A 50,708-nucleotide genomic window follows, 5' to 3' on the forward strand; every position below is an offset into this window, starting at 1 on the left:
CATTTGTCATACAACAATCGCGATGATACGCGAGGTCGTTGTACCATGTCTAACGAATTCGACTAAGTAAAAACCCCTACGCCGGCGCGCCCGAGCAGCCCAACCGGCGAATCGACAATGATCGACATGAACCCTGCACGACACCCCTCCCCGGCGACGGACGGCAGTTTGGGCGATGAGTCCGAGTCGCGCGGACCGCGCGGCATCCAGAGCGTGGAGGTGGGGGGCCAGTTGCTCAAGGCCCTGGTGCGCAGCGGCTCGGCCCTACCACTGAAGGACTTGGCGCGCGCCGCAGGCATGGCGGCGGCCAAGGCACACCCCTATTTGGTGAGCTTTGGCAGGATCGGCTTGGTCGAGCAGGACCCGGTCAGTGGTCACTACGGCCTGGGGCCACTGGCTTTGCAGTTGGGTCTGATCGGGCTGCAACAGGTGGACCCGGTGCGGCTGGCGGTGGCCGAGCTGCCGGCGCTAGCGCGCACGCTCGGCTGCACGGTATCGGTCGCCGTGTGGGGGCCGGTGGGCCCCATCATCGTGCACGTGGAGCTGGCCCCCACGCCGGTGCATGTGGCCATGCGGCACGGCACGCCCGCCTCGCTGCGCCACACGGGCACGGGCAAAATCTTCGCCGCCTTTGCGCCCCCCGCGGCGGTGACCGAGGCCCTGGCACGCGAGGGCGAAACGCATGCCCTGCAGGATCCGGCCTTCGTGGCCGAGCTGGAGGCGATCCGCCGCGAGCGCCTGAGCCGCGTGCGCGACGAGCTGCTGCCGGGCATCAGCGCGATGGCAGTGCCCGTGTTCGACGGCTTTGGCCGCCTGGCCCTGGCCATCGCCGCCATCGGCCCCAGCGCCTTGCTCGACCTGAGCCCTGACAGTGCGCAAGCCCAAGCCCTGCGCGCAGCTGCCGAACGGCTGTCACAACGGCTCGGGGCCATTGGCAGCCTGTGACCGTCGCGCGGGATCAGCGGCCTTCGAAGCGGGCGCGGCGGCGCTCGGCAAACGCGGCCCGGCCCTCGGCGAAGTCGGCGCTGGCGTGCGTGGCCAGCTCGCGCGCGCGCCAATCGTCCGGGCGACGCTCGCCCAAGGCGATGTCCAGCAGCGTCTGTTTCATGCCTTGGACGGCCAGCGGCGCCAGGGCGAGCACTTGCGCACACCGGCGGCGCACGGCGGTGTCCAAGTCGGCGGGCTCGACCAGCTCATCCAAGTAGCCCAGTGCCAGCAGCTCGGCCGCGCCCAGCGGCTCCGCGAACAGGAAAAGCCGCCGCGCCGCCGACAACCCGAGCGTGGCCACGCAACGGCGCATGCCGCTCGGATAGTAGTGCAACCCCAGTGCGGCAGCGGGCATGCGCAGCTCCATCCCCTGGACGCCGATGCGAAAGTCGCACGCCAAGGCCAGGTCGGTGGCCCCGCCATAGACGCTGCCGGCCAAGGCCGCTAACGTGACCGGACGGGCCCGGGCGAGCGCGTCGGCCGCGTGGGCAAAGGCATCGACGGCTGCCCCGGCATCGGCCCCGAATCCACCCAGATGGAAACCGGCACTGAACACCGGTGCATCCGGCAGCACGCGCGCGTTGAGCACGAGCACACGCACCGAGGCGTCGCGGTTGGCCGACTCGACATGGCGCACCAGTGCGCGCAAGTCTTCGCCATGCAGACGGTTGCGGTGGCGCGGGCGGTTGAGGGTGATCGTGGCCACACCGTCGTGAACCGCGTAGAGAGGGGTGGAGGCATCGTCGTGCATGGCAGGGGAGTATGCCGCGCCCGCTCGGGCTCTTCGGGTGGCCCTGGGATCGGAGGCGATGGCGTCTGCGGGTTTTCCCGGATCCGAAACGGGGTGTGAAACCGCTACATTCGCCATATCGTTATTTTTTGTAACTGTATTCATGAATGCCACCCCCGATCTCCAAGCCGTCGACGTCACCCTGGACGGCGCCGTCGCCATCGTGCGGCTGCGCCGGCCGGCCAAGCGCAATGCCCTGTCGGACGGGCTGATCCTCGCGCTGCGCCAAACCTTCGAAACCCTGCCGGAGGCCGCGCGCGCCGCGGTCATCTGCGGCGAGGGCGAGCACTTCTGCGCCGGGCTGGATCTGGCGGAGCTGCGCGAGCGCGACGCCGTGGAGGGCCTGCACCACTCGCGGCTGTGGCACGCCGCCTTCGACGCCATCGAGCGCGGACGCGTGCCGGTGGTGGCGGCGCTGCACGGCGCGGTGGTGGGCGGCGGGCTGGAGCTGGCCAGTGCCTGCCATGTGCGCGTGGCTGACGACAGCGCCTACTTCGCGCTGCCGGAGGGCACGCGGGGCATCTTCGTCGGCGGCAGCGGCGCGGTGCGCATCCCGCGCCTGATCGGCGTGGCGCGCATGATGGACATGATGCTGACCGGCCGCGTGCTCGGCGCCGACGAGGCCGAGCGGGCCGGGCTGGTGCAGTACCGCGTGCCGGCCGGCCAAGCGCTGGCCAAGGCGCTGGAGCTGGCGCGGCGCATCGCCGCCAATGCCCCGATGACCAACTACGCGCTGATGCACGCGCTGCCACGCATCGCCGAGCAGGCCAGCGACCACGGGCTGTTCACCGAGGCGCTGATCTCCGCCATCGCCCAGGCCGCCCCCGAGGCCAAGGCGCGCCTGCGCGACTTCCTGGAGGGGCGCGCCGCCAAGGTGCGCCCGGGCGGCTGACCGCGGCGGGCGCCGCCCGCCCCTCACACGACCAGAACCACGAGGACCGAGGAGACATGAGCCGCGAACCGCACCTTCCCCCCGAGGTGGCGCAGGCGCCGTTTCGGCCGCTGCGCTTTGGTGTCACGCGCGTGCAGGTGCGCGACGGCCCCGCCGGGGTGCATTACCTGCGCGCCGAGCAGGCCTTGCAACCCTACCCGGCGCGCATGACCGACCGGCTGCGCCACTGGGCACGCGAGCGCCCGCAGCGCACGCTGTTCGCCCGCCGGCGCCGCCACGTCGCGGCCGATGGCACGGTGACGCTGGGCGACTGGGAACACGTCACCTGGGCCCAGGCCTGGGCCACGGCGCGCGCGCTGGCGCAGGCGCTGCTGCAGCGCGACCTGTCGGCCGAACGCCCGGTGCTGATCCTGAGCGAGAACAGCTTGGAGCACGCGCTGCTGGCACTGGGCTGCATGGTGGCCGGCGTGCCCTGGGCGCCGGTCTCGCCCGCCTACTCGCTGCTGAGCAGCGATTTCGCCAAGCTGCGCCACGTGTGGGCGACGCTGACGCCGGGCCTGGTGTTCGCGCAGGATGCGCGCTACGCGCGCGCCATCGGGGCGGTGGTGCCGCCGCAGGTGGAGGTGGTGTTGGCCGAGGGCACCCTGCCCGACCGCCCGGTGACGCCTTACGCGGCACTGGCGGCCACCGAGCCGACCGCGGCGGTGGAGGCCGCCATCGAGGCCACCGGGCCGGACACCATCGTGAAGTTTCTCTTCACCAGCGGCTCGACCAAGGCGCCCAAGGCCGTCATCAACACGCACCGCATGTGGTGCGCCAACCAGCAGCAAATGACGCAGTCGATGCCGGTGCTGGCCAAAGGCGACCTGGTGCTGGTGGACTGGCTGCCGTGGAACCACACGTTTGGCGGTAACCACAACGTCGGCATGGTGCTCTACCACGGCGGCACGCTCTACATCGACGACGGCAAACCCACCCCGGCGCTGATCGGCGAGACGCTGCGCAACCTGCGCGAGGTCGCCCCCAGCATCTATTTCAACGTGCCGGTGGGCTTCGAGGCGATCGCCCACGCGATGAAGACCGACGACGCCCTGCGTCGCACCCTGCTGTCGCGCGTGCGCATGTTCTTCTATGCCGGCGCGGCGCTGGCCCAACCCATCTGGGACAGCCTGTACGAGAGCGAGGTGCGCGAAACCGGCGAGCGCATCGTCATGACCTCCGGCCTGGGTATGACGGAGTCGGGGCCGTTTGCGCTCTTCGTCACCAGCCCGGATGTGCTCGCGGGCGACCTGGGCATCCCCACCCCGGGCCTGGAAGTGAAGCTGGTGGACATCGAGGGCAAGACCGAGGTGCGCTACCGCGGCCCCAACGTCACGCCCGGCTACTGGCGCAACCCCGACGAGACCGCCGCCGCCTTCGACGAGGAAGGGTTCTTCCGCTCGGGCGACGCGGTACGCTGGATCGACGAGACCGACGTGCACCGCGGCCTGCGCTTCGACGGCCGCATCGCGGAGGACTTCAAGCTCGCCACCGGCACCTTCGTCAGCGTGGGCCCGTTGCGCGCACGCCTGATCGCGGCCGGCGCGCCCTACGTGCAGGACGCCGTGATCACGGGTCTGAACCGCCATGAGGTCGGCGCCCTGGTCTTCCCGACGCCGCGCGTGCGCGAACTGTGCCCGCTGCCGGCCGACGCCTCGCTGCACGAGGTGGTCGAGCACCCGGCGGTGCTGGCGCACTTCCAGCGCGTGGTCGACGAGCTGGCGCGCCAGGCCACCGGCAGCGCCAACCGCATCGCCCGGCTGGTGCTGCTGGCCGACCCGCCAAGCCTCGACCGCGGCGAGATCACCGACAAGGGCTCGATCAACCAGCGCGCGGTGCTCACGCACCGGGCCGACACGGTGGACAAGCTCTACGACGACGCGCTGTGCCACATCGTCAAGCCCACGGTACAGCCCCCGACCGACCTGCCCTCCACGAGGACCTTGCCATGACCGACCCCCTGCGCCAGCCGCGCGGCCTGTTCAACCGCTTCGACGACTGCTGGATCCTGGACGGCGCGCGCACGCCGATGGTGGACTACTGCGGCGTCTTCGGCGGCCTGTCGCCCACCGACCTGGGCATCCACGCGGCGCGCGCGGCGCTGCGCCGCGCCGACGTCGCGCCAGAAGCGGTCGGCGCGGTGCTGGCCGGCAACATGGCCCCCGGCGACAGCTTCCAGTACATGCTGCCGCGCCACATCGGCCTGTACGCCGGTGTGCCGATCGAGGTGCCGGCGCTGATGGTGCAGCGCATCTGCGGCACCGGCTTCGAGCTGTTCCGCCAGGCCGGGCTGCACCTGCGCGACGGGGTCGACGTGGCGCTGGTGGCGGGCACCGAGAGCATGACGCGCAACCCCATCGCCGCCTTCGAGCACCGCACCGGCTTCAAGCTCGGCGCGCCGGTCAAGTTCGAGGACTTCATGTGGGAGGCGCTGAAGGATCCGGCCGCCGGCGTCGACATGATCAGCACCGCGGAGAACCTGGCGCGCCGCTACCGCATCACCCGCGCCGAGGTGGACGCGTACGCGGCGCGCTCGTTCGAGCGCGCGCTGGCGGCACAGTCGAGTGGCTTTTTGGCGGGCGAGATCGAGCCCGTCACCCCCACCACGTTCGAGCGCGAGGGCTACGCGCCGCGGGCGCTGCGCCTGCCGCCGAAAGTGGAGCGCGTGGACACCGACACCCACCCGCGCCCCTCGCCGCCGGAGGCGCTGGCGCGCCTGCGCCCGGTGCACCCGGGCGGGGTGCAGACGGCCGGCAACAGCTCGGCGCTGGTGGATGCGGCCGCGGCCGCCGTCGTGGCGGGCGGCGCGTTCACCCGCGACTGGCGCGCGCGCACCGGCCGCTCGCCGCTGGCGCGCGTGGTGGCCGCTGCGGTGGTGGGCGTGCCGCCGGAGATCATGGGCATCGGCCCGGCGCCGGCCATCCGCCTGCTGCTGCAGCGCACGGGGCTGCCGCTGGAAGCCATCGACCGCTTCGAGATCAACGAGGCGCAGGGCGCGCAGGTGCTGGCGGTGGTGCGCGAGCTGGGGCTGGACGAGGCGCGCCTGAACGTCAACGGCGGCGCCATCGCGCTGGGGCATCCGCTGGCGGCCACCGGCGTGCGGCTGACGCTGACCTGCGCGCGCGCGCTGCGCGCCTGCGGTGGGCGCTACGGCGTGGCGTCGGCCTGCATCGGCGGCGGCCAGGGCATCGCGCTGCTGCTGGAAAACCCCGACGCTGCCACCGCCGCCTGATCGAACACCCACCCCCAACGTTGGGCCGCCCTCCCCGCGGCCCCCCAGGAGACACCGATGCAACTGAATGGACAAACCGCCCTGGTCACCGGCGCCGGCTCCGGCCTCGGCGAGGCCACGGCGCGCGAGCTGGCCGCCCGTGGCGCACGCGTGGCCGTCATCGACCTGTCGGGCGAGGCCGCCGCGCGCGTCGCCGCGGACTTGAACGCCGTCCATGGCGCCGGCACGGCACTGGCGCTGGCCGCCGATGTCGCCAGCGCCGACGGCCTGCGCGACGCCTTTGCCCAGGCCACCGCGACGCTCGGCCCGGCGCGCATCCTGATGCATGTGGCGGGCATCGGCACCGCGCGGCGCATCGTCGGCAAGGACGGCCAGCCCGCGCCGCTGGAGGATTTCGAGCGCGTCGTGCGCGTCAACCTGATCGGCACCTACAACGCCGCGCGTCTGTTTTCCGCCGCCTGCGCCGCCCTGCCCCCGCTGGAAGACGGCGAACGCGGCGTGATGGTGTTCACCGCCTCGGTGGCGGCCTTCGACGGCCAGGTCGGCCAGCAGGCCTACAGCGCCTCCAAGGGCGGCGTCGTCGGCATGACGCTGCCCATGGCGCGCGACCTAGCCCAGCATGGCATTCGCGTCTGCACCATCGCGCCCGGGCTGTTCGACACGCCGCTGATGCGCACCCTGCCCGAGGCGGTGCAGCACTCGCTGGCGGCCAGCATCCCGTTCCCGGCGCGGCTGGGCCGCCCGCAGGAGTTTGCCGATCTGGCCTGCCACATCGTCACCAACGGCCACCTCAACGGCGAGGTGATCCGTCTGGACGGCGCGCTGCGCCTGCCCCCGCGCTGAACCTTGTTGACACCACGACCATGAGCAAGACCACGGTCTACGAGGTAGAGGTGATGTTCGGCGACTGCGACCCGGCCGGCATCGTCTTCTTCCCCAACTTCAGCAAGTGGATGGATGCAGCGTCGCTGCACTTCTTCGTGCAGTGCGGCGTGCCGCCCTGGCGCGAGCTGGTCAAGACGCGCGGCATCATCGGCACGCCGCTGCTGGAGATCCACACCCGCTTCCTCAAGCCCGCCACCTACGGCGAGCGCCTGCAGGTGCACACGCGGGTGGAGGAATGGCGCGAGAAGGTCTTCATCCAGCACCACGTGGTGCGCCGCGGCGACGACGTGCTGTGCGAGGGGCGCGAGACGCGCGCCTTCTGCGTCCGCCACCCGGACGACCCGAACCGCATCAAGGCGATCCCGATCCCGGCGGACATCCGCGCCCTGTGCGGAGGCTGAAGCGATGACGCAGCCCTATCGCCCCGACGCGGCGCTGTCCGCGCGCTGGCTGCTGGACGTGCTGGATGCCCCGGCCGTCTGGCGCGAGCTGCCGGCGCTGGCCGAGCACGCCGACGCCGACCTCACGCGCCAGGTGCTGGAGGAGGCCGCCACCTTCGTGCACGAAGTGGTGGCGCCGCTGAACCGCGTTGGCGACGAGATCGGTGCGCGCTGGCACGACGGTGCGGTGACGATGCCGCCGGGCTTTCGCGACGCCTACGAGGCGTTCTGGCGCGCCGGCTGGCCGGCGCTGTCGGCCCCGCCGGCGCTGGGCGGCCAGGGGTTGCCGGTGGCGCTGGCGTTCGTGCTGTACGAGTGGCTCAGCGCCGCCAACCACGGCTGGACCATGGCGCCGGGCCTGCTGCATGGCGCGGTGGAATGTCTGCGCCACCACGCCAGCCCCGCGCTGCAGGCGCGCTACCTGCCCCAGCTGGTCAGCGGCGAGTGGCTGGCCACCATGGCGCTGACCGAGCCGCACGCCGGCAGCGACCTGGGCCTGGTGCGCACGCGCGCCACACCGACCGGCGACGACGGCTACCGGATCGAGGGGACGAAGATCTTCATCTCCGGCGGCGAGCACGACCTGACCGACAACATCGTGCACCTGGTGCTGGCACGCCTGCCCGAGGCCCCGCCCGGCTCGAAGGGCCTGAGCCTGTTGCTGGCGCCGAAGTGGCTGCCGGACGGCCGGCGCAACGCCATCGTCTGCGAGCGCATCGAGGCCAAGATGGGCCTGCACGCCAGCCCCACCTGCGTGCTGCGCTTCGATGGCGCCGAGGGCTGGCTGGTCAGTGCGCCGCACCAGGGGCTGGCGGCGATGTTCGTGATGATGAACGCGGCGCGGCTGCACGTGGCGCTGCAGGGCATCGGCCTGCTGGACGCCGCGTGGCAGAAGGCGCACGCCTACGCGCACGAGCGGCGCCAAATGCGCGCGCCACGGCGACGCGACCCCGCGCAGCCAGCCGACCCGATCATCGACCACCCGGCGGTGCGGCGGCTGCTGGATACGCAGCGTGCCTGGATCGACACCGGCCGGCTGCTGGCCTACCGCACGGCGCTGGCGCTGGACGTCGCCCACCACCACCCGGACGGCGCGCGCCGGCAGGCCGCGCAGCGCTGGTGCGCACTGATCACCCCGGTGCTGAAGGCCGCCTGGACCGAGCAGGCCTTCCACGGCGCCAGCGACTGCCTGCAGGTGTTCGGCGGCCACGGCTACGTGCGAGAGTGGGGCATCGAGCAGATCGTGCGCGACGCGCGCGTGACGATGATCTACGAGGGCACCAACGAAATCCAGGCGCAGGATCTGCTGCTGCGCAAGACGCTGCCGGACGGCGGCGCGGCGCTGGCCGCGCTGCTGCACGAGCTGCAGGCCGACGGGCCGGCCGACGCCGCGAGGCAAGCCGGCGCGCAGCGGCTGCACGCGCTGCTTGCCCGGCTGGCCGCGGCCGACGAGGCGCAGCGGCAGGCGCTGCTGCCGGTAGCGGGGGACTTCCTGCGTGCGGTGGCGCTGACGCTGATGGGCTGGGCGCGCACCCGCCTGGGTCGGCATGACGCGGCATGGGAGGGCGAGGTCGGTGCCGCCTTCGACCACTGGGTCTGGCCCGAGCAGGCCTGGCGCTGCGAGATGGTCGAGCGCGCGCTCGGCTAGGCCGTGCGCCAGCGCCGCCGCCAGGCGCCATAGATGCGGTCGGCCAAGCGGTAGCTCGCCGCCTGGTGGGCGGCGGTGGCGGCGCGCATCGCCTCGGGCGCCTGCACCGTCTGCGGGTGCGCGCCGATGGCGCCCGGGTAGACCTCGCCCGGGTTGGCCAGCCAGCTCTCGATCTTCAGCGGCGTGATCTCGATGTGGAACTGCATGCCCAGATGCGGCCCGAGCGCAAACGCCTGCACCGCGCAGGCGTCGGACGCCGCCAGCACACCCGCCCCAGGCGGCAGCGCCACCACGCCGTCGTAGTGCCACTGGTAGACCACCGGGTCCGGATCCTCGCCCAGCCATTCCCGCGCCGCGGCGCTGCCGTCGTGACGGATCGGCAGCCAGCCGATCTCCGGCCGCGGCAGGCGCTCGACCCGCCCCCCCAGCGCGCGCGCCATCAGCTGCGCGCCCAGGCAGTGCCCGAGCACCGGGATGCCGCGCGCAGCGGCCTCGCGGATCAGCGCCTCGGCGTGGCGCAGGCTCGCGCGCTCGTCATTGGCGCTCCACTCCCCGCCCAGCACCGCCAGCGCCCGGTAGCGGGCCACCGAGTCCGGATAGGCCTGCCCGGCCTCGGCGCAGAACACGTCCCAGCGGGCGCCGACGGCGTCCAGCCACGTGGCCAGGTAGCCGGGCGGATCCTCCAGCGTGTGCTGCAACACCAGCACGTCGGCACGGGCTGTGCTGACGGCGGCAGGGGTCGAGAGCGCATCGGTCATGGTGGCCGGCATGGTAGCCGCGACAGGCGCTTCCCCAGCGATCGGCAGGTGCCATTGTCCGCCCCGCGCGGCGGACCACCCCGGCGCGGCTCCCCAGTCCGGGGCGCGCGCGCAGTCGCGCTACCATTCCGGATGTGGTTACGCTGCAACCCTCCCCGCCCGGCGGCGAAGACGTCGCCGACGCCTCCGCCCTGCGCCTGGACACGCGCTTTCTAGAATCGCTGATCGGCTACAACGCGCGCCGCGCAGCGCTGGCCATCATCGGCCACGTGTTGCAGCGGCTGGCCCCGTTTGGCTTGCGGGTGGTGGACTTTTCGGTGCTGACCGTCATCGCGCACAACCCGGGCGTCACCTCGCGGCAGGTTTGCGCGGCGCTGGATATCCTACCGCCCAACCTGGTGGGGCTGGTGCGGGCACTGGAGCGGCGGGGATTGGTGGAAAAACGCGGGCACCCCACGGATCGGCGCGCACAGGGACTGTATGTGACGCCGCAAGGCGCCGAGGTCCAGGCCCAGGCACAGGCCCAGGTGGGCGCCCTGGAAATCTCCGACCTCACCCACCTGGATGCCGGGGAGCGCGCCACCCTGATCCGGCTGTTGCGCAAAGTCTACCTGGGGCCCGACGCCTGAGCACCCCCGCCGGGCGAGGGGCGGCCGTTCAGACCGACACGGGCGCCGCGACAATGCGCTGTCGCTGCTCGCCCAGCACGGGGCTGCCCAGCGTGACCACATCCCCCACCTGCAGGTACACCGGCGGACGCTGGCCCATGCCGACGCCGGGGGGCGTACCGGTCAGGATCACATCGCCCGGCAGCAGCCGCATGAAACGGCTGAGGTAGCTGACGATTTGCGCCACGCCGAAAATCATGGTGCGGGTATTGCCCCGCTGGCGCGGCACCCCGTTGACGTCCAACCACAGGTCCACCGCCTGCGGGTCGGGGAGCTCGTCGGCCGTCACCAGCCAGGGCCCCAGGGGGCAATGCGTGGGGTAGCTCTTGCCCTTGATCCACTGCCCTTCCATCTCGATCTGGTGGGCGCGCTCGGACACATCGTTGGCCAGACAGTAGCCGGCCACGTGTTGCAGCGCCGCTTGCAACGGCACATGCCAGGCCGGCTGGCCGATGACGACCGCCAGCTCGACCTCCCAATCCAGCTTGTGCGCCCCCGGCGGCAGCCACACGTCGTCGTGCGGCCCGCTCACCGCGGCCGTGTGCTTGCTGAAGACGATGGGCTGCTTGGGGATGGGCAGGCCGGCTTCGGCCGCGTGGTCGGCATAATTGAGGCCGATGGCGATCACATTGCCGATCTGCCCGATGCAAGGCCCCAGCCGCTCGGCCGGATCCACCTCGGGCAGCCGGGCGGGGTCCAGGCGGGCCAGTCGGGCCAGGGCGTCGGGCCCCAGCGTGTGCGGGGCCAGATCGCCGATCACCCCGGCCAGATCGCGGCGCACCCCTTGCGCATCCAGCAAACCCGGGCGCTCGTTGCCGGGCGCCCCATGACGGAACAGTTTCATCTGCGTGGCTCCTTCGCCATCGATTCTGCACGATCCCTGCCAGCCCCCCTCTTGAACCGCCGTCGCGCACCCCCATCTGGCCCAACTGGTGTCGAACGCCTCTCGCACAACGACCATGACGACAACCATGACGAATCCCGAAAACCCACCGACCCCCACCCCCAGCGCCGATGCGCCCACCTCGTCGTCCGCCGCGCAGGACACGGCCGCGGCGGACCTGCAGGCCGAGCTGGACGCGCTGCGTCAGCGCAACGCCGAACTCAACGATCAGCTGCTGCGCGCGCTGGCCGATGCCGACAACACCCGTCGCCGCGCCGAGGAGGAAATCGCCAAAGTGCGCAAGTTTGCTGTCGAGGCGTTTGCCGAGAGCCTGCTGCCGGTGGTGGACAGCCTGGAGGCCGGCCTCGCCGTGCAGGAGGCCACGCTGCAACAGATCCGCGAGGGGGCCGAGGCGACGCTGCAGCAGCTGCTCTCCGCCTTGGCGCGCCACAAGGTCACGCCCATTGCGCCCGCCGCCGGGGCGCGCTTCGATCCGCACCAACACCAGGCCATCAGCATGGTGCCCGCCGATCAGCCGGCCAACACCGTGGTCAGCACGCTGCAAAAGGGTTACCTGATGGCCGAGCGGGTGCTGCGCCCCGCCTTGGTAACGGTTGCCGCGCCCCAGTGACCGCGCGACACCGCTCTTGAATGGCGGACAGGCATCCCCACATTCGAACCAGTTTCAACAATCCCTCGATTCAGAACCGATCAGGAGCAGCACATGGGCAAGATCATCGGCATCGACCTGGGCACCACCAACTCGTGCGTGGCCATCATGGAAGGCGGCGTCCCCAAAGTCATCGAAAACTCCGAAGGCGCGCGCACCACGCCCTCCATCGTCGCGTACATGGAGGATGGCGAAATCCTCGTCGGCGCGCCGGCCAAGCGCCAGGCCGTCACCAACCCGAAGAACACACTGTTCGCCGTCAAGCGCCTGATCGGCCGCAAGTTCGAGGAGAAGGAAGTCCAAAAAGACATCGACCTGATGCCCTACTCCATCGTCAAGGCCGACAACGGCGACGCCTGGGTGGAGGTGCGCGGCCAGAAGCTCGCCCCGCCGCAGGTCAGCGCCGAGGTGCTGCGCAAAATGAAAAAGACCGCCGAGGACTACCTGGGCGAGCCGGTGACCGAGGCCGTCATCACCGTGCCGGCTTACTTCAACGATGCGCAGCGCCAAGCGACCAAGGACGCCGGCCGCATCGCCGGGCTGGAGGTCAAGCGCATCATCAACGAGCCGACCGCCGCGGCGCTGGCTTTCGGCCTGGACAAGGCTGGCAAGGGTGACCGCAAGATCGCCGTCTATGACCTGGGCGGTGGCACGTTCGACATCTCGATCATCGAGATCGCCGACGTCGATGGCGAAAAGCAGTTCGAAGTGCTGTCCACCAATGGCGACACCTTCCTGGGTGGCGAGGACTTCGACCAGCGCATCATCGACTACATCATCACCGAGTTCAAGAAGGAACAGGGCGTCGACCTGACCAAGGACGTGCTGGCCCTGCAGCGCCTGAAGGAAGCCGCCGAAAAAGCCAAGATCGAGCTGTCCAACAGCTCGCAGACCGACATCAATCTGCCCTACATCACGGCGGACGCCACTGGGCCGAAGCACCTGAACATCAAGCTCACGCGCGCCAAGCTGGAAAGCCTGGTGGAAGAGCTGATCGAGCGCACCATCGAGCCCTGCCGCGTGGCGATCAAGGACGCCGGCGTCAAGGTCAGCGACATCGATGACGTGATCCTGGTCGGCGGCATGACGCGCATGCCCAAGGTGCAGGAGAAGGTCAAGGAGTTCTTCGGCAAGGAGCCGCGCAAGGACGTCAACCCCGACGAGGCGGTGGCGGTCGGTGCGGCCATCCAGGGCTCGGTGCTGTCGGGCGAGCGCAAGGACGTGCTGCTGCTGGACGTGACCCCGCTGTCGCTCGGTATCGAGACGATGGGCGGCGTCATGACCAAGATGATCAAGAAGAACACCACGATTCCGACCAAGTTCAGCCAGGTGTTCTCCACCGCCGAGGACAACCAGCCGGCGGTGACCATCAAGGTCTACCAGGGCGAGCGCGAGATGGCCGCGGGCAACAAGCTGCTGGGCGAGTTCAACCTGGAGGGCATTCCGCCGGCGCCGCGCGGCATCCCGCAGATCGAGGTGACCTTCGACATCGACGCCAACGGCATCCTGCACGTGTCGGCGCGCGACAAGGGCACCGGCAAGGAAAACAAGATCACCATCAAGGCCAATTCGGGTCTGACGGAGGACGAAATCGAGCGCATGGTGAAGGACGCCGAGCTCAACGCCGCCGAGGACAAGAAGAAGGTCGAGCTGGTGCAGGCCCGCAACCAGGCCGACGCGCTGGTCAGCTCGGTGCGCAAGAGCCTGAAGGACTACGGTGACAAGCTCGACGCCGGCGAGCGCGACCGCATCGAGGCCGCGATCAAAGAGGTCGAAGACGCCGTCAAGGGCGATGACAAGGCCGCCATCGAGGCCAAGACCGAGGCCCTGATGAGCGCCAGCCAGAAGCTGGGCGAGAAGATGTACGCCGACATGCAGGCGGCCCAGGCCACGGCCGACGCGCAGGCGGGCGGCGCCGGCAGCGCGGGCGGCAGCGGTGCCAAGGGCGGCGCGGACGACATCGTCGACGCCGAGGTCAAGGAGGTCAAGCGCGACTGATCGCCGTCGCTGCTTGGACGACCCCACGCCGCGCACGGGCCTCCTCCCGGCGCGGCTTTCGTGCTCATGACATCCGTGGATCGACATGGCCAAACGTGACTATTACGAAATCCTGGGCGTGGCCCGCAACGCCAGCGATGACGACATCAAAAAGGCGTACCGCAAGCTGGCCATGAAGTACCACCCTGACCGCAACCAGGGCGATTCGGCCAAAGCGGCGGAGGAGAAGTTCAAGGAGGTCAAGGAAGCCTACGAGATGCTCTCCGACCCCCAAAAGCGCGCCGCGTACGACCAGTACGGGCACGCCGGGGTGGACCCCAACATGCGGGCCGGTGGTGCGGGCGGGGACGGCTTTGCGGGCTTCTCCGAGGCGTTCGGCGACATCTTCGGTGACATCTTCGGCGCCCCGCGCGGCGGGCGCGGCCGGCAGGTATACCGTGGCAACGACCTGTCGTACGCCATGGAAATCACGCTGGAAGAAGCCGCCCGCGGCAAGGATGCGCAAATCCGCATCCCGAGCTGGGAAGACTGCGACACCTGCCACGGCACGGGCGCCAAACCCGGCACCAGCGCCAAGACCTGCCCGATCTGCCACGGCAATGGCGTGGTGCAGATGCGCCAAGGCTTTTTCAGCGTGCAGCAGACGTGCCCGCACTGCCATGGCAGCGGCAAGATCATCCCCGAGCCCTGCCCCACCTGCCGCGGCGAAGGCAAGATCAAGCGCCACAAGACCCTGGAGATCAAGATCCCGGCCGGCATCGACGACGGCATGCGCATCCGCTCCAGCGGCAACGGCGAGCCCGGGCGCAACGGCGGCCCGCCGGGTGACCTCTACATCGAGATCCGCATTCGCAAGCACGACCTGTTCGAGCGCGACGGCGACGACCTGCATGTCCAGGTGCCCATCAGCATCACCACCGCGGCGCTCGGCGGCGAGGTGGACGTGCCGACCCTGGACGGCAAGGCGACGATCGACATCCCCGAAGGTACGCAACACGGCAAGACGTTCCGGCTGCGCGGCCGCGGCATCAAGGGCGTGCGCTCCAGCTACCCCGGGGATTTGTACGCGCATATCGCGGTGGAAACCCCGGTCAAGCTGACCGAACACCAGCGCCGGCTGCTGCGCGAACTGGACGAATCGCTCAAAAAGAACGGCAACAAACACAGCCCCAACGAAAAGGGCTGGTTCGAGAAGGCGCGGGATTTTTTCTCGTGACCGGACGGGCGGCCCGCGCCCAGGCCGCCTCCGCCCTGCGCGGCCTGCGTCGCCCCCGGGACCGTTGAACAGGCAACCACCCCGGCCCGCACGCCGTCCGGTACGATGCGCGCATGGACGTGCGCATTCAATTCCTCGGTGGCGCGGGCACCGTCACCGGCTCCAAGTATCTGGTGCAGCACAACGGCGACGCGCTGCTGGTGGATTGCGGCCTGTTCCAGGGCTACAAGGCGCTGCGGCTGCGCAACCGCAACCCGCTGCCCATCGTGCCGGGGCAGATCCGCGCCGTGGTGCTGACCCACGCCCACATCGACCACAGCGGCCACCTGCCGCTGCTGGTGCGCGAAGGGTTCCACGGCAAGATCTGGTGCACCGCCGGCACGCGCGATCTGTGTGAGATTCTGCTGCCCGACAGCGCCCACTTGCAGGAGGAGGACGCCGCCTTTGCCAACCGGCACGGCTTCTCCCGCCATTCGCCCGCATTGCCACTGTACACGGTGGACGATGCGATGCGCGCGCTGCGCCATCTGCGCGCGCAGCCGCTGTACCAGCCGTTCGAGCCGATCCCTGGCTGGCGGGTGCAGTTCTTTGGCGCAGGGCACATTCTGGGGGCCGCGTCGGTGCTGATCACGGTCGGCGGGCGGCGCCTGCTGTTCTCGGGCGATCTGGGCCGCGTGGACGACACGCTGATGTTCCCGCCCGATCCCCCGCCGGGGGCTGACGTGGTGGTGGTCGAATCCACCTACGGCAACCGCCTTCACCCAGCGGGCAACCTGATCGACGAACTGGCGCCGCTGCTGGCTCGCGTCGCCGCACGCGGCGGCACCGCCGTGATTCCGGTCTTCGCGGTGGGGCGGGCGCAGGCGGTGATGCATGCGATCGACCAGCTCAAGCGCCAGCAGCGGCTGCCAAGGACGCTGCCAGTCTATCTGGACAGCCCGATGGCCATGCAGGCGACGGCGCTGCTCGCTGACCATCCGGGGGAGCACCGCCTCAGCGCAGCCCAGGTGCACCACATGACCCACGGGGTGCAGGCGGCGCGCACGCCGGACGAATCCAAGGCCATCGCGCGCCACCACGGCCCCAAGGTGATCCTCGCCGGCAGCGGCATGGCCACGGGCGGTCGGGTGCTGCACCACCTCAAGCTCTACCTGGGGGACCACCGGCACATGGTCATCCTCACCGGGTACCAGGCGCCCGGTACCCGGGGCGATGCGCTGCAGCGCGGCGCCCCGACGGTCCGCATCCACGGCCAGGACTGGGCCGTGCAGGCCGAAGTGGCGCTTCTGCAAACCGCGTCGGCCCATGCCGACGCCGACGGGCTGATGGCCTGGCTGCGCGCCATCCCGGGCGAGCCCCGCCGCGTCTTCGTCACCCACGGCGAGGCAGATGCGGCCGACGCTCTGCGCAGCCGCATCGAACGGGAGCTGCACCGCTCGGCGCTCGTGCCCGAGCACGGCTCCACTTGGGCGGTGTGAGCGCTCTACAGAGCGGTCACCGCCCGCCCGCCCCGCCCGTGGCCTCGGACAAAAAACGCCATAGCGCCTCGTCTTCGCAGAAGGCGACATTAAAGCGCAGCCACGGGCTGGGTGACAGATCCAGTCCAAACAAGTGGCCTGGCCCAAGCAGAATGTCCTGCTCCGCCGCCTGGTAGGCCAGCGTCGAGGCGTTGTCGATCGCGGGGTGCCGCGCCCACAGGAACATGCCCGCCGCAGGCTGCGCAAACAGCCCGAAGCCCTTGCGCTCGAGCCGCTCGGCGGTGCGCTGATGTGCATCGGCCAGACGCTGGCGCAGCACGCGCAGGTGCTTGCGCCAGCGGCCGTCGATCAACGCCCCGTAGGCCAGGCGCTCCGAAAACTCGGATGACGTCAACCCCGAGATCATCTTGAGCTGCGCCAAGTCCTCCAGCACATCGGGGTGCGCAGCGACGTAGCCAACGCGCAGGTTGGGCGAGATCGTTTTGGAAAAACTGCCAATGTGCACCACGCGCTGCAACTGGTCCAGACTGGCGAGCGACGGGCGCGGCTCCGGATCCAGATCGGCGTAGATGTCGTTTTCCACGACGCGCAGTTGGTGGCGTTCGGCGAGCTGCACCACCCGGTGCAAATGGGACAGATGCGCCACGGAACCGGTGGGGCTTTGCAGCCGCGGCTGGGTGAAAAAGACCTTGGGCCGGTGCTCCAGAATGCGCGCTTCCAGCGCGGCCAGGTCCCAGCCCTGCGGGGTGCGGGGCACGCCGATCAGCCGCGCGCCGAGAAAGCGCAGCGAGAACAGCAGGTTTGGGTAGCCGGGCTCGTCCACCAACACGGCATCGCCCGGCTGTACCAAGCGCCGCGCCACCAGATCCATCGCCTGGCTGGAGCCGTGGGTCAACAGCACCTGGTCGCTGGTCAGCACGATTTCCTGCTCGGCCAGCAGGTCGCGCACCAATTGCCGCAGCGGGGTAAAGCCCTTGGGTTCGCCATATCCGCCCAAATCCACCGAATCACCCGCCAGCGCACGCAGGCTGCGCTTGAGTCCGTCGCCAAACAGCCAGTCGTTGGGGAGCCAGCCACAGCCGGGTTTCAGGCGCAGGTTGCGGTTCTCGAACACCCGCCGCAAATACCACATCGAGTCGAAGTGGTACTGGGGCCCGGGGCCGGCCGCCGCCTCGGCATGACTCTCGCGGCTGCGCACGAAAAAACCCGAGTGCGGCCGCGAGACGAAATACCCCAGCGCCACCAGCCGGTCGTAGGCATCGACCACGGTGTACACGCTCACGCCGTGCGCATGCGCAAACTGCCGGATCGATGGCGCCTTGGCCCCGGGACGCAGCACGCCGGCGCGGATCAGCTCACGAAAACCATCGACGATCTGCAGCACCAGGGGCGTGGGGTGTTGGGGGTCCAGGGTGAACATCGGATCCAATCTGTATTGGGCGTCGGGGCAATACAGTGCATCGGCACAAAAGACGCCTCTGTATATGTTATCGGGCCGGTGGGCCGATACAGTGCAGCCCATCGTGGCGGCCGTCCCCCGCGCCGCCGTCCCCCGATCGGAGACCTCCATGCACAGCGACCCCCAACTGCAATCCGCCGCCCAGACCAACGCCGCCCTGATGGCCCGCCGCCGCGCCGCCCTGCCTGCCGGCCTGGGCCAGACCTACGAGGTCTTCGCCGACCATGCCGAAGGCGCCGAGATCTGGGACGTCGAGGGCCGCCGCTACATCGACTTTGCCGGCGGCATCGCCGTGCTCAACACCGGCCACCGCCACCCCAAGATCGTCGAGGCGGTCAAAGCCCAGCTCGACAAGGTGCACCACACCTGCTTCCAGGTGCTGGCCTACGAACCCTATGTCGAACTGGCCGAGCGCCTCATCGCCAAGGCCCCAGGCAACTTCCCCAAGAAAGCCTTCTTCCTGTCCACCGGGGCCGAGGCGGTGGAAAACGCCATCAAAATCGCGCGCGCAGCCACCCAGCGGCAAGCGGTAATCGCCTTCGGCGGCGGCTTCCACGGCCGCACCCTGCTGGGCATGGCGCTGACCGGCAAGGTGGCCCCGTACAAAGCGGGCTTTGGGCCCTTCCCGGCCGAGATCTACCACGCCGAATACCCCAACCCGCTGCACGGCATCAGCGTGGCCGACGCCCTGCGCTCGGTGGAGCACATCTTCAAATACGACGTGGAGCCGCAGCGCGTGGCCGCCATCATCCTGGAGCCGGTGCAAGGCGAAGGCGGCTTCTACGTGGCCCCGCCCGAATTCGCCCAGGCCCTGCGCACGCTGTGCGACCAGCACGGCATCGTGCTGATTGCCGACGAGGTGCAAACCGGCGCCGGCCGCACCGGCACCTGGCTGGCCTGCGAACAGTGGGGCGTGGCCCCCGACCTCATCACCATGGCCAAGAGCATGGCGGGGGGCTTCCCGCTGTCGGCCGTCATCGGCAAGGCCGAGATCATGGACAAACCCCTGCCCGGCGGCCTGGGCGGCACCTACGCCGGCAACCCGCTGGCTTGCGCCGCCGCGCTGGCCGTGCTGGACGTGTTCGAGGAAGAGCGGCTGCTGGAGCGCTCCCGCGCCGTGGGCGAACGCCTGAAAGCCGGACTGCGCGCGCTGGCGCAGCAGCACGCGGAGATTCAAGACGTGCGCGGCCTGGGCGCCATGGTGGCCATCGAACTGTTCGACGGCGGCGACCACAGCAAACCCGCGGCCGAACTGACCAAACGCATGTGCGCCGAAGCGCTCAAGCGCGGGCTGGTGCTGCTGTCGTGCGGCGTGTATGCCAACGTCATCCGCATCCTGGTGCCCCTGACCGCCAGCGACGCCCTGCTGGACGAGGGCCTGGCCATCATGGGTGAGGCGCTGAAGACGGCAAAGGGGTGACAGGTCGGGCCGGCATGTGGTCACTCGTAATGTGACCACATGCGCAACACCTTCACGGTGTGCTCGTCGGTCAACACCTGATAGACCAAACGGTGTTGGATGTTGATGCGCCTGGAGTAAGTGCCGGCCAAGTCACCCACCAGCTTCTCGTAGGGCGGCGGGTTCTGGAACGGATTGGCCCGGAGCACCGCCAGCAACTCCTGGGCCTTCGGTTTCAAGCCTGCAGCGGCCAGTTTGAGGGCATCTTTTTGCGCATGCTTGGCAAAAACCACCACCCACGTCACCAGTCAAGCTCCTGGGCGCAGTTCTCCACGGGTTCGACCATGCCTTCTTTGATGGACTCGCGCATACCGGGCACGGACAGCAGGTACAGCGTTTCCTGAATCGCCTGCCAGTCTTCCGCAGACACCAACACCGCATCGTGCCGCTTGCCGGTGATGGTGATGGGCTGGTGCGACTCGGCCGCCTGGTCCATCAAGCGATAGAGTTTGGATCGTGCGTCGCTGGCAGAGAGGATTTGCATCGGTAGGGGCTCCTGGCACGAAAGCGTACGATTTTTGGTACGAAAAGTCAATGCACCGCGGGGGCTGACCCGTCCCAGCACCACGGGCATGGCATTTGATTTTTCAAACTTGACTACACAGCAACACCCGGCGCGGTCTGGCACTGCTGCAACACCCACTCCCTGAACACCGCCAGCGCCGGCCGCTCGGCCACCTGGGGCTGCACCAGGTAGTAAGCCCGCTGGGCTTTCAAGGGCCGCGGGCAGGCCACCACCAATGCGCCGCTGGCCAGTTCGTCCTGCACCAGCAGGGTGGGCATGAGCGCCACGCCCAGGCCGGCCATGGCGGCGGCGGCCTGCATAGAAAACAACTCATACCTGGGGCCGGCCATGGCGCGGGGGGCGTCCACGCCTTGGGCGTCGAACCACTGGCGCCAAGCCTCGGGCCGCGTGGACTGTTGCAACAGCGGCCATTCGGCCAGCGCGGCCGGCTCGACGGGTTGGCCTTGCGGCAGCAGGCGCGGGCTGCACACGGGCAGCACGTCTTCGTCCATCAAGTGGGTGGCCTGGGTGCCAGCCCATTGCTGCAGTTGCTGTGGCGTGCCGGCCCACAGGGCAGCGTCGATGCCGGTGTCGGTGAACAGGAAGGGGCGGGTGCGGGTTTCCAGATGCACCAGCAAGTCGGGGTGTTGTGCGGCCAGCCGGGGCAGACGGGGAATGAGCCAACGGGTGGCAAAGGTGGGCACGGTGGCCAGCGTCAGGCTGTCCCCTTGGCCGCCGCGGCCCATCAGGTCCACCGCATCGCGCTCCAGGGCATCGAGCCGCTGGCGGACTTGGCGGGCGTAGTCGGCCCCGGCGGGGGTGAGCGCCATGCCGTGTTGGGTGCGCTTGAACAGCGGCACGCCCAAAAACGCCTCCAGCGCCGCAACCTGGCGCGAGACGGCGCCCTGCGTCAGGTTCAGCTCTTGCGCGGCACGGGTGAAGCTCTGGTGGCGGGCCGCCGCCTCGAAGCAGTTCAAGGCTTGGATGGAGGGAAGCTTGCGCCTCATGGTCATGCCTCGGTTTGTCGTGCGGCTACGCAGTCCCGCCCCAGCAGGCCTGCACCGCTTTTATTCGATTCGATCATATCTGACCGAAAATTTTTCGTTTGCCAAGCCCAATTCGCCGCTTTAGGATGCGCACGTTGACAACCCCTCCAGATGTGAGACATCCCCATGGCTTCCCTCGCCCGCTTTTCCTGGTCCGACCCCTTTCTGCTGGATGACCAGCTCACCGACGAAGAGCGCCAGGTGCGCGATGCGGCCCACGCCTACTGCCAGGAGCGCCTGCTGCCCCGGGTGCAAGAGGCCTTCCGCCACGAAAAGACCGACCGCGCCATCTTCAACGAGATGGGTGAACTCGGCCTGCTGGGCCCCACCATCCCCGAGCAGTACGGCGGCGCGGGCCTGAACTACGTGTGCTATGGCCTGGTGGCGCGCGAGGTGGAGCGCGTGGACAGCGGCTACCGCAGCATGATGAGCGTGCAAAGCTCGCTGGTGATGGTGCCGATCTACGAATTCGGCACCGAGGCGCAGAAGCAGAAATACCTGCCCAAGCTGGCCACGGGCGAATGGGTGGGCTGCTTTGGCCTGACGGAGCCCAACCACGGCTCCGACCCGGGGAGCATGATCACCCGGGCCAAGAAGGTGCCGGGCGGCTACAGCCTGAGCGGCGCCAAGATGTGGATCACCAACTCCCCCATCGCCGACGTGTTCGTCGTCTGGGCCAAGGACGATGAGGGGCAGATTCGCGGCTTCATTCTGGAAAAGGGTTGGAAGGGCCTGAGCGCCCCCGCCGTGCACGGCAAGGTGGGCCTGCGGGCGTCCATCACCGGCGAAATCGTGATGGACGAGGTGTTCTGCCCCGAAGAAAACGCCTTCCCCGAAATCCGCGGCCTCAAAGGACCCTTCACCTGCCTGAACAGCGCACGCTACGGCATCGCGTGGGGGGCGCTCGGCGCGGCGGAGGACTGCTACTTCCGCGCCCGCCAGTATGTGCTGGACCGCCAGCAGTTCGGCCGCCCGCTGGCCGCCAACCAGCTCATCCAGAAAAAGCTGGCCGACATGCTGACCGAAATCAGCCTGGGCCTGCAAGGCTGCCTGCGCCTGGGGCGGCTGAAGGACGAGGGCAAGGCCGCGGTGGAGATCACCTCCATCCTCAAACGCAACAGCTGCGGCAAGGCGCTGGACATTGCCCGCATGGCCCGCGACATGATGGGCGGCAACGGCATCAGCGACGAATACGGCGTGGCCCGCCACCTGGTGAACCTGGAGGTGGTCAACACCTACGAGGGCACGCACGACATCCACGCGCTGATCCTGGGCCGCGCGATCACGGGCATTGCGGCCTTCTCGGCCTGACGCGCCATGGTGCCGAATGCCACTTCGGGCGCCCCGGGCGCCCGTGCCGATGTTCCCCGCCCGCTGGCGGGTGTGCGGGTGTTGGACCTGTCGCGCGTCCTGGCCGGCCCGTGGGCCAGCCAAATCCTGGCCGACTACGGGGCCGACGTGATCAAAGTGGAGCGCCCGGGCAGCGGCGACGACACGCGTGCCTGGGGTCCGCCCTGGTGGCAGCCCGACCCGACCCGGGGGGACGAACGGGTGGCCGCCTACTTCGTCTGCGCCAACCGGGGCAAGCGCTCGGTGGCGATCGACATCGCCAGCCCCGAGGGTATCCAGCAGGTGCGCGAGCTGGCACGCGACGCCGATGTGCTGATCGAAAACTACAAGGTCGGCCAACTGGCCAAGTACGGGCTGGATGCGCGCAACCTGCAGGCCATCAACCCGCGTCTGATCTACTGCTCCATCACCGGTTACGGCCAAAATGGCCCGCTGGCGCACAAGGCCGGCTACGACTTTGCCATCCAGGCCGAGGGCGGGTTGATGAGCATCACCGGCGATCCCGATGGCGAGCCGCAGAAGGTGGGCGTGGCCGTGACCGACCTGATGACCGGCGTGTACGCGGCCACCGCCATCCTGGCCGCACTGCACGAGCGCCAACGCACCGGCCGCGGACGGGTGCTGGATGCGTCGCTGTTCGATGTGCAGGTGGCCATGCTGGCCAATCAGGCCAGCAACCAGCTCATCGGACAGCGAACGCCGCGACGCATGGGCAATGCGCACCCCAACATCGTCCCCTATCAGGCGTTCCCCACCCGCGACGGGCACTTGGTGCTGGCGGTGGGCAATGACGGGCAGTTTCAGCGCTTTTGCGAGGTGGCCGGCCATCCCGAGGTGGCCCGCGATGCGCGTTTTGCCACCAACCCGGCGCGGGTGGAGCACCGCGGCATCCTGGTGCCGCAGATCGCCGAGTGGACCCGCACGCGCGACACGGCCGAATGGGTGCGACAACTGGATACCGCTGGCGTGCCCTGCGCGCCGATTCACGACATTGGACAGGTGATGGCCCACCCCCATGTACAGGCGCGCGGCATGGTGCTGCCGGCCGCACCGGGGCGCCCGCCGATGGTGGCACACCCGGTGCTCTTCGACGGCCAGCGGCCCACGGCGCAGCGCCCGCCCCCGGTGCTGAACGCGGACCGGGCGGCATGGGCCGACGGCTCCAGCGGGCGCTGAGCGCGTCATACCGGCAGACGGTGCCCCCCATGGGGACATAGTCATGGCTGGCATGCACCATCTGCCAGCACGACGTTGCCACAACCATCCTCGACACACCATAGGGGTTTCCCTGTAGCGGAGGTGGCGGCAGCACACCCGGGCCGATGACCGGCCCCAACTGTATCGGCGACGGGGTCCATTGCCCGGTAGATTTGCGTCAGTGGTACTTGACAACGACGCATGACGACAAAAGCCCGCCTGGTCACCTTCTCCGGCGTCCAGAAGACCTATGACGGCGAGCACCTGGTGGTGCGCGACCTGCATCTCGACATCGAAGCGGGGGAGTTCCTCTCGCTGCTGGGGCCGTCCGGCTCGGGCAAGACCACCACGCTGATGATGCTGGCCGGCTTCGAAACCCCCACGGCGGGTGAAATCCAGCTGCGCGGGCGGGACATCACCCACACCCCGCCACACAAGCGGCACTTCGGGATGGTGTTCCAAAACTATGCGCTCTTTCCCCACATGACGGTGGCGGACAACATCGCCTATCCGCTGACCGTGCGCCGTATGCCGCGTGCAGAGCGCGAAGCCAAGGTCAAGCGCGCGCTGGACATGGTGCAGATGGGGCGCATGGCGGACCGTTACCCGGCGCAACTGTCCGGCGGGCAGCAGCAGCGCGTGGCCCTGGCCCGGGCGCTGGTGTTCGACCCCCAGCTCGTGCTGATGGACGAGCCGCTGGGCGCCCTGGACAAGCAGTTGCGCGAGCACATGCAAATCGAGCTGAAGGCGCTGCACCGGCAACTGGGCATCACCTTCGTCTACGTCACGCACGACCAGTCCGAGGCGCTGACCATGTCGGACCGCGTGGCCGTGTTCAACGAGGGCGTGATCCAGCAGATCGACCGCGTCGACCGCCTGTACGAAACGCCGGTCAACCGCTTCGTCGCCTCCTTCGTCGGGGACAACACGGCGCTGGAGGGCCGCGTGGTCGAGACCGCGGGCACGGACGCCATCGTGGCGCTGCCCGACGGGACCCGGCTGCGCGGGCTCAACGTCAACGGTGCGGCCACCGGCGACGCCGTGCAATGCTGCGTACGGCCCGAACGCATCGAGGTGCTGGAACACGACAGCCCCCACCCCGATGGCAACGTGATCGACGCCGTGCTGGACGATGTCATCTACTTCGGCGATCACCTGCGGCTGCGCTGCCGGCGCCCCGGCGGCGCGGAGGTGACGGCCAAGCGCCCGCTGTCGCAGCGGCCGCATGCCCCCGGCGACACACTGAGGCTGCATCTGCCGGCGGCCCATTTGCGCTGTTACCGCTGACCCCCCTTTCCCCCCACCCACAGGAGAACCCTGACCATGCGTCTCACCGCCACGCTCCTTGCGATCGCCGCCCTGTGCGGCACCGCCGCCCATGCGCAGCAATCTCTTACCGTGGTCAACTTCGGCGGCGCCAACGGCGCGGCCCAGAAGAAGGCCTACTTCGAGCCGTTCGAGAAGACCCACAACGTGCGCATCACCGGTGTGGAGTACAACGGCGAACAGGCCCGCATCAAGGCCATGGTCGAAGCCAAGAAGGTCACCTGGGACGTGGTCGAGGTCGAAAGCCCCGACGTCAACCGCGGCTGTGACGAAGGCCTGTTCGAACGCCTGGACTGGGGCAAGATCGGCAACAAGGCCGACTTTCAGCCCGCCGCGGTGCACGAGTGCGGCGTGGGCATCTTCATCTGGTCCACGGTGCTGGCCTACGACGGCGACCGCCTGAAGACGCCGCCAACGAGCTGGGCTGATTTCTGGAATGTGCAGAAATTCCCGGGTAAGCGCGCCATGCGCAAGGGCGCACGCTACAACCTGGAGTTCGCGCTGATGGCCGATGGCGTCAAACCGGCCGACGTGTACAAAGTGCTGGCCACGAAGGAAGGCGCGGATCGGGCATTTCGCAAACTGACCGAACTCAAGCCCCACATCCAGTGGTGGGAAGCGGGCGCGCAGCCGCCGCAGTTCCTGGTCGCGGGCGACGTGATCATGTCCACCGCCTACAACGGCCGCATCGACGCCGCCCAGCGCGAGGGCCGCAACCTCAAGATCAGCTGGAGCGGCGGCATCTACGATCTGGACTACTGGGTCATCCCCAAGGGCTCGCCCAACCGCGACCTGGCGCACCGCTTCATCGCCGCTGCGAGCACACCTGAAGCCCAGGCCGAGTACGCCAAGCTGATCTCCTACGGCCCCACCAACAACAAGGCGCTGGCGCGACTGGACGCCAAGGTGCTGGAGCAACTGCCCACCTCGCCGGCCAACGGCAAGGATGCGCTGCGCTTTGACATCCGCTTCTGGGCCGACCAGGGCGAGGCTCTGGAGAAGCGCTTCGCGGCGTGGGCGGCGCAATGACGGCGGCGGTGGCGATCCCGGGCGGCGCCGACTTGGCGCGGCAATTGCGCCGCGCCCAGCGCCGGCAGCAGTGGCGCGCGGCGGCGCTGACCGCTCCGCTGTTGCTGTTCCTGCTGGTGTTCTTCCTGGTGCCGCTGGGCAGCCTGCTGGTGCGCGCGGTGGAAAACCCGGAGGTCGCCGACGCCCTGCCGGCCACCGCGCGGGCGCTGGCCGACTGGGACGGCAACACCGCGCCGCCCGCGGCCGCCTACGCGGCCATTGCCGCCGACCTGGGCGCCATCACCGAAACCGCGCGGGCCGGCGCCTTGGCCCGCCGCCTCAACAGCGAGGCGCCCGGCGCTCGCTCGCTGATCATGGGCACGTACCGCGCCGTGCGCGATTGGACGGCGCCACCTGGCGACGCCGATCAGGCCCGCCAAGCCCTGTTGGAGCTGGACGCCCGCTGGGAGGAACTGCCGTACTGGCAAGCCATCGCCAAGAACACGCAGCGCTGGACGCCGGACTACCTGCTGGCGTCGGTGGACCTGCGCCGATCCGTGGACGGGGCCATCGAACGCATCCCCGCCGACGAAGCGGTGTTCTCGCAGATTCTGTGGCGCACCTTCGAGATCAGCGCCGTCGTGACGCTGGTCGCGCTGCTGATGGCCTACCCGCTGGCCTACTGGCTCAGCACCCTGCCCGAGCGGCGCGCCAATTTGCTGCTGATCCTGGTGCTGCTGCCGTTTTGGACGTCGGTTCTGGTGCGCATCGCGGCCTGGATCGTGCTGCTGCAGAACAACGGCCTCATCAACCACTGGCTGCAGACCATTGGGCTGACCAACGGGCCGCTGCCGCTGCTGTTCAACCGCACCGGCGTCATCATCGCCATGGTGCACATCTTGCTGCCATTCATGATTCTGCCGCTGTACAGCGTGATGAAAACCGTGCCGCCCAATTACCTGCGCGCCGCCGTCTCGCTGGGCAGCCATCCGCTGGCGGCCTTCGTGCGCGTGGTGCTGCCGCAGACCTATCCGGGCATCGCCGCGGGCAGCCTGCTGGTGTTCATCACCTCCATCGGCTACTACGTCACGCCGGCGCTGCTGGGCGGCGCCAGCGACCAGATGCTCAGCTACTACATCGCCCAGTACACCAACGTCGAGGTCAACTGGGGCATGGCCTGCGCCCTAGGGGCCGTGCTGTTGTCGGCCACACTGGTGCTGTTCGTGTTCTACCGGCGCGTCTCGCGCGGCGGACTTAGCCTGGGTTGAAGGGGAATCCGACGATGCGACGTTGGCTGCCCGACCTGCCTTCACACTACCGCTGGTTCGACCACCTGGGCTGGTGGATGCTGCGCCTGGCGGCACTGGCGGTGCTCGCCTTCCTGATCCTGCCGATCGCGGCCATCGTACCGCTGTCGTTCAGCGACAGCACCTTCCTGGCCTACCCGATCGAAAACTGGTCGCTGCGCTGGTACCGCGAGATGTGGCATGCGCCCGAGTGGATCCGCGCCGCGCGCAACAGCTTCATCGTCGCGCCGGCCGCCACGGTGATCGCCACCGTCCTGGGCACGCTGGCCGCCATGGGCCTGGCCCGCACGCGCTTTCCCGGCAAGGAGTTGATCAACAGCATCGTGGTCGCGCCCATGGTGGTGCCCATCGTCGTCGTGGGGGTCGGCACCTACCTGTACTTCGCGCGGCTGGGGCTCAACGACTCGTACCTGGGACTGATCCTGGTGCATGCCGCGTTGGGCGCACCCTTCGTCGTCACCACCGTGCTGGCCACGCTGCAAAACTTCAACACCAATCTGGTGCGCGCGAGCCTGAGCCTTGGCGCAGGGCCGCTGGAGACCTTCCGCCGCGTCACCCTCCCCGTCATCGCGCCGGGCGTGATCTCCGGCGCCCTGTTTGCCTTTGCCACCTCGTTCGACGAGGTCGTCGTGACCCTGTTTTTGGCCGGACCTGATCAAGTCACTCTGCCGCGGCAGATGTTCACGGGCATTCGGGAGAACATCTCGCCCACCATCGCCGCGGTAGCGACGCTGCTGACGCTGTTCACCACCGCCCTGATGCTGACGCTGGAGTGGCTGCGCGGCCGCCGGCGCTGACCCCATCCCCCCATCGACCATGCCCCACCAACCTCTCGGCGGCAATGCGATGCCGCGCTTTGGCGGCCCGGCAACCATGATGCGGCTGCCCGCCGCGACCTCGCCCGACGGGCTGGACGCCGCCTTCATCGGCGTGCCGCTGGACATCGGCACCAGCCACCGGCCGGGCGCCCGCTTCGGCCCACGCCAAATCCGGGCCGAATCGTGCCTGCTGCGCCCGTACAACATGGCCACGGGCGCGGCGCCGTTCGACACGCTGCAGGTCGCCGACCTGGGCGACGTGCCGATCAACACCTTCCACCTGCCCAAATCGGTCCAGATCATCGAGCAGCACTACCGCCCGATCGTCGATGCGGGCTGCATCCCGCTGACGCTGGGCGGCGACCACACCATCGTGCTGCCCATCCTGCGGGCGGTGGCCGCGCGCCACGGGCCGGTGGCCCTCATCCATGTGGATGCGCACGCCGACGTCAACGAGCACATGTTCGGCGAACCCCTGGCGCACGGCACCCCCTTTCGCCGCGCGGTGGAGGACGGCCTGCTGCAAGGGGACAAGGTGTGGCAGATCGGCCTGCGCGGCACGGGCTACGCGGCGGACGACTTCGACTGGCCGCGGGCGCAGGGCTTCCACATCGTGCCCGCGCACGAGGTCTGGTGGCGCTCGCTGGCGCCGCTGATGGCCGAGGTGCGGGCCGCCATCGGGCCGGACACCCCCACATACCTGAGCTTCGACATCGACGGCATCGACCCGGCCTATGCCGGCGGCACCGGCACGCCGGAAGTCGGGGGCCTGAGCGTGCCGCAGGCGCTGGAGATCGTGCGCGGCTGCCGCGGGCTCAATCTGGTGGGCTGTGATCTGGTCGAAGTGTCGCCGCCCTACGATCCCAGCGGCAACACCGCCTTGCTGGGGGCCAACCTGCTGTACGAGATGCTGTGCGTGCTGCCCGGCGTGGCCTATCGCTGATCGGGGCGGCCCGATATGCCCCGGGCTGTATCGGCCGCGCGGCCCGCACAGCGCCGCGGCGGCTGTCACCCGCTGTACCGGTCGCACCGGCGCCTTCGCGCTACAGTGTCGCCATCTTTTGGACGTGACGGAGACGACGATGGACATGAAGGCCTCCCCGCTGGCCCAGCTCAAGGACCCGACGCTGCTCAAGACCGACGCTCTGATCGACGGACAGTGGGTGTCGGGCGCCGAGCGATTCGACGTGCATGACCCCGCCACAGGGCAAAAGCTGGCCGACGTGGCCAAGCTGGGCCCCGCCGACGCCGAAGCGGCCATCGCCGCCGCCAACGCCGCCTGGCCGGCGTGGCGCAACAAAACGGCCAAGGAGCGCGCCAACATCCTGCGCAAGTGGTACGACCTGCTCATGGCCAACCAGGACGACCTGGGCCGCCTGATGACCGCCGAGCAGGGCAAGCCCCTGCCCGAGGCCAAGGGCGAGGTCGCCTACGGCGCCAGCTTCGTCGAATGGTTTGCCGAGGAGGCCAAGCGCGTCAACGGCGAGACCCTGCCCCAGTTCGACAACAACCGCCGCCTGCTGGTGCTGCGCCAGCCGATCGGCGTGTGCGCGGCAATCACGCCGTGGAACTTCCCGCTGGCGATGATCACCCGCAAGGTAGCGCCCGCACTGGCCGCCGGCTGCCCGGTCGTCATCAAACCGGCGGAGCTGACGCCGCTGACCGCGCTGGCCGCGGCCGAACTGGCCATCCGCGCCGGCATCCCGGCCGGGGTGCTCAACGTGCTGACCAGCGACGGGCCGGGCAGCGTGGAAATCGGCAAGGTGCTGTGCGCGAGCGACGTGGTGCGGCACCTGAGCTTCACCGGCTCCACCGAGGTCGGCCGCATCCTGATGGCGCAGTGCGCCCCCACGGTCAAGAAGCTGTCGCTGGAGCTGGGCGGCAATGCGCCGTTCATCGTCTTCGACGATGCCGACATCGATAGCGCGGTCGAAGGGGCGTTTGCCAGCAAGTACCGCAACGCCGGCCAGACCTGCGTCTGCTCCAACCGCATCTATGTGCAGGAAGGTGTGTACGAGGCCTTCGTGCAAAAGTTTGCGGCCAAGGTGGCCACGGCCAAGGTCGGCAACGGCTTCGAGGACGGGGTCAACCAAGGCCCGCTCATCGAGGAGGCCGCGGTCCAAAAGGTGCAACGCCACGTCGAAGACGCCATCGCCAAAGGTGGCCGCGTGCTGACCGGCGGCCGGCGCCTCGGTGGGCTGTTTTACGAACCCACCGTGATCGCCGACGCCCGCCCCGACATGCTGTGCGCGAAGGAAGAAACCTTCGGGCCGTTCGCGCCGGTGTTCAAGTTCCGCACCGAGCAGGAGGCCATCGACGCCGCCAACGCGACCGAGTACGGGCTGGCCAGCTACTTCTACAGCCGCGACGTGGGTCGCATCTTCCGCGTCGCCGAGGCGTTGGAGTACGGCATGGTTGGCATCAACGTCGGCATCCTGGCCACGGAGCACGTGCCGTTCGGCGGCGTCAAGCAGTCCGGCCTGGGCCGCGAGGGCTCGCACCACGGCATGGACGAGTACGTGGAGCTGAAGTACGTCTGCATCGGCGACGTGCTGAAGTGACGTGACCGAGCGGCCGGGGGTGGCCGTACACTGGCGACGCCCCCTGCCGATGGTCTCCGCACGCATCCCATGATCCGTTGTCTCTGGCGGCTGCTGGCCGCCTTCGCCTGGCTGGTGGCGGCGCACGGCCAGGCCGCCGGCGCCGCCAGCCCCCTCCTCGACCGCACCGCCGCGCCAGCACCGGACACCGCGGCCGCGCCCTCCGGCCACCGGCCGCGCATCGGGCTGGTCCTGTCGGGCGGAGGGGCACGCGGCTTCGCGCACGTCGGCATCCTGAAGGCGCTGGAGGCGGCGCGTGTGCCGGTGGACGTCATCGCCGGCACCTCCATGGGCGCCATCATCGGCGGCCTGTACGCCAGCGGCATGGACCCGGCCGCGCTGGAGCGGGAGATTCTGGCGGTGGACTGGGGTCGGCTATTCGACGACCGCCCGCCCCGGCAGGACCTGACCCAGCGCCGCAAGGAGGAGGACTTCACCTACTCGCCTGCGGTGCGGCTGGGCTTCAAGGACGGCCAGTTCCAGTTCCCCAAGGGGGTGGTGTCGAGCCGGTCGCTCGAGCTGCTGCTGCGCCGCTACACCCTGCACACCCGGCACCTGCCGGACTTCGACGCGCTGCCTACGCCCTTTCGCGCCGTGGCGACCGATATGGAGACGGGCGAACCGGTGCTGCTCTCGTCGGGGGATCTGGCCGCCGCCTTGCGCGCCAGCATGTCGGTGCCGGGCGTGTTTTCGCCGCTGGAGTGGGACGGCCGCATCCTCGGCGATGGCGGCCTGGTCAACAACTTGCCGGTGGACGTCGCGCGGGCGATGGGGGCGGAGATCGTCATCGCCGTCAACATCGGCACCCCGCTGGCCCGCCGCGAAACGCTGGGCACCGCGCTGGGCGTCACGGTGCAGATGATCAACATCCTGACGGAGCAAAACGTCCGCCGCAGCATCGAGGGCCTGAACCGCCGCGACCTGTTGCTGACCCCCGATCTGGGCTCGCTGACGGCGGCCAGCTTCGACCAGGGCCCGGCGCTGATGGCGATCGGGGAGCGCTACGGGGCCTCCGTGATCGAGGCCCTGCGGCGCTTCGCGCTCGACGAAGTGGCCTACGCGGCGTGGCAGTCCGCGCGGCAGACGCGGCACGAGGCCCTGCTGGCAACGCTGCCCGACTCGCTGGCCTTCGTGCGCATCGAGGGCGTCTCGTCGGCACAGGCGGCGCGGCTGATGCGGCAAATCGACGTGGCCCCAGGCGATGCCCTGGAGCCGCACCGCATCGAGGAGGACCTGGGCCGGCTGGTGGCGCTGGACGACTACGTCCAGCTCGACTACCGGCTGGCGCCCGCCACCGACGGCACGGGCGAGGGCCTGATCTACCGGCTGCGCGACGACGACGGGGCGCGGCACCAGCTTCGGCTCGGACTGGACTTGCAGACCGACTTCCAGGGCCAGGGTGACTTCCGTTTGCGCCTGAGCCATACGCTGCGCGACGCCGGCCACCGGGGCGCCCAGTGGCGCACCCGGGTGGAGCTGGGCGCGACGGTGGCGCTGGGCACCGAGTGGTACCAGCCGCTGGGCGACGACCGCAGCCGCTTCACGAGCGCGTACGCGGACCATGAACTGCGCAAGATCGAGTGGTTCGACGCCGGCGGCGACCCCCTGGCGCTGTTCCACCGCCGCACCACGCGCATCGGCGCCGACCTGGGCTGGCACCTGGGGCGGGCTGGCAACTGGGGCGACGTGCGCGTCGGTGCGATCGCCGCACGCCGCCACTCGCTGATCGACTACGACAACCAGCGGGTCGGCCGCGGCACACTGCGCGACGTGGGCTGGCGCGAGTATGCGTGGCGCCTGGCGTGGGTCTCGGATCAGCTGGACCACGCCAACTTCCCCGGGCAGGGGCACCGCTACCAGATCGAGTGGCAACGCGGCCACTACCGCGCCCGGGGGACCGCGACGGACTTCATCCGCTGGGAGGCGAGCCTCAACGAGGTCTTTCGCGGCGGGCCGCACGTCTGGAACCTCTACGGACGCCTCAGCCGCTCCACCGCGCTGCCGCCGGGCGCCGCAGACGAGTACTCGCTGGGCGGCTTTCAGCAGCTCTCCGGCTACCGGGTCGGCCAAGTGGCCGGCAATGCCCTGATGCTGCTGCGGCTCGGCTATTACCGGCAACTGTCGCTGAATCCGGGCGTGGCGCGGGCGCTGTTCGTCGGAAGCACGCTGGAGGCCGGCGGGGCCTGGGATGCGACGGAGCGGCTGCGCCTGTCGGGCTACCGCGACAACCTGCGCTGGGGCAGCAGCGTATACCTGGGCGCGGACACGGCCATCGGCCCCGTCTACCTCGGCCTGGTGCACGCCCCCCGCGGCTACACGGGCCTGTACTTCCTGCTCGGCAAACCGTGAACGGCCCGGCCCCGCCCGGGCTTTGCTCTACAATACTGGGGCGACGCGGGCGTCGTTCAATGGTAGGACCTGAGCTTCCCAAGCTCAAGACGTGGGTTCGATTCCCATCGCCCGCTCCAGCATCCCCGCAGCCGGCATGCCGCCGGTTCCTGCAACCGATGGCACGTCCGGCCGTCGACGAGCTCCCCACACCGTGTTCAAGAACCTGACGGTCTTTCGCATCGGCGACGGCTTTGCCGCGACCCTGGAACAGATGGAGCAGGCCCTGGCGGCCCTGCCCTTCCACCCCTGCGGCCCCACCCAGATGCAGAGCGAGGGCTGGGTGCCACCGCGCGGCCAGCCCCATGCCCCCCTGGTCGAGTCGGTGGCGGGCCACCGGTTGATGCGCTACCGCATCGAGACCAAGCGCGTGCCCGGGGCCGTCGTCAAGCGCGCGCTGCAGGCGCGCTGCGCCCAGATCGAAGCCACCGAGGGCCGCCAGCCGGGCCGGCGCGAGCAACGCGACCTGAAGGAAGCGATCCTGCAGGAGCTGCTGCCGATGGCCTTCGCGCAGGCGGTGGACGTGCAGATCTGGCTCGACGTGGGCGCGGGGCGCATCGCCTTCGACAGCACGTCGCCCAAGCGCGTGGACGCGGTGGTGACCGCCCTGGTCCGGGCGCTGGACGGGCTGCGTGTCGAGCCGCTGGAGACGGCACTGTCCCCGGCGACGGCGATGGCCGGCTGGCTCGGCTCCGCGCCGCAGGACTGGCCCACGCACTTCGCCCCTGGCCGCGACGCCGAACTCAAGAGCGACGGCGACAGCCCCGCGGTGGTGCGCTTCACCCGCCACGTGCTCGACACCGAGGATATGCAGCGGCACCTGGCGCAGGGCAAGCGGCCGACCAAGCTGGCCCTGGACTGGGACGGCCGCGTGGCCTTCGTGTTGACCGACAGCGCACAACTGCGCCGATTGGCGTTTCAGGACGGGGTGTTCGAGGACAACGATGCGGGCGAGGCGGATGGCTTCGACACCGACGCCGCCATCGCCACGGGCGAGCTGTCCGCGCTGATCAGCGACCTGATCGCGGCGCTGGGCGGCGAGGCGCCGCGCTGAATCACCCTTTGAGCACCTGACCGTCGCCCCCGGTGACGCGGACGTCGATCGGGATGCCCTGCTGCACGCTCATCGAGATGGTGCAGAACTCCTCGAACTGCCCGAGGATGCGGTCGAGATGCTCGTACGCGTCCCCGGGGCGCTCCAGCCGAATCTCGACTTCGATGCGCTGCACCCGCAGGCGATTGGCGGCGTTGCGGCCCACCGTGGCGCGCGCCACCGCGGTCAGGGTACCCGGGTCCTGCTTGAATTTGGTGAGCGCAAACGTCAGGCTCGCGCTCAGGCAATTGGCCACCGCCGCCAGCAGCAGGTGTTTCGGCGTGGGGCCGTTGGCTTGACCCAGCGGGGGTGGTTCGTCGCTGAACAGCGTGGGCGTGTCCAGCCCGAAATCGATCTCGAATTGATAGCCGTTGCGTCGAACCAGCGTGATGGTGGTGGGCGTATCCATACTCGGGTTTCTCCGGATGTGAATCGGTCGCGGGCCTTGCGATGGATCAAGGACTGTCGCAGTGAGCACACCCATCATACAAACTCCCAAGGGTATGAATGACGAACGGGGGACACCGCCATGCACCGATTCGATTCCGATCGCCGCCAAACGCTGGCACGGCTGGCCGCCATGGGGGCCACCGCGCTGGCCGCCGACGCGGCGCGTGCCCAGGCGGCAACGCCGCCCGCTGTGGACAGCAAGGCCCGCATCGTCATCGTCGGTGCCGGGGCGGCCGGGCTGGCCAGCGCCTCGCATCTGCGCCGCCGCCTCCCCCAGGCGAGCATCACCCTCATCGACGCGCGGCGCGATCACTACTACCAGCCCGGGTTCACGCTGGTGGGCGCCGGCATCAAGCCGATGAACTACGTCGTCTCCTCGACGCGGGAATACATCCCGCAGGGCGTCGACTGGATCGAGGAGGCCGCCGCGGAGATCGACCCGGAAGCCCGCCACGTGGTGACATCGAGCGGGCGCAAGGTGGGCTACGACTTCTTGGTCGTGGCCTGCGGGCTGGAACTGAACTACGGCGCGATCGAGGGCATGGATACGGCATGGATCGGCCGTGACGGGGTAGGCAGTGTCTATCAGGGCCCCCAGGCCGCCGCCGCCACGTGGCAGGCCATGTCCGCCTTTGCCGAACGGGGCGGGGTCGGTTTGTTTGGCCGGCCGCACACGGACATGAAGTGCGCCGGCGCGCCGCTGAAGTACGCTTTCATCACCGATGACCGCCTGCGCCGCGCCGGCAGCCGCGGCAAAGCCGAGCTGCACTACCTGGCCCCGCAGAAGGTGCTTTTCTCCGTCCCCATCGTGTCCGAGAAGGTGCGCATGCTGTTTCAGGACCGCGGCATCCGCACCCATTACGAGCACCAGCTCGTGTCCCTAGACCTGGGACGCCGGTTGGCGACCTACCGCTCCCCCGCCGGGACGACGGAGCTGCAGTACGACTTCATCCACGTCGTGCCGCCGATGCGCGCGCCGCAGGTGGTGCGCAACAGCCCGCTGCCGTGGCAAGACGGGCCGTTTGCGCGCGAGAGCTGGATGGAGGTGGACCGCGAGACGCTGCGCCACAAGCGCTATGCCAATGTGTTCGGCGTGGGCGACATCGCCGGCGTGCCCAAGGGCAAGACGGCGGCCAGCGTCAAATGGCAAGTGCCGGTGGCGGTGGACCACCTGGTCGGCGACATCACGGGCAAGCCCTCGACCGAAAAGTACAACGGCTACACCTCGTGCCCGCTGATCACCCGGCTGGGCCGTGCGATGCTCATCGAATTCGACTACCAGGACAACCTCTACCAGTCCTTCCCCGGCTTCATCGCGCCGCTGGAGGAGCTGTGGGTGAGTTGGGTGATGAAGACGATGGCCCTCAAACCCACCTATCTGAGCATGCTGCGCGGCCGCGCCTGAGGCCCCGCCGCCCATTCGGAGAACCTGCCCATGAAAACCTACGATCCCTTGGTGTTTCTTGCGGTATTCCACGAGATGCTCGGCCCGCTGCTGTGGGTGTTGCCGCTGCTCGCGCTGGCGACGGTGGTGGGATTCGTGTGGGTGTGGCGGCGCGACGGTCGCATCGTCTCGCGCCGGATGGTCCAGTCGGAGCTGCTGGGGCTGCTGGGGGGCGCCGTGGCCCTCGTGATCATGGCGGCGGTGTCGTCGTCGGGTTTCACCGATGCGGCGGGGCCGGCCGACTGGTTCTTGATCCTGATCGTCTACGGCGTCGGCTTCGTCGCCACCACACTGCTCGCCTATACCGTCATGGGCTGGCTGTCGCGGCCGGCGCGCCGCCCGGCTTGACCGCTTCATCCGCGCATGACGGCTGGGTTAGCGGTGCATCACCCACCGCCCCGCTGCATGTAGAGATCGAAGCGGCGCATGAAGCGCTGGCGTGCATCGGCACTGACACCCTCGAAGCAAAACCCCACCCACAGCCGGGGCAGCTGCATCAGCGCGAGGGTCCGTGGCGGCAACGGCCGCCAGGTCAGCACCAACTCGCCCTCGCCAAGGCCAATCCGCGCCCCGTCGCCGTCGCGCGACCACGGGTGCGGACCAATCGCCGCGGGCAACCAGCCCAGCCACTCGGCAACGGTGCACCCCATGTCACGCTCGAACGAGGCGGGATAGTGCGACTGCATGCCCCATTGGCCGTGCGGGGTGACCCGATCACCCCCAGGCTCAGCCCCCCGCGATGGGCGGCCAGACGGCCAGCACGTCGCCCGGCGCCAGCCGGTGTTCGGCCCGCGCGGACGGTGGCACGAACACCCCATTGACCAGCACCAGATGCACCAGCTTCGGGGGTAGCTGGTAACGGTCGATGATCGCCTGCACGGTGGCGTCGTCGGGCACCTCCAACTCGACTTGATTGAAACGCGCGCCGGGGGGCAGGTAGTCCCCCAGCGTCGCAAACAGCTTGAATGTGATCTGCATGCGGCAACGGCTCCTCAGCGCCGGCGCGTGTCGGCCGCCCCACCCCATCGGGACTGGGCCTGGGCCGTCGCCAGATACGCCGCCATGAACTGGGTCGGATCCTGCATCAGCGCCTGCTTCCACTCGCCCAGCCGCACTTTGCCCTCGACCAGCCCGCGCAGGGCACCGACGTGGTCGGTCCAACCGACACTGTTGCACCCCACCATCACATCGCCGTCGAAGCACAGGCTCAACACCTTGTGGTGCTCGGCATCCACCCGTTCCACCCGGTCGCCACCGGGCACCCCCTGCCAGTTGCCAAAGCTGGTGGAAATGAGCCCCAGTGTGTCGAGCACGTTGATTTGCGTGACGCCGCGCAACTCGGCCCGCTGCCCCACCATGTTGAGCGCGGCCACGCGCGCCTGATCGGCGGCATTGGGCTGGATCGCGCTGACGATGGTGGTACCCGAGACCTTATCGAACGCCTCGGCGCAGTCCCCCGCCGCGTAGACGCCGGGCACGTTGGTCTGCATGTGCTCGTCGGTCAGCACGCCCTGCAGGCAGCGGATGCCGGAGTTCTCCAAAAAACCGATGGCGGGCTTGACCCCAGCGGCGATGATGACCAGATCGGCCGCGACCGCGTGGCCGCTGGACAGACGCACGTTGAGCGGGGCGCCAGGCTCGATCGCTTCCAGGCGCGTGCCGGTGTGCACTGCGACGCCCTTGGCTTCGCACCAGTCACGGATCATGCCGCCGGCGGCCGGCCCCATCATGCGCGGCACCATGCGGTCGCCCATTTCGACGATGGTCAGGGTCACGCCGCGTTGTTGCAAGGCCTCCATGATGATGCAGCCGATGAAGCCGGCGCCCAATTGCAGCACGCGGGCTCCGGGTTTGGCCCGCTCCATGATGGCGCGGGCATCCGCCAGGGTCCAGCAGTGGTGCACCCCCGGCAGGTCGATCCCGGGAATGGGCGGGCGGGCAGGCCGCGACCCGGTGGCGATCAACAGCCGGTCGTAGGTCAGGGTACGCCCGTCGCCCAGACGCACGGCGCGCGCCAGCGCATCCACCGCAGTCGCCTGCCCTTGCACGCGCTCGATGCGCAGGCGGTCGTAGTGGTCGGCCGTTTTGCGCAAGTGGGTGCCGGCCTCGTCGATGTGTCCGATCAACAGGTATGGAATCGCCATGCGCGAATACGGCGGCTCCGGCTCATCGCCCACGAGCGTGATGCGATCCGCGGGCGCGTGCTTGCGGATGGTTTCGGCCGCGATCACCCCTGCCGGTCCGGCCCCCAGAATGACGTGGTGGGTCATATCGTGCTCCCAAAAAAGAAGCGGTCACGGGGACCGCCTCCTTGTCGTCCCCAGACGGGTAGATCAAAGGCCCAGTCGCGCCTTGGTTTCGGCGGTCGGGCGGCCTTCCGCATCCCAGCCCCGCACCGCGTAGTACTTGGGCAGCATCTCGGGCAGCTTGTTGACCAGCCCCTTGGCCGGGCCGCTCTTGGCGGGCTCCGTCAGCAGGCGCGGTGGCAGGCTGTCGTCCTTGGCCGTGAAGCCGGCGGCGTTGTTGAACTCGCGCTCCATGTTCCAGATGCGCTCGCCGATGCGCTCCAGCTCCTCGGTGGTGTATTCGTCACCGCAGGCGGCGGCAACCTGCGGCGCTACGTCGGCCAGACCCCAGGCAAAACTGGTGAAGATGCAGATGCCCGCCGAGTCGAACGCCGCCGTGGCGTCTTGGAAGGCCTTGACCAGCTCGGGCTTGCCCTCGGCCGTCAAGGGGTCGGTCTTCACGGGGATGCCCAGCACCTCGGACGCCACGGTGTAGCCGCGCAGGTGGCAGGCGCCGCGGTTGCTGGTCGCGTAAGCCAAACCCATGCCCTGAATGCCCCGCGAGTCGTAGGCGGGGAACTCCTGGCCTTTGACGCTCATGGACAGCTCGGGGTGGCCGTACTTCTCGCACAGGCGTTTGGAGCCCAGGCCGATCTCTTTGCCAAACCCGACGCCGTTGGCCGTCATGTCCGCCAGCTCGCACAGGGCACGGGCGGAGCCAAACGGCGCTTCGATGCCGATCTGCTCCTTGGTCAGCACACCCAGCTCGTACAGCTCCATCACCGCGCCGACCGTGGCTCCAAAGCTGATCGGGTCCATGCCGTGCTCGTTGCAGATCAGGTTGGCGTACTGCAGCGCCTCCAAATCATTCACGCCATTGGCGGCGCCGAGCGCCCATGCGGCCTCGTACTCCAGCCCGCCGCTGGCCCCCCAGTACTGGGGCTTGTTCTGCACGCTGAAGTGCGTCTCGTCGATCTTGCTGATGCGCCCGCAGGCGATCGTGCAGCCGAAGCACGCCTGGTTGGTGACCAGGTGCGTCTTGCCGTCGGTGGGGCGTGGCGTCAGCATGGCCTCCGCCGAAATGTCCTTGGCCCCCTCGAACTGCACATCGCGGTGGTTGCGCGTGGGCAACGCGCCGATCTCGTTGATGACGTTCATCAACACCTGCGTGCCGTATTTGGGCAACCCCTGCCCGGTCACCGCGTTGTCGGCCAGGATCTTTTTCTTTTCCTTCGTGACCTGCATGAAGGCCTTCGGGTCGCGAACGTTGCCCACGCCCTTGGTGCCACGCACCGCAATGGCCTTGAGGTTTTTGCTGCCCGCCACCGCCCCAACGCCGGAGCGGCCAGCGGCGCGGTGCAGGTCGTTGACCACCGCCGCGTACAGGACCTGGTTTTCGCCCGCGCGGCCGATGCTGGAAATGCGCAGCAGCGGGTCCTGCAGCGAGCTCTTGAGGATCTCCTCCGTCTGCCAGACCGATTTGCCCCACAGGTGCGAGGCATCGCGCAGTTCGGCCACGTCGTCGTTGACGTACAGGTACACGGGTTTGGGCGACTTGCCCTCGAAAATGATCATGTCCCAGCCGGCCATCTTGAGCTCCGCCCCCCAGTAACCGCCGGAGTTGGAGCACGCGATGGCCCCGGTCAGCGGGCCCTTGGTGATGACCGTGTAGCGCCCGCCGGTGGAAGCCATGGTGCCGGTCAGCGGCCCCGTGGCCCAGATGATCTTGTTGTCGGGCGACAGCGGATCGACCTTGGGGTCCACCTCCTCGACCAAATATTTGCTGCCCAGCCCGCGCGAGCCCAGGTATTGGCGCGCCCAGGTCATGTTCAGCGGCTCGGCCGTGCAGGTGCCGGCCGTCAGATTGACGCGCAGGATTTTTCCAGCCCAAGACATGTTCGTGCTCCTTTGACGATCAGGCCGCGGCCGTCTGGTTGCCCAGTTTGTCGGCCCACTGCTTCATGCGGTCGATGCCGGTCCAATTGGCATCGATGAAGGTGATGGCGCCCGTGGGACAGGCATCGGCACAGGCCGGATCGCCACCGCACAGATCGCACTTTTGGACCTTGCCGGTTTCCTGCACGTAGTTGACCGTACCGAAGGGGCAGGCAATGGTGCACACCTTGCAGCCCACGCAGGTGGTCTCGTTGACGACCTTGGCCCCCGTGACCTTGTCAACGGTGATGGCCTCCACCGGGCAGGCGTGCAGGCACCACGCCTCGTCGCACTGGGTGCAGGTGTAGGGCACCTTGCGCCCGGTGTGGTGGAAGTCGAACACCTTGATGCGCGATTTGGACGTGGCGTATGTGCCGTAGTTTTCGAACGAACAAGCCATTTCGCACTGGAGGCAGCCCGTGCACTTGGCCGGATCGATGTGCAGCACCTTTTGCATGCTTGGTCTCCTGGGTAGCGGGGCCGCAAGGACACCCATGGGTAATTCAGCGCTTTGGTATTGTTGGAGGAGAATCCCCTGCGATCCTTGGGGATAACCCTAGGCGATCGGGGAGGCGTGCGGAATTTCTCAAAATGCGACAGTGAACGTGTAGGACGGGCATCGCGCCGAATCGGCATTTGCCGTCCAATTGCCTGGCGGAGCCCCAAAACGATCAGGAGACGACCTTGGCCCTTGCCCCCACCCGCCCCGGCGAATCGGTCAGCCCGCGGCCGATCCCCCCGCACGCCCGCACCGTCGCCATCGACCAGGCCCGGCGCCGAATGCTCGACGACCCCCATTTCGACGGGGACGCGCCAGGCCTGGAGCCATGGATCGTGTCCTCGTGGCGCCGATGCTTGGCGCGAGGGCAACGTCCGCGCGAGCGGGTGGTGTTCGACAGCGTCAGCGCCGCCGCCATGCGGCGAACGCTGGAGGCCAGCCAAGCCCTGCGTCGCGCGGCCAGCCCCATCATCGACCGGACGTTGGGCCGGGCGATGTCCGACACCGGCTACTTTGCGCTGCTGACCGATCCGCACGGGGTGGTCATCGATGTGCATGGCCCGGTCGATCCCAGCAACCGCCATGTCCACGCGATTGCCCGCATCGGCGTGGACCTGTCGGAGGGGGCCATCGGCACCTCGGCCATCAGCGCCGCGCTGGCCGAGCGGATACCGGTTTGGCTGCACCGGGGGGAGCATTTTTTTGACGATACGGCGGTCTACAGCTGCGCCGGGGCACCACTGTTCGACCCCGACGGCGCGTGCATCGGCATGCTGGATCTGACGGGCGTCATGGCGCCGGAGCGCCGCGCCCTCAAGCACCTGGTCAGCGTGACGGCGCGCCGCATCGAAAACGCGCTGGTGCTGTTGCGCCCCCATGCCCTGAGCCTGCGGCTCACCTGGCCGGGGCACCTGCCGGGCGATGACGACGACGGCATCCTGGTCCTCGATGCCGACGGGCACATCGTGGGCGCCAACCGCACGGCCACCGAAATGCTGGACCTGCGCCCCGGCACGGAAGCGAGCACGGGCGGCTGGCCCCACGCGGACGAGGTGTTTGCCGTGCCGTATGGCGACCTGTTCGGTGCCGCGCGACGGGGGCGCGGGCCGCTCGAAGTGCCCAGTTGGCTGGGGCTGCGGCTGCTGGTGCTGGCGCAGTCGGGGCACGACGACGCGCAGCACGGGGCGGCCCTGCCCCTCAAAAGCCGGGAGGCGGCTCTGATCCGCCACGCCGTGGCGCAAGCCGGCGGCAATGTGGCCGAAGCGGCGCGGCAACTGGGGATCAGTCGCGCCACCGTTTACCGCAAGCTGGGCCAGCGCTGAGCCCGCCGCGCCGTCAGCGCGAGGCGTTTGGGCGAAACGGCCTCACCCCATCGACCGTAAAGCTGGCGATGGCGGCCTGCCCTTGCGGACCGGTGATCCAGTCGATGAAGGACTGCCCTGCGGCCGCCTTGACGTGGGGATGGCGCGCCGCATTGACCAGGATCACCCCATAGGGATTGTCCAGACGCGCATCCCCCTCGACCAGGACGGCCAGTTGAGCGCGGTTTTTGAAGCTCTGCCACGTGCCCCGGTCGGTCAACACATAGGCGCCGATACCCGCGGCGATGTTCAAGGCCGCCCCCATGCCGCAGCCACAGAGTCGGTAGCCGCGGCCGGGAGTCGGCAGCCCCGCCAGCGCCCAGTAGCGCAACTCGGCCGCATGCGTGCCGCTCTTGTCACCGCGCGAGACGAAGGGCGCATCCGCGCGGGCGATTTGGCGAAAGGCCGCAACGATGTCATGCCCCGAGGCACCGGCTGGATCCGCCCTGGGGCCCACCAGCACAAAGTCGTTGACCATCACATCGTGCCGCTGCACGCCCCAGCCCTCGGCCACCAGGCGTTCCTCCGCCTCTTTGTCGTGCACGAACACCACGTCCGCATCCCCCCGGCGGGCCATGTCCAGCGCCTGACCGGTACCCAGTGCCACCACCTTGACCTCGATACCGGTGGCCTGCCGAAAACGTGGCAACAAGTGGGCAAACAAACCCGACTGCGCCGTGGACGTGGTCGAAGCCACGACGATCGTCTGCGCACGTGCCCCCCCGCTGAGCAACCCGATGGCGAGGATGCACGCCCAGGCCATGCGGCTCATGCCGACTCCTCCTGAACGAAGGCATGGGCGCGCGGCGAATGCCGCGCGAGCGCCTCGGGGCAAAAAAACGCCTCCACCGGCAAATCGGCCAGAATTCGCCCCCCTTCCAGATAGACGACACGGCTGGCCAGCCGCCGCACCTGCCCCAAATGGTGGCTGCTGAAGATCAAGGTTCCCCTGCCTACATCGGCCGGCGAGGCATCGGGAACGGTGAAGGTGCGGATCAGGGCCTCGACCTCCTGCCGCGCCTGCGGGTCGAGGCTGGCGGTGGGCTCATCCAACAGCCACACGCTGGGGCGCTGCGCCCAGGCGCGGGCCAAGGCCAGCCGTTGCTGCTGCCCCCCCGACAGGGCTCGCCCGTTGCGCCCCGCATGGTCCGCCAGGCCCACGCGCTCCAGCGCTTGCAGCGCCAGCGCTCGCGCCGGTGCCCAGCGCTGCCCTTGCAACCACAGCCCGATCGCCACGTTGTGCAGCGCGCTCAGGCGCATCAGGTACGGCTGCTGGAACACCAAGGCCGCACGCACCCCGGGGGCGCGGTGCAGCTCGCCCTCCACCGGCAACAGGCCCATGAGCGCACGCAGCAGCGTGCTCTTGCCACTGCCGTTGCTGCCCACCAGCGCCACGCGCTCACCGGGCTGCACACGCAGGTCGATCCCGCGCAACGCATGCACCTGCCCCATCGGGCCCAGACGGACGTGCACCCCCCGCAAGTCGTACAGCGGCGTCATGCGCGCCCCCCCGCCGGTGTGAGCGCATCCACCCGTTCGCGCCAGCGCCGCAGCAGCGCCACCAGGGCATTCAGCACCAGCACCACCCCCAGCAGGACGATGCCCAGCCCCAGCGCCAGCGGCAGATCGCCCTTGCTGGTCTCCAGCGCGATCGCCGTCGTCATGACGCGGGTAAAACCCTCGATATTGCCGCCCACGACCATCACCGCCCCCACCTCCGAGACCGCGCGCCCAAAGGCGGTGATCACGACCGTCAGCAAGGCATACCGCTCATCCCAGGCGAGCAGCCAGCCGCGCCACAATGTCCCGGCGCCCAGCGCCCGCAACTGCTCGCCGTGCTGGGACTCCACATCCTCGACCACTTGGCGCGTGAGTCCAATCACCAGCGGCAACACCAGCACCGTCTGCGCCAACACCATGGCCTGAAACGTGAACAACCAGCCCAGAAAGCCCAGCGGCCCGGAGCGGGACAGCAGCAGATACACCACCAACCCGATCACCACCGAGGGGACCGCCAGCAAGCTGTTCACCAGCGTAACGACGGCCGCGCGCCCCGGAAAACGCGCCACGGCCAGCCACGTCCCCATCAGCAACCCCAGCCCGCACGCCAGCGCGCAGGCCGCCGCGCTGACCGCCAGCGAGCGCGCGACGATCTGCCACAACGTCGCGTCGCCCGACAGCACCAACCCCCAGGCAAGGGCCAACCCCTGTGCAAATGACTCCATGGCCGCCCATCGTAGCGGCCGACCGAGCGTCGGGTGCCCGCGGCTTTCCCGGTATGCAGCGGCGTGCATAGGCCTGGGGCGGCCCGTGGCGCGCGCACACCCATCACATCGGGCACACTGTGGGCATGCGCAGGATTGGGCTTCACTACCATCTGGACGACACGGGACGGGATCATGCCGCCCCGCTGCGCAACCCCTTGATGGACCTGCTGTACGCCGTGCGCACCGGGGGCTCGATCTCGGCCGCAGCGCGCGCGCTGAGATGGTCGTACCGGCATGCCTGGGGACAGCTCAAATCGTGGGAGGATCGGCTGGGCCAACCGCTGGTGCATTGGGAGCGGGGCCAGGCCGCCACCCTCACCCCGTTTGCCGAAAAGCTCATCTGGACCGAGCGGCTGGCGCAGGCTCGCCTGACGCCGCAGATCGAGGCCCTGCGCGCCGAGCTGGAGCGCACCTTCGCGCTGGCCTTCGACCCGGACAGCCATGTGCTGCCGCTGTACGCCAGCCACGACGACGCCCTGCCGCTGCTGCAGACATACGCTGCCGAACACGCGCGTCTGCACTTGGACATCCGCTTCTGCGGCAGCGTGGAAGCGCTGCGCGCGCTCAACGACGGGCGCTGCGCGGTGGCTGGCTTTCACACCCGCGAGCAGCCGGGCGTCGACAGCCCCGCTGCGCAGGCCTACCGGCCACTGCTTGCCCCGGGGCGGCACAAGTTGCTGGGCTTTGCACGGCGCTGGCAGGGCCTGATCGTCCCCCCGGGCAATCCGCGCCGGCTGCGCGGTCTGGCGGACGTCGCGCGCTGGCGGCTGCGTTACGTCAACCGGCCCGAAGGCACTGGCACCCGGTTGCTGTTGGATGAGTTGTTGCGCGACGCAGGCCTGCAACCGCAGGAGCTGTCGGGCTACGATCGCTGCGAGCCCTCACACGCCGCCGTCGCGCAGACGGTGGCCTGCGGCGACGCCGATGCGGGCCTGGGCACACAGGCGGCCGCGCAACGGCTGGGGCTGGGCTTCGTCCCCTTGGTGCGCGAACGCTATGCCCTCGCCTGCCTCAAGACTGCCTTGGAGCAACCCGGGCTGCGCGCCCTGCGCGGCGTGTTGACCTCGGACGCCTGGCAGGCGCGACTGGCCGACATTCCGGGCTACGCGCCGCAGGACTGCGGCACCGTCCTCTCACTGACCGCGACGCTGCCGTGGTGGCGACTGCCCCCGAAGGCCCGGCCCCGGCCGGCCGCGGCGTCAGAATAGCTCCCGCTCCGCTTCCAGATACGCCAGACTGGTGTATTTGCCGATGTTGGAGTCGAACCCCGCCATCCCCCGCGCCCGCGCAGCCACGCGCGGGTCCTTGAGCACGAGATCCTTGGCCTTTTCCAGCGGCACGCCGTCCTTGACCGCCTGCACGCACGGCTCCCAAATGCCCTTGAGGAAGGTGCCGTAGTCGCGCAGCAGCGTCTTGCCGCCGCGCCCGTGCCCCGGCCACCACACCTGGTCACCGGCCGCCTGCTGGAGCGCATCGTAGTACTTGAACGTCCCAGGGTAGGAGCCATCGTCGATGTTGGCGATGCGGTTTTCCATCGCAATGTCGCCGACGTAGGTGAAGCGATCCTGCACCACCTCCACGCACAGATCGGACGGCGTGTGCGCCTTGCCATAGTGGTGCATGCGCAAAGTGACATCCCCAAAATTGAACGTCTGTCCGTGCTGCACCGGCCGGTTGGGCGCCACCACTTGGGTGCCCATCGTGGCCTGGTTGGTCCAGCGCTCCATCAGGCTGCGCCACAGGCTGCCTTCGGCGCCTTTGACCTGCTCGATGGTGTGCGGCAGGGCATAGATCGGCAGCGCCTCGCCATACGTCTTGACGAACGCGTGGTTGCCCAGCCAGTGGTCGCCATGGTAATGGCTGTTGAAGATCGCCACCACAGGCTTGTCGGTCACGGTGCGGATCATGCGGATGACCATCTCGCCGTGTTGCAGCGAGCAACCGGAGTCGAGCATCACCACCCCCACCGAGGTGACGACGAACACCACGTTGGCCATCACACCACGGTTTTCCGGCGTGGGAAAGCCGTCCTGGGCGTAAATCATCCAAACGTGGGGCGCGATGCGCTCGGGCTTCACATCGGGCACCGGCGGCCCCTCGATAAAGTCCTGCAACTGCTGGGCAAACAGCCGCACCTCCGGCATGGTGGCGAGGCCGGCCCCCACCAGGCCGGAGCCAGCGGCGATTTGCAACCAGCGGCGGCGGGACAGGGCGGCAGAAGACATGGGGCAACTCCTTCGGGGGCAGGCTCGGGGCCGAGCGGCTTTCGACCCTCTTTTTTTGATCGTTCGATAAGCATACAACGATTGCACCGGCACGGCGACGCCCAGCGACAGCCCACCGACGCCGCGCGGACGGCGCAGCGATGCGCTACGCTGCACGGCCATGACACCCCCGCCCGCCCCTGTCCGCGACGCCCCGACCGGCCCTCGGGCGTCACCCCGATCGCTGTCGGGCCTGTGGCCCTTCGTGCGGCCCTACCGTGCCCGTGTCGCGCTGGCGCTGCTGTTCCTGCTCGGCGCGGCGGCGGCCACGCTGGCGCTGCCGCTGGCCCTGCGCACCCTCATCGACCAAGGGCTGGTGGCGGCGCAGCCGGGGGAGCGTGTCATGGCACTGCGCACGCATTTCTGGACGCTGTTTGCCGTGGCGGGTGCGCTGGGCGTGTTTGCGGCGCTGCGCTTTTACAGCGTCACCTGGCTGGGCGAGCGCATCACCGCCGACGTGCGCAATGCGGTCTACGCCCACGTCATCCGGCAAAGCCCCGCGTTTTTCGAGACCACGCGCACGGGCGAGGTGCTGTCGCGCCTGACCACCGACACCACCCTCGTGCAAACCGTCATCGGCTCCAGCCTGTCGATGGGCTTGCGCAACGGGCTGATGGGGCTGGGTGCGCTGGTCATGCTGATCGTCACCAACCCCTATGTGATGGCGCAGGTGCTGGCCATCCTGGCGCTCGTCGTCGTGCCGGCGCTGGCGTTCGGGCGCCGGGTGCGGCGGCTGAGCCGCGCCAGCCAGGACCGGGTCGCGGACGCCAGCGCCATCGCGGGCGAGGTGCTCAACGCCATCCCCGTCGTCCAAAGCCATGGACAGGAGGCCCGCGAGGCGGCCCGCTTTGCCCGCGCCACCGAAGCCGCATTCGACACGGCGCGCCGGCGCACCCGCATGCGAGCGCTGCTGATCGCCTTCGTGATCGTCGCCACCGCCGCCGCGCTGCTGTGGGGGCTGTACCAGGGCACGCAGGCGGTGCTGGCCGGGCGCATCAGCGCCGGACACCTGGGGCAGACGGTGGTCTATGTGATCCTGCTGGTCAGCTCCGTGGCCGTGCTGTCCGAGGTGTATGGCGACGTGCTGCGCGCCGCCGGCGCCACCGAGCGGCTGATGGAGCTGCTTTCGGCCCGATCGGCCATCGCGTCACCGGCGCAGCCGCGCCCTTTGCCGCCCGTCTCGGGCGGCTCGGCGGTGGCGCTGGAGGGGGTGGAGTTTCGCTACCCCTCGCGCCCCGACACGGCGGCGCTGCTGGACTTCACCCTGCATGTGCGCCCGGGCGAGACGGTGGCGCTGGTCGGGCCCAGCGGGGCGGGCAAGAGCACGGTGTTCCAACTGCTGCTGCGCTTTTACGACGTGCAGCGCGGCCGGGTGCTGCTGGACGGCGTGCCGGTGCAGGCGGCCGACCTGCATGCGCTGCGCCAACGCATCGGCCTCGTGCCGCAGGACAGCGTGATCTTTTCGACCAACGCCCTGGAAAACATCCGCTACGGCCGCCCCGACGCCAGCGACGATGAGGTGATCGCCGCAGCCCAGGCAGCCTTTGCCGACGACTTCATCCGTGCGCTGCCGCAGGGCTACCACACCTTTCTGGGCGAACGCGGTGTGCGCCTGTCCGGCGGGCAGCGCCAGCGCATCAGCATCGCGCGGGCCCTGCTGCAAAACCCGCCGTTGCTGCTGCTCGACGAAGCCACCAGCGCCCTGGACACGCACAGCGAGCGCATGGTGCAGGCCGCGCTGGAGGCGGCGATGCGCAACCGCACCACCCTCGTGATCGCCCACCGCCTGTCCACGGTCCAGCGCGCCGACCGCATCGTGGTCATGGACCACGGCCGCATCGTGGAGACGGGCACACACGCCGAACTGCTGGCCCGCGGCGGCCTGTACGCCCGGCTGGCGGCCATGCAATTCGCCGCCGACGGGCCCGCCCCGGCCTGAGCGTCACACCCCCAGCGAGGCCCCCGCCCCCATCAGCGTCAGCACCCCCAACCCGGCAAAAATGGCGGCCGCCACTCCATGCACCAGCCGCATCGGAATGCGGTTGGCCAGCTTGTCGCCCACGAATACCGCCGGCACGTCGGCGATCAACATGCCCAGCGTGGTACCGATGACCACCATCAGCGGCGAGGCGTAGTGCACCGCCATCGCCACGGTGGCTATCTGCGTCTTGTCACCCATCTCGGCCAGAAAGAAGGTCACCAGCGTGGCCCCAAAGACCCCAAAGCGCCGCGCGATCGATACCTCGTCTTCCTCGATCTCGTCGGGGACCAGCGTCCAGACCGCCATCGCGATGAACGACAAACCCAGCCCCCAACGCAGCACCTGGGGGCTGACGGTGGCGGTGATCCAGGCACCCAGCGCACCGGCCAGGCCGTGGTTGGCCACCGTCGCGACCAGGATGCCCAGGATGATCGGCAGTGGCTTTTTGAAGCGGGCCGCCAGCAGGAAGGCGAGCAGCTGCGTTTTGTCGCCGATTTCGGCCAGGGCGACGACGCCCGTCGAGACGAAGAGAGATTCCATGGACAGTTCCCGGCCGGCGCGAAGACGAACGACCACGGCGCATCCCCGGCCGAGTCGGAGGCACCCTGGTCAAAGGTCTTGCCAAGTCCGGAAACCGCCTGCGCCATGGCAAAGATGCCAAGCATGTTGACGCAGGCCTCTGACGGTCGCAGAGCGGCTACTCCCCAGTGACGGCACGGATTGTACAAACAAGGAGTACGGCGCCGTCGGCGCAGAAATCATCGACTCGATCTGAGCGGCGACGGAGGAAATCGGCGGCCCGAGCAACCGTGTCTATGAACCGTCCCGGGAATCTGAGAGGCGGTTCACAGTGGGCTTTGCCCAGACAGCGCAACCTCCAGATCGGCCGCGATTTTCTTCTTGTCGCGCATCGTCAGGATTTTCGCGTCAAGGGTCCTGCTTGCCGGTAGCCACCGGAATGGGCCATCCCGTGGAAAGCCGAGAAAGGCGGCTTGCGCTGGCTTAGGACCCACGCAAACGGGGACGTGGCCGCTTCGATGGGCAATTTTTCAACGGCCTGTTAATCGGTCTTATCACAACCTGCCACACAACGTGGCGGTCATGCAGTCAAACCCCACGCGCTTTTTCACTGCACGCGACAGGCGCAAATGGCAATTGAATCCAGGATCGCCATGGACGGCCGCGCCCGGGAGCGAGGTGATGCAGACGGAACACCTGATCCCCACCTGCGGCGCTCACGGCCATCGCGCTCAACCCTGCGCAAGCGCAAGCGCTGCGCAAAATTTGCTTCTGAGAGCATTCAGTTTCTCAGGGCTGATCGTGCCCGTTTCCAGTACTTTCATGATTTGCACCGGCTTGAGGTCGCCGCGCCCGGGAAGATTGAGGCCGAGAAACGCTTCCATGTGCGTGGGAAGGAATTCGGGGGCCGCCAGACGATGCGGGCCAGCCCGGTGGCGCAGGAACTCGTTGACGGCTTTGTGGTGCTTCTTGTCACCGTCGTCGTCGAGGATGAGCCCATAGGGGATGCCAAAACGATCCAGCAACGCCATGTAGCGGTGAAAGTTGTACTTGCCCAGCACATCGACGATGGCGATGCGGTGACGGGTCAGGTCGTGCCAGTCTCGTGCCAGCAGCCAGCTGAAGAGCGCTTTCTCGGTCGCACCTTCCACCAGAAGCACCCGGTCGGCAAAGAACATGGCCGCACGCTCGGAGTCCAGCCAGAGCTGGTATCGAAACCGCTCCTCCTGCGCGGCAATGTCCTCGTCGGCATCCGCGGAGTGGAGCAGTTCTCGCGCGTCCTTCTTGTCCTGTTCGGCAATCGAAGGATCGTCAACAAATTCCTGGAGGCATTGAGCCTGTCAGGAATTTTGTGTTTGAGGCATAGCATGTTGGAAAGGAGCATCTATGCCAAGCAAGAAGAAGCCGGCGGCGAGCCTGTCAGGAATTTTGTGTTTGAGGCATAGCATGTTGGAAAGGAGCATCTATGCCAAGCAAGAAGAAGCCGGCGGCAGCCTGTCAGGAATTTTGTGTTTGAGGCATAGCATGTTGGAAAGGAGCATCTATGCCAAGCAAGAAGAAGCC

Annotated in this window: 47 protein-coding genes, 1 tRNA gene and 1 riboswitch; of the genes, 29 read left to right on the forward strand and 19 right to left on the reverse strand. The window is 68.9% G+C overall.

All coding sequences use genetic code 11. From position 1 onward, the window contains the following. The first annotated feature begins 126 nt into the window (after positions 1-126). The gene (locus tag ACK4TH_RS01240; RefSeq protein WP_409621499.1) at positions 127-945 is read left to right on the forward strand and encodes an IclR family transcriptional regulator; all 819 of its coding nucleotides are present in this window, start codon (positions 127-129) and stop codon (positions 943-945) included. A gap of 13 nt (positions 946-958) precedes the next feature. Here ACK4TH_RS01240 and ACK4TH_RS01245 read toward each other — a convergent pair whose 3' ends face one another. Further along, positions 959-1,738: an enoyl-CoA hydratase/isomerase family protein gene (locus ACK4TH_RS01245; RefSeq protein WP_409621502.1), complete on the reverse strand. Its 780-nt coding sequence runs from the start codon at positions 1,736-1,738 to the stop codon at positions 959-961. Between the two features lie 142 nt (positions 1,739-1,880). Between ACK4TH_RS01245 and ACK4TH_RS01250 the strand changes: the two genes are divergently transcribed. The 6 genes from ACK4TH_RS01250 to ACK4TH_RS01275 are packed head-to-tail and all read left to right on the forward strand — an operon-like array spanning position 1,881 to position 8,913. Next, a complete protein-coding gene (locus ACK4TH_RS01250; RefSeq protein WP_409621505.1) occupies positions 1,881-2,669 on the forward strand; it encodes a crotonase/enoyl-CoA hydratase family protein in 789 nt (262 codons plus the stop codon). A gap of 56 nt (positions 2,670-2,725) precedes the next feature. Next, a complete protein-coding gene (locus tag ACK4TH_RS01255; RefSeq protein ID WP_409621508.1) occupies positions 2,726-4,660 on the forward strand; it encodes a feruloyl-CoA synthase in 1,935 nt (644 codons plus the stop codon). Next, entirely contained in the window at positions 4,657-5,940 is a 1,284-nt protein-coding gene (locus ACK4TH_RS01260) for a thiolase family protein (RefSeq protein ID WP_409621511.1), read from the forward strand. Before ACK4TH_RS01255 ends, ACK4TH_RS01260 begins: the two co-directional genes overlap by 4 nt. A 57-nt stretch (positions 5,941-5,997) precedes the next feature. Then, a complete protein-coding gene (locus ACK4TH_RS01265; RefSeq protein WP_409621514.1) occupies positions 5,998-6,783 on the forward strand; it encodes an SDR family NAD(P)-dependent oxidoreductase in 786 nt (261 codons plus the stop codon). 20 nt (positions 6,784-6,803) lie between these two features. After that, the gene (locus ACK4TH_RS01270) at positions 6,804-7,226 is read left to right on the forward strand and encodes an acyl-CoA thioesterase (protein WP_409621517.1); all 423 of its coding nucleotides are present in this window, start codon (positions 6,804-6,806) and stop codon (positions 7,224-7,226) included. Between the two features lie 4 nt (positions 7,227-7,230). Next, entirely contained in the window at positions 7,231-8,913 is a 1,683-nt protein-coding gene (locus tag ACK4TH_RS01275; protein WP_409621520.1) for an acyl-CoA dehydrogenase family protein, read from the forward strand. Here the strand turns inward: ACK4TH_RS01275 and ACK4TH_RS01280 are convergent. Next, positions 8,910-9,671 carry a type 1 glutamine amidotransferase gene (locus ACK4TH_RS01280; RefSeq protein ID WP_409621523.1) on the reverse strand — a complete coding sequence of 254 codons (762 nt, stop codon included), beginning with the start codon at positions 9,669-9,671 and terminating at the stop codon, positions 8,910-8,912. The two genes, ACK4TH_RS01275 and ACK4TH_RS01280, sit on opposite strands and share 4 nt — an antisense overlap. Before the next feature lie 125 nt (positions 9,672-9,796). On the opposite strand from ACK4TH_RS01280, the gene ACK4TH_RS01285 reads away from it, so the two are divergent. Next, a complete protein-coding gene (locus ACK4TH_RS01285) occupies positions 9,797-10,300 on the forward strand; it encodes a MarR family winged helix-turn-helix transcriptional regulator (RefSeq protein WP_409621660.1) in 504 nt (167 codons plus the stop codon). Between the two features lie 28 nt (positions 10,301-10,328). On the opposite strand, the gene ACK4TH_RS01290 is transcribed toward ACK4TH_RS01285, so the two are convergent. Next, on the reverse strand, positions 10,329-11,183 hold the full coding sequence (locus tag ACK4TH_RS01290) for a fumarylacetoacetate hydrolase family protein (RefSeq protein ID WP_409621526.1): 855 nt from the start codon (positions 11,181-11,183) through the stop codon (positions 10,329-10,331). Between the two features lie 127 nt (positions 11,184-11,310). Between ACK4TH_RS01290 and grpE the strand changes: the two genes are divergently transcribed. From grpE to ACK4TH_RS01310, 4 genes are all read left to right on the forward strand, one after another. Beyond that, on the forward strand, positions 11,311-11,853 hold the full coding sequence (gene grpE, locus ACK4TH_RS01295) for a nucleotide exchange factor GrpE (RefSeq protein ID WP_409621529.1): 543 nt from the start codon (positions 11,311-11,313) through the stop codon (positions 11,851-11,853). 93 nt (positions 11,854-11,946) lie between these two features. Next, positions 11,947-13,890: a molecular chaperone DnaK gene (gene dnaK / locus ACK4TH_RS01300; protein WP_409621532.1), complete on the forward strand. Its 1,944-nt coding sequence runs from the start codon at positions 11,947-11,949 to the stop codon at positions 13,888-13,890. Positions 13,891-13,975: 85 nt separating this feature from the next. Next, complete coding sequence (dnaJ, locus tag ACK4TH_RS01305) at positions 13,976-15,106, forward strand: molecular chaperone DnaJ (RefSeq protein WP_409621536.1); 1,131 nt, start codon at positions 13,976-13,978, stop codon at positions 15,104-15,106. Positions 15,107-15,219: 113 nt separating this feature from the next. After that, complete coding sequence (locus tag ACK4TH_RS01310; RefSeq protein ID WP_409621538.1) at positions 15,220-16,584, forward strand: MBL fold metallo-hydrolase; 1,365 nt, start codon at positions 15,220-15,222, stop codon at positions 16,582-16,584. 16 nt (positions 16,585-16,600) lie between these two features. Here ACK4TH_RS01310 and ACK4TH_RS01315 read toward each other — a convergent pair whose 3' ends face one another. After that, complete coding sequence (locus ACK4TH_RS01315; RefSeq protein ID WP_409621541.1) at positions 16,601-18,004, reverse strand: PLP-dependent aminotransferase family protein; 1,404 nt, start codon at positions 18,002-18,004, stop codon at positions 16,601-16,603. A 148-nt stretch (positions 18,005-18,152) separates the two neighbouring features. Between ACK4TH_RS01315 and gabT the strand changes: the two genes are divergently transcribed. Next, complete coding sequence (gabT, locus tag ACK4TH_RS01320; protein WP_409621544.1) at positions 18,153-19,463, forward strand: 4-aminobutyrate--2-oxoglutarate transaminase; 1,311 nt, start codon at positions 18,153-18,155, stop codon at positions 19,461-19,463. Positions 19,464-19,483: 20 nt separating this feature from the next. On the opposite strand, the gene ACK4TH_RS01325 is transcribed toward gabT, so the two are convergent. The 3 genes from ACK4TH_RS01325 to ACK4TH_RS01335 form a co-directional block, all read right to left on the reverse strand. After that, positions 19,484-19,747: a Txe/YoeB family addiction module toxin gene (locus tag ACK4TH_RS01325; RefSeq protein ID WP_409621547.1), complete on the reverse strand. Its 264-nt coding sequence runs from the start codon at positions 19,745-19,747 to the stop codon at positions 19,484-19,486. Continuing rightward, positions 19,744-19,986: a type II toxin-antitoxin system Phd/YefM family antitoxin gene (locus ACK4TH_RS01330; RefSeq protein ID WP_409621550.1), complete on the reverse strand. Its 243-nt coding sequence runs from the start codon at positions 19,984-19,986 to the stop codon at positions 19,744-19,746. Before ACK4TH_RS01330 ends, ACK4TH_RS01325 begins: the two co-directional genes overlap by 4 nt. Positions 19,987-20,099: 113 nt before the next feature. Then, complete coding sequence (locus tag ACK4TH_RS01335) at positions 20,100-21,014, reverse strand: LysR substrate-binding domain-containing protein (protein WP_409621553.1); 915 nt, start codon at positions 21,012-21,014, stop codon at positions 20,100-20,102. 165 nt (positions 21,015-21,179) lie between these two features. Between ACK4TH_RS01335 and ACK4TH_RS01340 the strand changes: the two genes are divergently transcribed. The 11 genes from ACK4TH_RS01340 (at position 21,180) to ACK4TH_RS01390 (ending at position 34,101) form a co-directional block, all read left to right on the forward strand. Further along, on the forward strand, positions 21,180-22,364 hold the full coding sequence (locus ACK4TH_RS01340) for an acyl-CoA dehydrogenase (protein WP_409621556.1): 1,185 nt from the start codon (positions 21,180-21,182) through the stop codon (positions 22,362-22,364). 6 nt (positions 22,365-22,370) lie between these two features. Then, on the forward strand, positions 22,371-23,579 hold the full coding sequence (locus tag ACK4TH_RS01345) for a CaiB/BaiF CoA transferase family protein (RefSeq protein WP_409621559.1): 1,209 nt from the start codon (positions 22,371-22,373) through the stop codon (positions 23,577-23,579). 222 nt (positions 23,580-23,801) lie between these two features. Then, positions 23,802-24,887: an ABC transporter ATP-binding protein gene (locus ACK4TH_RS01350; RefSeq protein ID WP_409621562.1), complete on the forward strand. Its 1,086-nt coding sequence runs from the start codon at positions 23,802-23,804 to the stop codon at positions 24,885-24,887. 36 nt (positions 24,888-24,923) lie between these two features. Next, complete coding sequence (locus ACK4TH_RS01355; RefSeq protein WP_409621565.1) at positions 24,924-25,955, forward strand: ABC transporter substrate-binding protein; 1,032 nt, start codon at positions 24,924-24,926, stop codon at positions 25,953-25,955. Further along, positions 25,952-27,202 carry an ABC transporter permease gene (locus ACK4TH_RS01360; protein WP_409621663.1) on the forward strand — a complete coding sequence of 417 codons (1,251 nt, stop codon included), beginning with the start codon at positions 25,952-25,954 and terminating at the stop codon, positions 27,200-27,202. The genes ACK4TH_RS01355 and ACK4TH_RS01360 overlap by 4 nt, the downstream gene beginning before the upstream one ends. A gap of 14 nt (positions 27,203-27,216) precedes the next feature. Then, a complete protein-coding gene (locus ACK4TH_RS01365; protein ID WP_409621568.1) occupies positions 27,217-28,038 on the forward strand; it encodes an ABC transporter permease in 822 nt (273 codons plus the stop codon). 19 nt (positions 28,039-28,057) lie between these two features. After that, the gene (speB, locus tag ACK4TH_RS01370; protein WP_409621571.1) at positions 28,058-29,002 is read left to right on the forward strand and encodes an agmatinase; all 945 of its coding nucleotides are present in this window, start codon (positions 28,058-28,060) and stop codon (positions 29,000-29,002) included. Between the two features lie 139 nt (positions 29,003-29,141). Further along, the gene (locus tag ACK4TH_RS01375) at positions 29,142-30,620 is read left to right on the forward strand and encodes an NAD-dependent succinate-semialdehyde dehydrogenase (protein WP_409621574.1); all 1,479 of its coding nucleotides are present in this window, start codon (positions 29,142-29,144) and stop codon (positions 30,618-30,620) included. Between the two features lie 69 nt (positions 30,621-30,689). After that, complete coding sequence (locus ACK4TH_RS01380; protein WP_409621577.1) at positions 30,690-33,008, forward strand: patatin-like phospholipase family protein; 2,319 nt, start codon at positions 30,690-30,692, stop codon at positions 33,006-33,008. 45 nt (positions 33,009-33,053) lie between these two features. Beyond that, positions 33,054-33,127, forward strand: a tRNA-Gly gene (locus ACK4TH_RS01385). A 74-nt stretch (positions 33,128-33,201) separates the two neighbouring features. Beyond that, complete coding sequence (locus tag ACK4TH_RS01390; RefSeq protein ID WP_409621580.1) at positions 33,202-34,101, forward strand: recombination-associated protein RdgC; 900 nt, start codon at positions 33,202-33,204, stop codon at positions 34,099-34,101. Between the two features lies 1 nt (position 34,102). Here the strand turns inward: ACK4TH_RS01390 and ACK4TH_RS01395 are convergent, their stop codons facing one another. Next, positions 34,103-34,549 carry an OsmC family protein gene (locus ACK4TH_RS01395; RefSeq protein ID WP_409621584.1) on the reverse strand — a complete coding sequence of 149 codons (447 nt, stop codon included), beginning with the start codon at positions 34,547-34,549 and terminating at the stop codon, positions 34,103-34,105. Positions 34,550-34,669: 120 nt separating this feature from the next. On the opposite strand from ACK4TH_RS01395, the gene ACK4TH_RS01400 reads away from it, so the two are divergent. Both ACK4TH_RS01400 and ACK4TH_RS01405 read left to right on the forward strand, forming a co-directional pair. Next, entirely contained in the window at positions 34,670-35,995 is a 1,326-nt protein-coding gene (locus ACK4TH_RS01400) for an NAD(P)/FAD-dependent oxidoreductase (protein ID WP_409621587.1), read from the forward strand. 30 nt (positions 35,996-36,025) lie between these two features. Beyond that, positions 36,026-36,382, forward strand: coding sequence for a DUF5368 domain-containing protein (locus ACK4TH_RS01405; protein WP_409621590.1), 357 nt, complete (start codon positions 36,026-36,028; stop codon positions 36,380-36,382). A 38-nt stretch (positions 36,383-36,420) separates the two neighbouring features. On the opposite strand, the gene ACK4TH_RS01410 is transcribed toward ACK4TH_RS01405, so the two are convergent. The 5 genes from ACK4TH_RS01410 to ACK4TH_RS01430 form a co-directional block, all read right to left on the reverse strand. Next, the gene (locus ACK4TH_RS01410) at positions 36,421-36,720 is read right to left on the reverse strand and encodes a hypothetical protein (protein ID WP_409621593.1); all 300 of its coding nucleotides are present in this window, start codon (positions 36,718-36,720) and stop codon (positions 36,421-36,423) included. A 40-nt stretch (positions 36,721-36,760) separates the two neighbouring features. Then, on the reverse strand, positions 36,761-37,012 hold the full coding sequence (locus ACK4TH_RS01415; RefSeq protein ID WP_409621596.1) for a MoaD/ThiS family protein: 252 nt from the start codon (positions 37,010-37,012) through the stop codon (positions 36,761-36,763). Positions 37,013-37,026: 14 nt separating this feature from the next. Then, the gene (locus ACK4TH_RS01420; protein ID WP_409621599.1) at positions 37,027-38,304 is read right to left on the reverse strand and encodes an NAD(P)/FAD-dependent oxidoreductase; all 1,278 of its coding nucleotides are present in this window, start codon (positions 38,302-38,304) and stop codon (positions 37,027-37,029) included. 63 nt (positions 38,305-38,367) lie between these two features. Further along, on the reverse strand, positions 38,368-40,215 hold the full coding sequence (locus ACK4TH_RS01425) for an aldehyde ferredoxin oxidoreductase family protein (RefSeq protein WP_143969087.1): 1,848 nt from the start codon (positions 40,213-40,215) through the stop codon (positions 38,368-38,370). A 19-nt stretch (positions 40,216-40,234) separates the two neighbouring features. After that, complete coding sequence (locus ACK4TH_RS01430) at positions 40,235-40,711, reverse strand: 4Fe-4S dicluster domain-containing protein (protein ID WP_068607592.1); 477 nt, start codon at positions 40,709-40,711, stop codon at positions 40,235-40,237. Between the two features lie 227 nt (positions 40,712-40,938). Here ACK4TH_RS01430 and ACK4TH_RS01435 point away from each other — a divergent pair, with 227 nt between their 5' ends. Then, positions 40,939-42,075 (forward strand): helix-turn-helix domain-containing protein, encoded by a 1,137-nt coding sequence (locus ACK4TH_RS01435; RefSeq protein ID WP_409621604.1) that lies wholly within the window; start codon positions 40,939-40,941, stop codon positions 42,073-42,075. A gap of 13 nt (positions 42,076-42,088) precedes the next feature. Here ACK4TH_RS01435 and ACK4TH_RS01440 read toward each other — a convergent pair whose 3' ends face one another. The 3 genes from ACK4TH_RS01440 to ACK4TH_RS01450 are packed head-to-tail and all read right to left on the reverse strand — an operon-like array spanning position 42,089 to position 44,339. Further along, a complete protein-coding gene (locus ACK4TH_RS01440) occupies positions 42,089-42,886 on the reverse strand; it encodes a substrate-binding domain-containing protein (protein WP_409621607.1) in 798 nt (265 codons plus the stop codon). After that, on the reverse strand, positions 42,883-43,614 hold the full coding sequence (locus tag ACK4TH_RS01445; protein ID WP_409621610.1) for an ATP-binding cassette domain-containing protein: 732 nt from the start codon (positions 43,612-43,614) through the stop codon (positions 42,883-42,885). Before ACK4TH_RS01445 ends, ACK4TH_RS01440 begins: the two co-directional genes overlap by 4 nt. Then, positions 43,611-44,339 carry an ABC transporter permease gene (locus tag ACK4TH_RS01450; protein ID WP_409621613.1) on the reverse strand — a complete coding sequence of 243 codons (729 nt, stop codon included), beginning with the start codon at positions 44,337-44,339 and terminating at the stop codon, positions 43,611-43,613. Before ACK4TH_RS01450 ends, ACK4TH_RS01445 begins: the two co-directional genes overlap by 4 nt. Before the next feature lie 125 nt (positions 44,340-44,464). Between ACK4TH_RS01450 and ACK4TH_RS01455 the strand changes: the two genes are divergently transcribed. Then, positions 44,465-45,589, forward strand: a complete 1,125-nt coding sequence (locus ACK4TH_RS01455) for a substrate-binding domain-containing protein (RefSeq protein WP_409621616.1) — start codon at positions 44,465-44,467, stop codon at positions 45,587-45,589. On the opposite strand, the gene ACK4TH_RS01460 is transcribed toward ACK4TH_RS01455, so the two are convergent. Next, complete coding sequence (locus ACK4TH_RS01460) at positions 45,581-46,606, reverse strand: MBL fold metallo-hydrolase (RefSeq protein WP_409621619.1); 1,026 nt, start codon at positions 46,604-46,606, stop codon at positions 45,581-45,583. The two genes, ACK4TH_RS01455 and ACK4TH_RS01460, sit on opposite strands and share 9 nt — an antisense overlap. A gap of 160 nt (positions 46,607-46,766) precedes the next feature. Between ACK4TH_RS01460 and ACK4TH_RS01465 the strand changes: the two genes are divergently transcribed. Continuing rightward, a complete protein-coding gene (locus ACK4TH_RS01465; protein ID WP_409621622.1) occupies positions 46,767-48,584 on the forward strand; it encodes an ABC transporter transmembrane domain-containing protein in 1,818 nt (605 codons plus the stop codon). Between the two features lie 3 nt (positions 48,585-48,587). Here ACK4TH_RS01465 and ACK4TH_RS01470 read toward each other — a convergent pair whose 3' ends face one another. Next, a complete protein-coding gene (locus ACK4TH_RS01470) occupies positions 48,588-49,166 on the reverse strand; it encodes a TMEM165/GDT1 family protein (RefSeq protein WP_409621625.1) in 579 nt (192 codons plus the stop codon). Between the two features lie 4 nt (positions 49,167-49,170). After that, positions 49,171-49,344, reverse strand: a riboswitch (yybP-ykoY riboswitch). Positions 49,345-49,876: 532 nt separating this feature from the next. Next, entirely contained in the window at positions 49,877-50,323 is a 447-nt protein-coding gene (locus ACK4TH_RS01475; RefSeq protein ID WP_409621628.1) for an ATP-dependent endonuclease, read from the reverse strand. Positions 50,324-50,708: the final 385 nt, after the last annotated feature.

This window comes from Tepidimonas sp. (genome assembly GCF_046292505.1).
Classification (GTDB): domain Bacteria; phylum Pseudomonadota; class Gammaproteobacteria; order Burkholderiales; family Burkholderiaceae_C; genus Tepidimonas.

What these genes read in the sequence shown, in the direction of transcription:
- ACK4TH_RS01275 (WP_409621520.1), top strand. Translation starts at nt 7,231, where the DNA reads ATGACGCAGCCCTATCGCCCCGACGCGGCGCTGTCCGCGCGCTGGCTG.
- gabT (WP_409621544.1), top strand. Translation starts at nt 18,153, where the DNA reads ATGCACAGCGACCCCCAACTGCAATCCGCCGCCCAGACCAACGCCGCC.
- ACK4TH_RS01380 (WP_409621577.1), top strand. Translation starts at nt 30,690, where the DNA reads ATGATCCGTTGTCTCTGGCGGCTGCTGGCCGCCTTCGCCTGGCTGGTG.
- ACK4TH_RS01410 (WP_409621593.1), bottom strand. Translation starts at nt 36,720, where the DNA reads ATGCAGTCGCACTATCCCGCCTCGTTCGAGCGTGACATGGGGTGCACC.
- ACK4TH_RS01255 (WP_409621508.1), top strand. Translation starts at nt 2,726, where the DNA reads ATGAGCCGCGAACCGCACCTTCCCCCCGAGGTGGCGCAGGCGCCGTTT.
- ACK4TH_RS01455 (WP_409621616.1), top strand. Translation starts at nt 44,465, where the DNA reads ATGCGCAGGATTGGGCTTCACTACCATCTGGACGACACGGGACGGGAT.
- ACK4TH_RS01265 (WP_409621514.1), top strand. Translation starts at nt 5,998, where the DNA reads ATGCAACTGAATGGACAAACCGCCCTGGTCACCGGCGCCGGCTCCGGC.
- ACK4TH_RS01420 (WP_409621599.1), bottom strand. Translation starts at nt 38,304, where the DNA reads ATGACCCACCACGTCATTCTGGGGGCCGGACCGGCAGGGGTGATCGCG.
- ACK4TH_RS01445 (WP_409621610.1), bottom strand. Translation starts at nt 43,614, where the DNA reads ATGACGCCGCTGTACGACTTGCGGGGGGTGCACGTCCGTCTGGGCCCG.
- ACK4TH_RS01400 (WP_409621587.1), top strand. Translation starts at nt 34,670, where the DNA reads ATGCACCGATTCGATTCCGATCGCCGCCAAACGCTGGCACGGCTGGCC.
- ACK4TH_RS01250 (WP_409621505.1), top strand. Translation starts at nt 1,881, where the DNA reads ATGAATGCCACCCCCGATCTCCAAGCCGTCGACGTCACCCTGGACGGC.
- ACK4TH_RS01465 (WP_409621622.1), top strand. Translation starts at nt 46,767, where the DNA reads ATGACACCCCCGCCCGCCCCTGTCCGCGACGCCCCGACCGGCCCTCGG.
- dnaK (WP_409621532.1), top strand. Translation starts at nt 11,947, where the DNA reads ATGGGCAAGATCATCGGCATCGACCTGGGCACCACCAACTCGTGCGTG.
- ACK4TH_RS01350 (WP_409621562.1), top strand. Translation starts at nt 23,802, where the DNA reads ATGACGACAAAAGCCCGCCTGGTCACCTTCTCCGGCGTCCAGAAGACC.
- ACK4TH_RS01425 (WP_143969087.1), bottom strand. Translation starts at nt 40,215, where the DNA reads ATGTCTTGGGCTGGAAAAATCCTGCGCGTCAATCTGACGGCCGGCACC.
- ACK4TH_RS01290 (WP_409621526.1), bottom strand. Translation starts at nt 11,183, where the DNA reads ATGAAACTGTTCCGTCATGGGGCGCCCGGCAACGAGCGCCCGGGTTTG.
- ACK4TH_RS01440 (WP_409621607.1), bottom strand. Translation starts at nt 42,886, where the DNA reads ATGAGCCGCATGGCCTGGGCGTGCATCCTCGCCATCGGGTTGCTCAGC.
- ACK4TH_RS01270 (WP_409621517.1), top strand. Translation starts at nt 6,804, where the DNA reads ATGAGCAAGACCACGGTCTACGAGGTAGAGGTGATGTTCGGCGACTGC.
- speB (WP_409621571.1), top strand. Translation starts at nt 28,058, where the DNA reads ATGCCCCACCAACCTCTCGGCGGCAATGCGATGCCGCGCTTTGGCGGC.
- ACK4TH_RS01360 (WP_409621663.1), top strand. Translation starts at nt 25,952, where the DNA reads ATGACGGCGGCGGTGGCGATCCCGGGCGGCGCCGACTTGGCGCGGCAA.
- ACK4TH_RS01340 (WP_409621556.1), top strand. Translation starts at nt 21,180, where the DNA reads ATGGCTTCCCTCGCCCGCTTTTCCTGGTCCGACCCCTTTCTGCTGGAT.
- ACK4TH_RS01260 (WP_409621511.1), top strand. Translation starts at nt 4,657, where the DNA reads ATGACCGACCCCCTGCGCCAGCCGCGCGGCCTGTTCAACCGCTTCGAC.
- ACK4TH_RS01405 (WP_409621590.1), top strand. Translation starts at nt 36,026, where the DNA reads ATGAAAACCTACGATCCCTTGGTGTTTCTTGCGGTATTCCACGAGATG.
- ACK4TH_RS01355 (WP_409621565.1), top strand. Translation starts at nt 24,924, where the DNA reads ATGCGTCTCACCGCCACGCTCCTTGCGATCGCCGCCCTGTGCGGCACC.
- ACK4TH_RS01335 (WP_409621553.1), bottom strand. Translation starts at nt 21,014, where the DNA reads ATGAGGCGCAAGCTTCCCTCCATCCAAGCCTTGAACTGCTTCGAGGCG.
- ACK4TH_RS01475 (WP_409621628.1), bottom strand. Translation starts at nt 50,323, where the DNA reads ATGTTCTTTGCCGACCGGGTGCTTCTGGTGGAAGGTGCGACCGAGAAA.
- ACK4TH_RS01240 (WP_409621499.1), top strand. Translation starts at nt 127, where the DNA reads ATGAACCCTGCACGACACCCCTCCCCGGCGACGGACGGCAGTTTGGGC.
- ACK4TH_RS01375 (WP_409621574.1), top strand. Translation starts at nt 29,142, where the DNA reads ATGGACATGAAGGCCTCCCCGCTGGCCCAGCTCAAGGACCCGACGCTG.
- ACK4TH_RS01460 (WP_409621619.1), bottom strand. Translation starts at nt 46,606, where the DNA reads ATGTCTTCTGCCGCCCTGTCCCGCCGCCGCTGGTTGCAAATCGCCGCT.
- ACK4TH_RS01280 (WP_409621523.1), bottom strand. Translation starts at nt 9,671, where the DNA reads ATGACCGATGCGCTCTCGACCCCTGCCGCCGTCAGCACAGCCCGTGCC.
- grpE (WP_409621529.1), top strand. Translation starts at nt 11,311, where the DNA reads ATGACGAATCCCGAAAACCCACCGACCCCCACCCCCAGCGCCGATGCG.
- ACK4TH_RS01245 (WP_409621502.1), bottom strand. Translation starts at nt 1,738, where the DNA reads ATGCACGACGATGCCTCCACCCCTCTCTACGCGGTTCACGACGGTGTG.
- dnaJ (WP_409621536.1), top strand. Translation starts at nt 13,976, where the DNA reads ATGGCCAAACGTGACTATTACGAAATCCTGGGCGTGGCCCGCAACGCC.
- ACK4TH_RS01415 (WP_409621596.1), bottom strand. Translation starts at nt 37,012, where the DNA reads ATGCAGATCACATTCAAGCTGTTTGCGACGCTGGGGGACTACCTGCCC.
- ACK4TH_RS01310 (WP_409621538.1), top strand. Translation starts at nt 15,220, where the DNA reads ATGGACGTGCGCATTCAATTCCTCGGTGGCGCGGGCACCGTCACCGGC.
- ACK4TH_RS01395 (WP_409621584.1), bottom strand. Translation starts at nt 34,549, where the DNA reads ATGGATACGCCCACCACCATCACGCTGGTTCGACGCAACGGCTATCAA.
- ACK4TH_RS01315 (WP_409621541.1), bottom strand. Translation starts at nt 18,004, where the DNA reads ATGTTCACCCTGGACCCCCAACACCCCACGCCCCTGGTGCTGCAGATC.
- ACK4TH_RS01365 (WP_409621568.1), top strand. Translation starts at nt 27,217, where the DNA reads ATGCGACGTTGGCTGCCCGACCTGCCTTCACACTACCGCTGGTTCGAC.
- ACK4TH_RS01430 (WP_068607592.1), bottom strand. Translation starts at nt 40,711, where the DNA reads ATGCAAAAGGTGCTGCACATCGATCCGGCCAAGTGCACGGGCTGCCTC.
- ACK4TH_RS01450 (WP_409621613.1), bottom strand. Translation starts at nt 44,339, where the DNA reads ATGGAGTCATTTGCACAGGGGTTGGCCCTTGCCTGGGGGTTGGTGCTG.
- ACK4TH_RS01330 (WP_409621550.1), bottom strand. Translation starts at nt 19,986, where the DNA reads ATGCAAATCCTCTCTGCCAGCGACGCACGATCCAAACTCTATCGCTTG.
- ACK4TH_RS01345 (WP_409621559.1), top strand. Translation starts at nt 22,371, where the DNA reads ATGGTGCCGAATGCCACTTCGGGCGCCCCGGGCGCCCGTGCCGATGTT.
- ACK4TH_RS01470 (WP_409621625.1), bottom strand. Translation starts at nt 49,166, where the DNA reads ATGGAATCTCTCTTCGTCTCGACGGGCGTCGTCGCCCTGGCCGAAATC.